Origin of the sequence: Pseudomonas nicosulfuronedens, assembly GCF_005877905.1 — a bacterium.
GTDB classification, from domain to species: domain Bacteria; phylum Pseudomonadota; class Gammaproteobacteria; order Pseudomonadales; family Pseudomonadaceae; genus Pseudomonas; species Pseudomonas nicosulfuronedens.
Genome location: NZ_SWDV01000035.1, coordinates 1 through 57,139 on the forward strand (window position 1 = coordinate 1; position 57,139 = coordinate 57,139).

The following is a 57,139-nucleotide window of genomic DNA, read 5'->3' on the forward strand; positions in this document are numbered from 1 at the left end:
CTGGCTGTCGCGCCTGTTCGCCCGCCTCAATCTGACTGCCTGAGATACGGTGGAGAATCGACGTGTAAGCAGTGATAGGGAGTTGGATGGTCCTTAGGTCTAGGTTTACGGGTCGTTTGCTATTCACGGCTTTTTTCACACTGAGAGCCCTTCTATGGATCAGGGCTAGTTGTCGGGAGGTGCACTTGTCAGGTACCCATCACCTTCGGGAGTGACAACCACCAATCAAGCGAGGCCGGACGGCCCTTGGCGGCTGGTCGCCGAGTATAGACAGTTAGGCTCCTAATGACAACGGAAAGACCTTCACCTAAGGACTAATTGCCGCACCCCCCGAAAAGGCGTAAACAGGCAAATTTTTCCGGCAAAACAGAGGCTTGGAGGAGCCAAACTTCTCCGATTGTGCAAATTGACATTCGGATTTATCTCTCTATAGTGGTGCGGGCCCTGCGTGGGGGGTCGTACAGATGATTTCAAGCATAAATAGGAGGCCATCATGGCTGACAAAAAAGCGCAGTTGATCATCGAGGGCGCTGCCCCCGTCGAACTGCCTGTCCTCTCCGGCACGCTGGGTCCCGATGTCGTCGACGTGCGGGGCCTGACCTCCACGGGTCACTTCACTTTCGACCCCGGCTTCATGTCCACCGCCTCCTGCGAGTCGAAGATCACCTACATCGACGGTGATAAAGGTGTGCTGCTGCATCGCGGCTACCCGATCGAACAGCTCGCCGAGAAGTCCGACTACCTGGAAACCTGCTACCTGCTGCTCAACGGCGAACTGCCCACTGCCGAGCAGAAGGAAAAGTTCGTCGGCACCATCAAGAACCACACCATGGTTCATGAACAGCTGAAGACCTTCTTCAACGGTTTCCGCCGTGATGCGCACCCGATGGCCGTGATGTGCGGCGTGATCGGTGCTCTCTCCGCCTTCTACCACGACTCCCTGGACATCAATAATCCGAAGCACCGGGAAGTCTCGGCGCATCGCCTGATCGCCAAGATGCCGACCATCGCTGCCATGGTGTACAAGTACTCCAAGGGCGAGCCGATGATGTACCCGCGCAACGACCTGAACTATGCAGAAAACTTCCTGCATATGATGTTCAACACCCCTTGCGAGACCAAGCCGATCAGCCCTGTGCTGGCCAAGGCCATGGACCGCATCTTCATCCTGCACGCCGACCACGAGCAGAACGCATCCACCTCCACCGTACGCCTGGCGGGCTCCTCGGGTGCCAACCCGTTCGCCTGTATCGCCTCGGGCATCGCTGCCCTGTGGGGACCGGCTCACGGCGGTGCGAACGAAGCCGTTCTGCGCATGCTGGACGAGATCGGTGATGTATCGAACATCGAGAAGTTCGTGGCCAAGGCCAAGGACAAGAACGATCCGTTCAAGCTGATGGGCTTCGGCCACCGCGTGTACAAGAACTTCGACCCGCGCGCCAAGGTCATGAAACAGACCTGCGACGAGGTTCTCCAGGAGCTGGGCATCAACGACCCGCAACTGGAACTGGCCATGAAGCTGGAAGAAATCGCCCGCCACGACCCCTACTTCGTGGAGCGCAACCTCTATCCGAACGTGGACTTCTACTCCGGCATCATCCTGAAGGCCATCGGCATTCCGACCAGCATGTTCACCGTGATCTTCGCCCTGGCACGTACCGTGGGCTGGATCTCGCACTGGCAGGAAATGCTCTCCGGTCCGTACAAGATCGGCCGTCCGCGTCAGCTGTACACCGGCGCCACCCAGCGCGACTTCGTGGACCTCAAGGCCCGCTAAGCGCAACGGCGTACGAGAAAAGGCCGCCTTCGGGCGGCCTTTTTTATGGGGCTGCGCCGGGGCCCGGCTTTTATGTAGGAGCGAGCTAGCTCGCGAACCGCTTCGCGCCAGTACGGCTGGGTAATCCCTTCGCGAGCAAGAACGGGGCGTCCCCCTCGGTCCTACAAAAGCAAAAAAGCCGCCCGAGGGCGGCTTTTTCAGGGCGGGGAACGACAGCGCCGATTACTTCTCGGCAGCGCTGCGCAGGCCCTTCAGGGTGTTCATCGGCGCATCGACCACGAAGCTGTTGGCCAGCCAGGACGGGATGCTGCCACCCGGCTCGGTCTGTACCTGGTAGGTCACTTCGGTCACGCCGGCGCCCTTGGGCACCAGCTTCCACTCGCCGATCAGCTTCGGCACGCGGATTTCGCCCTTCTCTTCCGGAATGTAGGTCGGCTCGGCCTTCAGGTGACGAATCAGGCCGCCATCGGCGGTCTTCTCGGTGGTCACATGGATCACCACGTCACGGCCGGTCACCGGCCAGGGCATGTCGATCTTCGAGTAGGTCCAGGAATTGTCGCCCTCGGTTTTCAGCAGGCGCATCTCGGCACAGGCATGAATCCACTTGCAGGAGCCGGCCACGTCTTCCTGCAGGGCGTTGATCTTGGCCACATCGGCCTTGATGTCGACGACGCCACGGTAGGCCTTGTACTTGGAACCTGCCACCGGGCTGAGGAAGACCTTCACACCGTCGTCTTCCTTCTCCAGCTTCCAGTCTTCCGCCAGGGCAGCACCTGCAAAGCCCATCACGGCAGTGGCCAGCAGGGTCATACGCAATACACCACGCATCGTCTTACCTCTCTTTATTCTTGATCTTGTGGGGGCAGCAAATGCCGCTGCCCCGTCGCAATCCGCGGTCTTGAGCGGGTCGGGGCGTCAGTATGGACCGCGAAAACGTGACTTCCAAGTCACATCAGGCGGCGGTGATGCGTTCCCACTCGGTGAGGATCTGCAACGCCTGCTCATTACTGCTGCCGCAGGCTTCGGCGTCCGCATCGAAGGCCGCACAGACCTTTGGACGCCGCGAATCGCCGAATAGTTTGCACAGATTGCGTTCATCCAGCTGCACGCAGCGCACGCCCGCCGGCTTGCCGTCAGGCATGCCGGGGATGGGCGAGGAAATCGACGGCGCTATGCAACAGGCGCCACAGCCGATACGGCATTGCATGGGTGAACTCTCTATTCGACGTCAGGGCGTTTCAGGGCCGGGGGCGCAGCAGCCCCTGCTCGCGCAGCGCCGCCACCAGGTGCTCACCCTCGGCAGAGCCAGCGCGGTAGAACACCGCCGGCTCACCAATGGGCGCGGGGACGTCGACCGTCCCGCCGGAAGCTACCTCGAAGGCGCTGCCGCTCCACAGGTGCACCCAGCGGCCCTCGGGTAACGCCACGTTAAGACGCTGCACCCCAGGCTCCAGCACCGGGGCCACCAGAAATTGGTCGCCGAGCATATAGCTCGTCGGCGTTTCCGCCAAGCTGGCCGGATCAGCGGGGAACTCCAGCCACAGCGGGCGCACCAGCGGCCAGCCGTGCTGCGCCGCCTCCTCCATCAGGCGCTGACGGTAGGGCGCCAGCTCGCGGAACACCGTGGCGAAGCGCTGCAACTGGGCCACGGTGGCCGGCGTGCTGTAGGCCTGCACGTTGTCGTCCGGGCGATTGCCCTCGTGGGTACGCAGCAGGCTGGTGAAAGCCGAGAACTCCATCCAGCGCAGCAGCAACTCCTCGCTACGGTGGTAGTTCCTGATCGGGCTGCTGATGGTGGTGTAGCCACCGGTGTCGCTGTGATTCAGGCTGAAACCGGAGACGCCGCCGGACAGCAGCCCCAGCAGCGCGCTGTGCAGACCGTCGTCGGCATCCCAGGTCACCAGTTGGTCGCCCAGCCACAGGCTGGTGGTCAGGCCCGGGCTGCGACTGTACGCCGAACGCATGAAGAACAGCAGGTCGCCGGGCCCCTCCTCGTCCACCAGTCGCCGGTTCAGCTTCGCCCACAACTCCGGATAGCGATTGTGCAGGACGGCAGCCGACTCGCCGGATGCCAGCTTCGCCTCGTAGGGCAAGGCCTCGCCGAAGTCCGCCATCCAGCCGGAAAAGCCGGCACCGAGCATTTCCTCGCGCATCACCCTGCGCAGCCAATCGACTGCCTGGGGATTGGTCAGGTCGACCAGGCCGGCGCTGAAGCTGGTGTTCTGCAACAGCAACGGCTGCCCTTGCGGACCCACAGTCAGGTAGCCGTGCTCCAGCGCTTCCCGGTAGAGATTGCGGGTCGCCCCGCCCTTCTCCGCCGTGTCCACAAGGAAGGGATTTACGTAGGCCAGGCTGCGAATACCCCTGGCGCGCAGCTCGGCGTTGAAAGCCGACCAGCCCGGATAACGATCGCCATCCAGCACCCAGTTCCACCACAGCTGCTTGCCGAAACTGGTCGTCCGTTGGCCGACCCAATCCTGCACCCAGACGCCCGCCAGCGGCACCTTCGCCTCTTCGAATTGCCGAACGATGGCGCGCACACGTTCGGTGCCGCCCTGCAGCCCGAGGATCACGCCCTGCTGGGTCCAGGCCGGCAACGGCGGCATGCGCCCGACCACCGAGGTATGCGCCTCGATCAGGGCCTTGGGGCTGTTGCCTTTATAGAAGTGGGCCTGAAGCTTGCTGGCATGCACCTCCAGCGCCACCCGCTGCTCGTCGCGCAGGTCGAAGACCTGGTACTCCGCTGCCTCGCTGAAGAAGCCGTGCAAGCGTGAAGTGAGATAGAAAGGTACTGGCGCATAGGTGGTCCACCAATCGCCACCGGCGCGGTTGGTCAGGTCGGCGGCCAGGGTGATCGGTTGCAGGCCGCGTCCAACGCCCTGCTCCTGCACCAGAATCGGCAGGCGGCGCCCGCTCAGGTCGAAACGGGTGAACTGCTCGCCGAACCCATGAAATTGCTCGTCTGCCTCCCGCGCCCACGCCAGGTAGAGACGGTTCAGCGCCGGATCGTCCAGACTCACATCCATCACCACGCCACGTTCGCCATCGGCACGCAGCGCAAGAATATAGGGAGCCCGCCGGCCATCGGCACAGCTGAGCGTACCGGAGATCAGTAATCTGTCCGCTTCAGCGCGCACGGCGGCCAACTGTTGCTGGCGACACAGCAGCTCACGGTGTTCGTGGACGAACATCGCGCCGCGATGCTCTTCGGCCTCGACGCGACCGATGCCCGCGGCGAGGAATCCGCCACGGGTCTGCCACAGCGTCTGCGCAGGGTGCTCGCCGGCACGCAGGGCAAAGGAAGCACCATCCCACTCCAGGCGATAGTCAGCCAGTTGCCAGCTCTGCCCGGCCGCCATGGCCGGCGCCACCGCCAACTGCGCCCAGACCGGCCTCTGCTGCCACCACTGCCACCCCTTCCAGCCGCCCAACGCCAGCAACCCCAGCACCAGTAGCGCCGCCATTCCCCGCCATACGAACCTGATCAATCTTCCGCCCCTTGGCTGTCGCGTCGCGCATCCACTAGGCTCAGGCGCAGTCCCTTACTGGAGCCGCTGCCATGCCGGTCTGGCTGCAAACCGCGTTTCTTCTGTCGCTTTCCAACCTGTTCATGACCTTCGCCTGGTACGGCCACCTGAAAACCCTGAGCAGCAAGCCGTGGATCATCGCGGCGCTAGTCAGCTGGGGCATCGCACTGTTCGAGTATTTGCTGCAGGTGCCGGCCAACCGCATCGGTTACACGGTGATGTCGGTGGGGCAGCTGAAGATCATGCAGGAGGTCATCACGCTGGCGGTCTTCGTGCCGTTCAGCGTGTACTTCATGCAGCAGCCACTGAAGCTCGACTATCTATGGGCCGGCTTGTGCCTGCTGGGCGCGGTGTACTTTATCTTCCGCGCCTGAAGCGATCAGGAGCGGCGCACGACGATCTCTGCGACCGATGGCGCCACCTGCGGCATTGAACGGAGATCAGGACTCGGACGAGTCCTGAAGGCGGGTGATCAGGCTGGAAGTGTCCCAGCGTCCGCCGCCAGCGGCCTGCACCTCGGCATAGAACTGGTCCACCAGCGCCGTGACCGGCAGTTGCGCACCGTTGCGACGGGCCTCGTCAAGGACGATCCCCAGGTCCTTGCGCATCCAGTCCACGGCAAAGCCGAAGTCGAAGCGACCTTCCAGCATGCTCTGGTGACGATTCTCCAGCTGCCAGGACTGCGCGGCGCCCTTGCTGATCACTTCCATCGCCGCCATGCCGTCGAGGCCGGCGCTCTGGGCGAAGTGCAGCGCCTCGGACAACCCCTGCAATAGGCCACCAACGCAGATCTGGTTGACCATCTTGGTCAGTTGGCCGCTGCCCACCGGCCCCATGCGCCGAACCATGCGCGAATAGGTGGCGAGCACCGGCTCGGCGCGGGCGTAGAGGTTCGCGTCGCCGCCGACCATCACCGTCAGCGCGCCATTCTCGGCGCCGGCCTGTCCGCCGGACACCGGCGCATCGAGGAAGCCCAGCTCACGCTCGGCCGCCGCCACTGCCAGTTCGCGGGCCACTTCGGCCGAAGCGGTGGTGTGATCCACCAGCACGGCGCCGGGCTGCATGCCGGCCAACGCGCCCTCCTCGCCCAGCACCACACTGCGCAGGTCATCATCGTTGCCCACGCAGCACATGACGAAATCGGCCCACTGTGCGGCGTCACGCGGGGTTTCGGCCGAGCGCCCGCCAAACTGCTTGACCCACTGGGCGGCGCGACTCGCGGTGCGGTTGTAGACGCACACCTCATGCCCTTCGCGCGCCAGATGCCCGGCCATGGGGTAACCCATCACGCCCAGACCGATGAATGCCACTTTCGCCATTGCAGTCCCCTTGTCCTTGTAGCCGGTCAGCCTAGCACAGCGGTTTGCCGGTCCCGCAAACGCCTTCCATACTCGATTCGAACCCAATTTTCTAACCCAACCACGAGCACCGACTATGCCCCACTGGCTGGTGATCGACCTGGAAGCCACCACCGAGGAAGGCGGCTGGCCGGTCGAGGAAATGGAGATCATCGAAATCGGCGCGAGCCTGGTCGCCGAGGCAGACGGCCGCGAGCTGGACCATTTCCAGCGTTTCGTCCGGCCGCAGCGACGCCCACTGCTGACGAGCTTCTGCCGCGAACTCACCCATATCACCCAGGCCAACGTCGATGCTGCCGCGCCGCTGCACGAGGTCTGGCCGCAATTCGAGCGCTGGCTCGCCCAGCACAGCCCGCGCCTGGCCGGCTGGACCAGTTGGGGCGATTACGACCGTCACCAGCTGGAACTGGAATGGCGCCGCCAGCACCTGGACAGCCACCTTTCCCGCGTCCCCCACGTCAACCTCAAGCAGCGCTTCGCCCAGGCCCGCCAGCTCAAACGCCAGGTGGGCCTGAACGCCGCGCTGCACCTGGCCGGCCTGCACTTCCAGGGGCAGCCGCACCGGGCCCTGGAGGACGCCCGCAACACTGCCCGCCTGTTACCGCTGACACTGCCGGTCGCCGGCTGAAAGCACCCTTCACCTTCTGACCGCACGGTCGCCTGCGCCGCTCTAGTGACGGGGCCTGCGGCCTTGGGCATACTGGCGGGCCCTTTTTCACCCCTCTAGCAGGAGAAGCCCATGTTCAAGGTCAACGAGTACTTCGACGGCACCGTCAAATCCATCGCCTTCGACATGACCGCAGGCCCCGCCACCATCGGCGTGATGGCTCCCGGCGAATACGAATTCGGCACCAGCCAGTTGGAGGTGATGCATGTCGTCGCCGGCGCGCTGACCGTCAAGCTGCCGGGTAGCGACAGCTGGGAAACCTTCGAAGGCGGCAGCAACTTCACCGTGCCGGCGAACAGCAAGTTCCAGCTGAAAGTCGCCCAGGACACCGCCTACCTCTGCGAATACCGCTGAATTCGGCGCGTCATGAAAACCGGCCCTGGTGGCCGGTTTTTTATTGCCCGCGCAAAGCTCTGACGAAACATCGGTTGGGGAGCTTGCCCTCTCCCTGAAGGGAGAGGGAGCTTTCCGTGCCGGCTGCGGCCATTGTTTCAACCTGCGCCGAACGGTCCCCTCTCCCTTCAGGGAGAGGGGAAAACTCAGGCACAGGGTCCCAGGAGCCTCCGTTTACGAAATACACCTGTGCAGCCCGGCCTCAAGATCAGCCCGCAACCCCGCATCCTTCTCCGCGATGAACACCAGTCGCGAGTCTTGCGCAGCCTCGGCCGCTGTCGCCGGGCGCAGCTGATAACGCCCGCCCACATACTGCAGCCAGACCGCCTCGCCCTGCCCCGCCAGGCGAATCAGCCCCTTGAGGCGCAACAGGCCGCGCGGCAACGCCTCCAGCCAGTGTTTCAGTCGCGCACCATCGAAGGTGGAGTCGCCCTGCCAGCTCCAGCTGTCGAACAGATCGCCATGGTCGATGCCTTCCTGCCCATGGGGGCGCAGCTTGCGGGACGGCTCACCAAGCAGCAGCTCATCGGGAATCTGCGCCTGAATGGTTTCCAGCACCCGCGCGCCACGAGCGAAGCGCTCGCGCTGGCTGGCGCGCTCATCGGCATCCAGCAGATCGCACTTGTTCAGCAGCAGCAGGTCGGCAGCTGCCGCCTGCATGCGCTCCAGTCGCGCGTATTCGCCTTCCAGCGGCTCGCGGCGGGCGGCATCGACCACCGTAAGGACGGCGTCCAGGTGCAGGCGCCTGCGCAGCTTCGGGTAGCCCAGCGTCTGCACGATGCGCTGCGGGTCGGACACCCCACTGCACTCGATCACCACCTGCTCCAGCGGCGGATGCATATTCGCCAGGCGTTCCAGCTGCGCCAGCAGGTCATCCTGAACGCTGCAGCAAATGCAGCCGTTCTCCAGGCTGTACACGGCCTCGGTCTGCTCGGCGATCATGCCGGCGTCGATGTTCAGCTCACCGAAATCATTGACGATCACCGCCAGGCGCCGGCCTTCGCAGCGCTCCAGCAGGTTGCGCAGCAGCGTGGTCTTGCCCGCGCCGAGGAAGCCGGCGACCACCGTCACCGGGATGCTCGCGGCGTTCATGCGTTGACCCCTTCGATGCGCGGCGGCTCGCCCTGCCACACCGCCGCCAGCGCGGTATCGCTGAACTGGCCGAGGCGGTCATACACGGGGCGGCCCTCGACGAACGTCAGCTGCACCTCGGTGCGATGGATGTAATTGCGCGCCGGCTGCTCGAACAGGTTGCGATCGAGCACGATGAAGTCCGCCGACTTGCCCGCCTCCAGGCTACCGGTGAGCCTCTCCAGCCCCATGGCGTAGGCACCATTGAGCGTCGCCACGCGGATCGCCTGTTCCAGGCTGATCGGCTCGCCGAAGCAGGCCGGGTCGTCGTTCCAGGGGTTCTGCCGGGTCACCAGGGTTTCCAGCGCCAGCCACGGGTCGATGGACGCCACCGGCCAGTCGGTGCCGAATACCGCAATGCCGCCGGCGGCCAGCACACCCTTGAAGTCATAGATGCGCGTCAGGCGATCCGTGCCGTAGCCCGAGCGCGCGCCGCTGGCGAAGGGTGTCGGGTACCAGGCCGCCGGGGAAAACTCGGCGATCACTTCCAGCTCGCGGAAGCGCTTGAGGTTGCCCGGATGCAGGATGGTGCTGTGCGCGCACTGGTGGCGCACGCCGCTGAAACCATTGCGCCGGCGCGCCTCGGCCACCGCATCGAGGAATACGTCGGACGCCGCGTCGCCGGTACAGTGGGCGATGACGCGGATGCCGCGGCGATCCATGTCCACCACCATGTCGGTGATGTGCTCCGGCGTCAGGTTCAGCTTGCCGCGCCAGGCGTCCTCACCCGGCCAGGGCGTAATAAGGAAGGAAGAGCGCGGTTCGACGGTGCCGTCAAAGTGGAATTTCACCGCGTTCGCCGACAGCCGCGCGCTGCGGTAATAGTGACGCTCACCGGCGAGCAGCTCCCAGCGGCGCCGCACCGGGAAGATGTCGTCCTGCCAGCTGATCGCCGCTTCCACGCGCAGGGTCAGTTGACCGGCGTCGTCAAGGTACTTGAGGGCGTCCAGGCGGTTCTCGCAGACGTGCAGGTACTTGGCCGCGGTGACGCCGCGCGAGCTCTGGAAGTGCACGCCTTCGAGGTAAGACTGGCGCAGCACCTTGGCCGGGGTCGGCGGCATGGCGGCGTGGATCAGCGCGTAGGCGCCGTCGATCAGCAGGCCGTTGGGCTCGCCGGTCAGTTCGTCGCGCTCCAGGTAGCCGTTGCGCGGGTCGGCAGTACTGGCGTCGATGCCGGCCAGTTCCAGCGCGCGGGAGTTGACCATCATGGTGCCCCACATGCGGTCCAGCAGCGCCACGGGGCGATCCGGCAGGATGCTGTCGAGCCACTCGCGGCCCGGCTTCAGCCCGGCTTCGCGGAAGGTGTAGCGCACCCAGTATTGGCCGTAGACCCAGCCGTCGCCGGGGTGGCTGTCGGCGTAGTCGCGGATCGCCTTGGCCAGTTGCTCCGGGGTCGGATCCTCGATACCGACATCGAGGTCATCGGCGTAGCGCGGGTTCAGCGCCAGGTCCGGGTGGGTATGCATGTCGTGCAGGCCGGGCATGCAGAACGCACCTTCGAGGTCACGCACCAGGGTATCCGGGCCGATCAGGTGCTCCATGTCCTCGCGACGACCCACCGCCAGCAGCCGGCCATCGCGGATGGCCACGGCCTCGGCCCAGGGCTGGGCGGGGTCCAGGGTATAGAAGCGGCCGTTGTGCAACAGCAGTTCGGCGAAGCGGTCGGTGGGGGAATTGGAGGAGCGGAAGCGATCCGGAGCGGTCATGGGAAGCCCTTGTTGTTCTTGTCCGTGGAGGCAGTATAGGGCTCGGCTTTCGGCCACCGACTAGCATAAGATGACAACTCACTAGCACAAGAAGACAGCCTGAGCCTGCGCCATGCCCGCCGCTTCCTTCGACATCGATTACGCCGCCCGCCAGCTGTTCCGCCACTTCCTCGACGAGTGGCGCGCCCGCCCCGCCTTGCCGGCACTGGCGCCTTTGCTGGGTGGTCTTGGCCTGCCTACCGGCAGCGAGGCGGCAGCCGCCGAGATGAACTTCGCCCGCTATTACCGGCTGCTGCAGCAAGCCGCCGGGCTGCTCGGCCCAAGCGATTTCTTCCTGCGCCTGGGCCAGCGCTACAACCTCTATGACCTGGGGGTGATCGGCTACGCGCTGATCAGCGCGGCCAACCTGCGGCGTTCCTGGGACATTTCCCTCGGCCAGCCGTCGAGCCTGATGCCGCACCCGATCCACACCCACCGCGAGGAAGTTGGCGAGCACATCCGCCTGACGCTGCAGCTGCCACCCTTCAGCGAGGTCGAACGTATCGCACTCTGCGAGGAATGGCTGAGCAGCACCTGGCGCTGGCTGTGCCAGCGCCTGCCGGACCTGGAGCACTGCGCCAGCATGCAACTGCACCTGCCCTACCCGCCGCCAGCCCATGCGGCCCTGTATGGCGAACTCTTCCCCGGCCCCTGCCAGTTCAATGCCGGGCAGGCCGAACTGTGGATGCCGAAGGCATTCCATGACCTGCCCTTCTCCACCGCCAACCCCTCAGTCAGCCGGCTGTGCCAGGCACAGGGCGCGGCGACCCTGGCCAGCTTCGAACGCGGCCCGGCGCTGCCCGATGACGTGCGCTACTACCTGCTGCAGAACGCGCGCATCCCGCTGCCGGACCTGGAACAGACGGCCGCTTGGCTGCGCCTGCCGCCGCACACGCTGCAACGTCGACTGCGCGAACACGGGCTGACCTTCAAGGGAGTCGTGCTGGAAGTGCGAATGGCGCTGGCCCAGCGTTACCTGCTGGCCAGCCGGATGGCATTGCAGGAAATTGCCTTCCTGCTCGGCTATGAGCACGTCACCAGTTTCCACCGGGCATTCCAGCGGTTTACCGGGACGACGCCGGAGCGATTCCGTGCCAATGGGGGGAAGGAGCAACAGTAGGCTGGGTGGAGCTTGCGATACCCATCATTGCGCCTGATCGAGAATCGATGGGTATCGCTTCCCTCCACACCATCCTACAAGGGCAGCCGCATCAGGCTTCCTTCTCGCAGTTGATCATCCAGGGCACCCCGAAGCGATCCTCCACGGCGCCGAACAGCTCGGCCCAGAAGGTCTGGTCCAGCGGCATGGTCACCTTGCCGCCCTTGCCGAGCGCTTCGAAGAGACGTCTGGCCTCGGCCTTGCTGTTCACGTTGAGGGTGATCGATACGCCCTTCACCCCTTCGTACTGGCCGCACTGGGGCGAAGCATCCGAGCCCATCAGCACGTGGCCGTCCACTTCCAGGCGGACGTGAATGATGCGGTTCTTCAGGGCCTCGGGCATGTCCTCGCAGCCCGGCGCGTCAGAGAAGCGCATCAGCGCCGGCAGCTCGGCACGCAGGACTTCGGCGTAGTAACGGAAGGCTTCTTCGCAGTTGCCGTCGAAGACCAGGTAGGCATTCATCAACATGGCGGTATCCTCCAGGCTCAGGATTTGCTGGCGATTTCGGCGCGCAGGCGCTCTTCCTGCTCGCGCAGTTCAGGGGTGAATTCGCAGCCGAAGTCCTCGGCCTCGAATATTTGCCGGATTTCGATCTCCGACTGGCCGTCGAACGGGTTCGGCGAGCGTTTGACCCAGTCGATGCACTCCTGCAACGACGCGGTCTGCATGATCCAGAAGCCGGCGATCAGCTCCTTGGTCTCGGCGAACGGGCCGTCGATCACCTGCCGCGACGCGCCATCGAAGCGCACCCGCGCGCCCTTCACGCTGGGGTGCAGTCCTTCGCCGGCCAGCATCACACCGGCCTTCACCAGTTCCTCGTTGTAGGCCCCCATGGCGGCGAGCAGCTCTTCCTTGGGCATCACACCGGCTTCGGAGTCGGCGGTGGCTTTGACGATCACCATGAAACGCATGGTCTTTCTCCTCTTGTCATTCTCTTGTCGTTGTCAGCGTGGCGGCCGGTGGTTACCGGTTCCTGACAAGTAGTCGAAGGGCGCGCCGGCATTTCGACAGACCACTTCATTATTTTTCCGGGCAGGGCTACGGGGGCACTGAGCATAGGCCGGCGATCGCGTTGGCGCTGTGGACGGACCACGGATTCACGGCCGTCCATCAAGGCCGGGAGCGAGTTCAATCTTCTCGCCAGCCAGCCTCCCTACCGACACCGACAGACGAATGGCTGACTGGACAGCCCCGGTCGTGCTCCCTAGATTCAGTCCTTTTCGCATGACACGGAGCATTGCCCCATGAGCCTGGAATCGGTTCGCGCCTTCTTCGCCGAAAAGGCCCCCGACATCGCCATCATCGAGCTGCAAACCAGCACCGCCACCGTCGCCCTGGCCGCCGAGGCCCATGGCGTGGAGCCTGGCCGCATCGCCAAGACCCTGTCCTTGCGCGTAGGCGAACGCACCGTGCTGGTGGTCGCCCGCGGCGATGCGCGGCTGGACAACCGCAAGCTCAAGGAAGCCTTTGGCGGCAAGGCCAAGATGCTCGGCGCCGAGGAAGTGGTGGAACTGACCGGCCATCCGGTGGGCGGCGTCTGCCCGTTTGGCCTGGCTACGCCGCTGCCGGTGTATTGCGATGTGTCGCTGCAGGCGTTCGACGAGGTTCTGCCAGCCGCCGGAGCGGTGCACAGTGCCGTGCGAATCGAGCCGCAACGCATGGCACAGCTGGTGGCGGCGGATTGGATCGACGTTTGCCAGGAGCTGGCCTGATCTTCATCGCCATTGGGGCGGTTCGCGAGCAAGCTCGCTCCTACGAAAGACGCATCGGCGCTGACCTGTAGGAGCGAGCTTGCTCGCGAACCCGCCACGGCAGCGAATCGCGCCCCTTCCGCCTGCAGGGGCCCCACACGCCTGTTCCGGCACTGTTGCTGCAGCAACACTCACTCAACACTTTGCTGTTTACCCAGCCGCGAAACTGTTGGTGTAAAAACGCAAATCATTGATTTATATGTAATTTAATTTCCGGCACAGCTTGTGCAATGACCTGATCAGACAGACCCGAACGCCGGGTCGATTCATCTGCCGAGGTCGCTGTACTGCCATGCCCCCACTCCCCGAATCCGCCCACTACGACATCCGCGAACCCAACGCCCAGCGGATCGTTTCCGATGCGCAAGCCATCGAAGTCGCCCACAAGATCGCTGCCTTCCTGCTCGAAGGCTCCGCCGAGCGCGACCGCAACCGCGAAGTCCCGCCAGAGGTCGTCGAGGTCTACTCCAACAGCGGCCTGTGGGGCATCACTGTGCCACGCGAGTTCGGCGGCGCCGAGGTGTCCTACGCCACGCTGGCGGAAGTCATTGCCATCGTTTCCGCCGCCGACCCGTCGCTGGGGCAGATTCCGCAGAACCACTTCTGCCTGCTGGAAGACATCCGCCTGCAGGGTAGCGACGAACAGAAGCGCTTCTTCTTCGACCTCGCGCTCAAGGGCAACCGCTTCGCCAACGCCCTGTCGGAAACCGGCGGCAAGAACGTCCAGGACATCCAGACCCGCCTGCGCCACGACGGCGACAGCGTGCTGATCGATGGCCGCAAGGGCTACTGCACCGGCTCGCTCTACGCCCACTGGATCGGCGTGCTCGGCCTGGACGAGCAGAACAACGCGCAACTGGCCTTTGTCCCGCGCGGCACGCCGGGTCTGGTGATCGTCGACGACTGGGCCAGCATCGGCCAGCGCACAACCTCCAGCGGTACCGTGCTGGTGGAAGGCCTGCGCGTACCGGCGTTCAACGTCTTCCCCACGCACCGCTCCTACGACGTACCGACCCTGGCCGGCCCATTCGCGCAGATCACCACCTCCGCCATCGACGCCGGCATCGCCCGCGCCGCCCTGCGCGACACCATCGCCTTCGTCCGCGAGCAGGCGCGCCCGTGGATCGACGCCGGCGTGGAGAAGGCCAGTGAAGACCCCCTGACCATCATCCAGGTCGGCGAACTGGGCATCCGCATCGAAGCCGCCGACGCCTTGTTGGAGCGCGCCGGCAAGGTAATGGACGCCGCCCGCCCGGCGCCGGACGAAGACAGCGTGGCCCGCGCCTCGGTCGCCGTGGCCAAGGCCAAGGTGCTGACCACCGAAGTCGCCATCGACGCCACCAACAAGCTGTTCGAACTGGGTGGCACCCGCTCCACCCTCGCCCGCCACGGCTTCGACCGCCACTGGCGCAACGCCCGCGTGCACACCCTGCACGACCCGGTGCGCTGGAAGTACCACCTGGTCGGCAACTGGCTGCTCAACGACAAGCGCCCGCCGCGCCACGACTGGAACTGAGGCCCTCGCCATGAGCAAGCAGATTCGCCTCAACGCCTTCGCCATGAACTGCGTCGGCCACCTTTCGCCCGGCCTCTGGCGCCACCCGCGCGACCAGCAGGCTGCGCGCTACACCGACATCCACTACTGGATCGAGCTGGCGAAAACCCTCGAGCGCGGCAAGATCGACGGCCTGTTCCTCGCCGACGTGCTGGGCGTCTACGACGTCTACCACGGCAACGCCGACGCGGCGCTCAGCGCCGGCGCGCAGGTGCCGGCCAACGACCCGCTGCAACTGGTCCCGGCGATGGCCGCGGCCACCGAGCACCTGGGCTTCGGCATCACCGCCTCGGTATCCTTCGAGCATCCGTTTCCCTTCGCCCGGCGCATCTCCACGCTGGACCACCTGACCGGTGGCCGCGCCGGCTGGAACATCGTCACCTCCTACTTGAGCAGCGGCGCGCGCAACCTGGGGCTGAAGCAGCAGCTCAACCACCAGCAGCGCTATGCCCTGGCCGAGGAATACCTGGAGGTCTGCTACAAGCTCTGGGAAGCCAGCTGGGACGATGACGCGGTGGTCGCCGACCGCGCCAGCGGCGTCTACGCCGACCCGCGCAAGGTGCATCCCATCGAGCACAAGGGCGAGCATTTCGAAGTGCCCGGCTTCCACCTCAGCCAGCCATCGCCGCAGCGCACCCCGGTGCTGTACCAGGCCGGCGCGTCGAGCCGCGGCAAGGTCTTCGCCGCCGGCAATGCCGAGTGTGTATTCGTCGCCGCGCCCACCAGGAACATTCTCCGCGACCAGGTGGCCGACTTGCGCCGCCTCGCCGTGGAAGCCGGCCGCCAGGCCAGCGACGTGCTGGTGCTGAACCAGCTCACGGTAATCGTCGCGCCCACTGACGCGGAGGCCCTGGCCAAGCTGGAAGACTACCGCCAGTACAGCGACCGCGAAGGCACCCTGGCGCTGGTCTCCGGCTGGACCGGCATCGACTTCGGCGAGTACGCACCGGATCAGGTGTTGCGCCACGTACAGAGCGACGCTATCCAGTCCGCGGTGGATGCCTTCAGCGCTGCCGACCCACAGCGCCAGTGGACCGCCGCCGAGATCGCCGACTACTGCGCCCTGGGCGGTGACGGCCCGCTGCTGGTGGGCTCGCCGCAAACCGTGGCGGACCAGTTGCAGGCCTGGGTCGAGGAAACCGATGTCGATGGATTCAACCTCTCCAGCCTGGTGGCGCCGGAAACCTTCGTCGACATCGTCGACCTGCTGGTGCCGGAGTTGCAGGCACGCGGCCTGTTCAAGCGCGAGTACGAGCAGGGCACCCTGCGCCACAAGCTGTTCGGCCAGGGCGACCGTCTCGGCGCCTCGCACCGCGCCGCGAAGCTTCGAAGAGGCGCCGAATGATGGACGGCTGGTTCCGCAACCTCGACTGGCATGATCTCGCCCAGGCCTGCCTGGACACCCTGGCCATGCTCGGCGGCGCGCTGGCCTTCACCGTGCTGTTGGGCCTGCCGCTGGGCGTGCTGCTGTACCTCACCGGCAAGCGCCAGCTACACGAAAAACCCGGTCTGTACCGCGCGCTTTCCGTGGTGGTGAACATGCTGCGTTCGCTGCCGTTCATCATCCTGCTGATCGTGCTGATCCCGGTCACCACGCTGGTCACCGGCACCTCGCTGGGCGTACCCGGCGCCATCCCGCCGCTGGTGGTGGGCTGCACGCCGTTCTTCGCCCGCCTGGTGGAAACCGCCCTGCGCGAAGTCGACCGCGGCCTGGTGGAAGCCACCCAGGCGATGGGCGCCAGCACCTGGCAGATCATCTGGCACACCCTGCTGCCGGAAGCGCGCACCGGGCTGATCGCCGCCGTGACCGTCACCGCCATCGTGCTGGTGGACTACACCGCGATGTCCGGCGTAATCGGCGGCGGCGGCCTCGGCGACCTGGCCATCCGCTTCGGTTACCAGCGCTTCCAGACCGACGTGATGATCATCACCGTCGCCCTGCTGATCCTGCTGGTGCAGGCCCTGCAGATGAGCGGCGACCGACTTGTAGCACGCTACACCCGACGCTGAATTCCCCGCCCACTCCCTCTCCGGGAGCGGCATCCAGAACACCCGCCGGCAGCCGGGCCCCGCTGCCATCAAGGCCCCACGTCCACACCACGACGGCCCACCCACTACTGCCAAGGAGCAACACCCATGAAAAAGGCCATCGCCATTCTGGCGGCCGTCGTCGCCTTCTCTGCCCACGCAGGGGAGAAACTCGTTGTTGGCGCCACCCCGGTGCCCCACGCCGAGATTCTCGAGTTCGTCAAACCGGAACTGGCCAAGGAAGGCGTCGACCTGGACATCAAGGTCTTCACCGACTTCATCCAGCCCAACCTGCAGCTCGCGCAGAAGAACCTCGACGCCAACTACTACCAGTACCGCCCCTTCCTCGATGACTTCAACAAGACCCGCCACACCGACCTGGTGCCGGTGGTGGGCATCCACATCGAGCCGTTCGGCGCCTACTCCACCAAGTACAAGTCCCTCGCCGAGCTGCCCGACGGCGCCAGCGTGGCCATCCCCAACGACCCGGTGAACACCGGCCGCGCCCTGGTGCTGCTGGCCGAAAGCGGCCTGATCAAGCTCAAGGATCCGACCAATCCGCAGTCCACCGAGCGCGACATCACCGACAACCCCAAGCACCTGAAGATTCGTGAACTCGAAGGCGCCCTGCTGGCCCGCGCGGTGAAGCAGGTCGACCTGGCCTTCATCTTCGCCAACTACGCCCTGGAAGCCGGCATCGACACCAAGAGCGCGCTGATCGTCGAGAAAGGCAAGGACCTCTACGCCGAGTTCCTTGTCGCCCGTCCGGACAACATCCAGGACCCGGGCATCCAGAAGCTGGCCAAGGCGCTGAATTCGCCGGAAGTCCGCCAGTTCATCCTGACCCGCTACAAGGGCGAGATCGCCCCGGCGTTCTAAGCGAACGCCGAACCCTGTAGGAGCGAGCTTGCTCGCGAACCTTTCGCCCCGCAGCGGGGTTCGTTCGCGAGCAAGGGCTGAGGCGCCCCCCTCGGTCCTACGAAAAGCCCGTGCGGTGAGGGACCACCCACGTCGTAACTTCAGCCACAAGAAGGCAATGCATGACCAACGAATCCGCACCCAAGGACTTTCGTGACCAGGCGCCCCGGCAACTCCCGGCGCGCCGCATCCTCAACGACGCCCAGGCCATCGAAGCCGCCCACGAAGTGGCCCGCCTGGCGAAACCCGGCGCCGCCGCCCGCGACCGCGAGCGCGCCCTGCCCTGGAGTGAACTGGAGCACTTCACGGCCCTGGGCCTGGGCGGCATCAGCATCCCCCGCGAGTACGGCGGTGCCCAGGTCTCCTACGCCACCGTGGCCGAAGTTTTCCGCGTGATCTGCGCCGCCGACCCCGCGCTGGGGCAGATTCCGCAGAACCAGTTCGGCCTGCTCAACGTCATCGACAACGTCGCCAGCGACGCGCAGAAGCGCATTCTGTTCGGCGGCGTACTCAACGGTCGGCGCATCGGCAACGCAGGGCCCGAGCGCAATACCAGGAACACCCTCGAACTCAAGGCACGGCTGGTGCGTGACGGCGAACACTTCCGCGTCAGCGGCGAGAAGTTCTATTCCACCGGCGCGCTGTTCGCCCACTGGGTCGCGGTAAAGGCCATCGATGAAGAGGGCCGCGCGGTCATGGGCTTCGTCGAGCGCGGCGTGGAAGGCCTGCGCATCGTCGACGACTGGTCCGGCTTCGGCCAGCGCACCACCGCCAGCGGCACCGTGCTGCTGGACAATGCCCCCGTCGCAGGCTCGCTGGTGATCCACAACGGCCGCCTGGCCGACGTGCCCAACATTCAGGGCGCCGTTTCGCAACTGATCCAGGCCGCCATCGATGCGGGTATCGCGGCGAACGCCCTGGAAGATGCCATCGACTTCATCCGCACGCGCACCCGCCCCTTCATCGATGCGAACGTCGAGCAGGCCAGCGAAGAGCCCTTCACCATCGCCGAGATCGGCCGCCTGCAGGTCGAACTGCACGCCGCCGAAGCACTGCTGGAGCGCGCCGGTCATGTGCTCGACGAAGTCAGCGCGCGGCCCATCGACGACGAGTCCGCCGCCCGCGCCTCCATCGCCGTGGCCGAGGCCAAGGTGCTGACCACCGAGATCAGCCTGGCCGCCAGCGAGAAGCTCTTCGAACTGGCCGGCAGCCGCGCCACCCTCGCCGAATTCAACCTCGACCGCCACTGGCGCAATGCCCGCGTGCACACCCTGCACGACCCGGTGCGGTGGAAGGTCCAGGCGGTCGGCGCCTACCACCTCAACGGCGCCCGCCCGGCGCGTCATTCCTGGATCTGAGGAGCGTCGATGAACAGCCTCGTACTGAACAATCCCAAGCCGATCACTCCCGTCCATATTATCCGCAGCGACGACGAAGCCCTCGACGTCGCCCGCGCCCTGGCGGCCGACTTCCGCGAGGGCGCCATCGCCCGCGACCGCGAGCGCCGCCTGCCCTGGGACGAACTGGAGCGCTTCAGCCGCTCAGGCCTGTGGGGCATCACCGTGCCGCGCGAACACGGTGGCGCGGGCGTTTCCCGCGTCACGGTGGCCCGCGTCATCGCGATCATCTCGGCCGCCGACGGCTCGCTGGGGCAGATTCCGCAGAATCATTTCTACGCCGTCGAACTGCTGCGGGTGAACGGCAGCGAAGAGCAGAAGGCTCGCCTGTTCGCCGAGGTCCTGGTCGGTGTGCGCTTCGGCAATGCGCTGGCGGAAATCGGCACGCGCACCGCCCACGACCGCACCACTCGCCTCAAGCGCGAGGACGGCCAACTGCGCATCCATGGCCGCAAGTTCTACAGCACCGGCGCGCTCTATGCGCAGCGCATTCCGACCCTGGTGATCGATGACGACGGCGTCCAGCAGTTCGCCTTCATCGCCCGCAATGCCAAGGGCGTGGAAGTGATCGACGACTGGTCCGGCTTCGGCCAGCGCACCACCGGCAGCGGCAGCGTGGTGTTCGACGGCGCGCCGGTGGACGAGCGCGACATCGTGCCGTTCCAGAGTGCCTTCGAGCGCCCGACCACAGTCGGCCCGTACGCGCAGATTCTCCACGCCGCCATCGACGTCGGCATCGCCCGCGGCGCCTACGAGGATGCGCTGGTGTTCCTGCGCGAGAAGGCGCGGCCATGGATCGACGCCGGCGTCGACAAGGCCAGCGACGATCCCCTGGCGATCAACGAAGTGGGCCGCCTGGCGATCCGCCTGCATGCCGCCGAGGCGCTGCTGGATCGCTCCGGCCGTGTGCTCGATGCCGCCACCGCCGAGCCGACGGCCGAAAGCGTTGCCGCTGCGTCCATTGCCGTGGCCGAGGCGCGGGCGATCACCACCGAAGTCTCACTGCTGGCCGGCAGCAAGCTGATCGAACTGGGCGGCAGCCGCGCCTGCCTCGCCGAACTGGGCCTGGACCGTCACTGGCGCAACGCCCGCGTGCACACCCTGCACGATCCGGCGCGCTGGAAGTACTTCGCGGTGGGCAACTACTACCTCAACGGCCAGCTGCCGCCGCGCCGGGGAACGCTGTGATGCCCCGCACCGAAGCCGCTTTTGGTAGGAGCGAGCTTGCTCGCGAACAGCCCCAGCGCCAATCGGTTCGCGAGCAAGCTCGCTCCTACAGGACCTCTGCCAGCGAGGATTTCCCATGAGCCAGAAGCAGATTCTCCTCAACGCCTTCAGCATGAATTGCGTCGGCCACATCAACCACGGCCTGTGGACCCATCCGCGCGACCGCTCGACGGACTTCAACAAGCTCAGCCACTGGACCGACCTTGCCCGCCTGCTGGAGAAGGGCCTGTTCGACGGTCTGTTCCTCGCCGATATCCTCGGCGTCTACGACGTCTACCAGAACGGCATCGAGCTCACCGCGAAAGAAGCCATCCAGCTGCCGGTGAATGATCCGCTGATGCTGGTCTCAGGCATGGCCGGCGCTACCCGGCACCTGGGCTTCGGCGTCACCGCCAACCTCACCTACGAGGCGCCCTACCCGTTCGCCCGGCGGCTCTCGACGCTGGATCACCTGAGCGACGGCCGCATCGGCTGGAACATCGTCACCGGCTACCTGGAGAGCACCGCCCGCGCCATGGGCCAGGAGCGGCAGATCGACCACGACCGCCGCTACGACCGCGCCGATGAATACCTGGAAGTGCTCTACAAGCTCTGGGAGGGCAGCTGGGAAGACGACACGGTGCTCGCCGACCGCCAGCGCCGCCTCTATGCGCAGCCGGGCAAGGTGCACAAGGTCCGTCACCATGGCGAGTTCTTCGACGTCGAGGGTTACCACCTCAGCCAGCCATCGCCGCAGCGCACGCCTCTTCTGTTCCAGGCTGGCGCATCGAATCGCGGACTGGCCTTCGCCGCGCGCCACGCCGAGTGCGTGTTCGTCTCGGCGCAGACCCGCGAAGCCACCCGCGCTCTGGTGGACCGCATCCGCCAGGCGGCGGTGGATGCCGGCCGCCGGGCGGACGACATCAAGGTGTTCATGGGCATCAACGTCATCGTCGCACCAACCGAGGCCGAGGCCCGCGACAAGCTCGCCGAGTACCGCCGCTTCGCCAGTGCCGAGGCGGGGCTTGCGCACTTCGCCAGCACCACCGGTATCGACTTCTCGCGTTATGCGCTGGATGAGCCGATCCGCTACGAGAAGACCAACGCCATCGAGTCCGCCACCAAGGCGCTGACCGTCGCCCGCACCGACGCCACCGTGCGCCAGCTACTCGAGCAGCTCGCCCTCGGCGGGCGCTACACCACGCTGGTGGGCAACCCGCAGCAGGTCGCCGACGAGCTGCTGGGCTGGATCAACGAAGCGGGCCTGGACGGCTTCAACCTCACCCGCACCGTGGAGCCGGAAAGCTACGCCGACTTCATCGAGCTGGTGGTGCCCGAACTGCAGAACCGCGGCGCCTACAAGACCGCCTACGCCGACGGCACCCTGCGGGAAAAACTCTTCGGCGCCGGCCGCGCCCGACTGCCCGCGCGGCACGTCGGCGCGAGCTACCGCCAGGCAACCGCCACTGGAGCGACTCCAGCCTTCTCTCTTCAAGAAAACTAAAAAGGATTCGTTGCCATGCATGCACGCTTCAAGCTCACACTCGGCCTTTCGCTTAGCCTCCTCGCCGCTGGCCTGGCCCAAGCCGCCGACACCCTGCGCCTGGGCACCACCGCCGCCTTTGCCCCGCCGCTGGAAGTGGCGGTGAAGGAGGCCGCCCAACAGGGCCTGAAGGTCGAGCTGGTGGAATTCACCGACTGGAACGCGCCGAACATCACCCTCGATCACGGCGACATCGACGCCAACTACTTCCAGCACACGCCCTTCCTGGAGAACGCCAACCGCGAAGGCGGCCTGCACCTGAAGGCGTTCGCGCCGGGAATCATCAACAACGTCGGCCTGTACTCGACCCGCTACAGGGCCATCGCCGACCTGCCCGATGGCGCCAAGGTCGCGATCGCCAACGACCCGATCAATGGCGGTCGCGGCCTGCAGCTGCTGCAGAAAGCCGGGCTGCTCAAGCTCAAGGATGGCGTGGGCTACAAGGCGACGCTGGACGATATCGTGGCCAACCCAAAGAACCTCCAGATCATCGAACTGGAGGCCGTGCAGCTGGTGCGCGCGCTGGATGACGTCGACCTCGCCCAGGGTTACCCGCATTACATCCGCCTTGCCGGGACCATCGATCCGAACAGCGCGCTGCTGTTCGACGGCATCGAGAACCGCGAGTACGTCATCCAGTTCGTCACCCGTGACGACTTCAAGGACCCGGACGGCCGGCTGAAGCAATTCGTCGATCTCTACCAGCACTCGCCGCAGGTCCGCGCCGCCCTGGACAAGGCCCATGGCTCGCTCTACCAGCCGGGCTGGCAGTAACCGCCGACGCATCCCGTATCTGTAGGAGCGAGCTTGCTCGCGAACCGCCCCGGCGCGGGAGTTGGTTCGCGAGCAAGCTCGCTCCTACGAAAAGCCCTCGTGCAAGGCTGGCATTTCCGGTGGAAGGCCAGACTGACCGCACACACCGAACCAGTCCCCTCTCCCTTCAGGGAGAGGGCTAGGGAGAGGGAAACAGCCCCGCTCCGAACTCCAGAACAGGCCCCCACCATGGTCAGCTTCAACCGCAATCTCGAACTCGCCACCCAGCACATCGCCCTGCGCGGGCTGGGCAAGACCTACGCCGGCCACCATGGCCCGGTGGAGGCACTGAGCGACATCGAACTCTCCGTCCGCCGTGGCGAAGTATTCGGCATCATCGGCCGCAGCGGCGCCGGCAAGAGCTCGCTGATCCGCACCCTCAACCGCCTGGAGCAACCCAGCGTCGGCCAGGTACTGATCGACGGCGAGGACATTGGCGCCTTCGACGCCCAGCAACTGGTCGGCCTGCGCCGTCGCGTCGGCATGATCTTCCAGCACTTCAACCTGATGTCAGCCAAGACCGTGGCGCAGAACATCGCCCTGCCCCTGCGCGTGGCCGGCGTGCCCAAGGCGCGCATCGCCGAGCGGGTGGACGAACTGCTGCAGCTCGTTGGGCTGGAAGACAAGCGCCACGCCTACCCGGCGCAGCTCTCCGGCGGGCAGAAGCAGCGTGTCGGTATCGCCCGCGCGCTGGTGCACCAGCCGGAAATCCTGCTCTGCGACGAAGCCACCTCGGCGCTGGACCCGGAGAGCACCCAGGCCATCCTTGCACTGCTGCGCGACATCAACCGTCGCCTGGGCCTGACCATCGTGCTGATCACCCACGAGATGGCGGTGATCCGTGAGATCTGTGATCGCGTGGTAGTACTCGAACGCGGGCGCATCGTCGAGCAGGGCGATGTCTGGGAAGTCTTCGGCAATCCGCAGCACGAGGTCAGCCGCACCCTGCTCGGCTCGCTGCAACAGCACCTGCCGCCGGACCTGCTGGCGCGGCTGGAGCATCCCTCGGACAACGAAGTCATCCTCGACCTGCACTACACCGGCGTGCGCGAACAGGAGCCGGACCTGCTGGCCATCGCCCAGGCCCTGGGCAGCCGCGTCAGCCTGCTGCACGGTGGCATCGAACGCATCCAGGGCCGGGCACTCGGCCGCCTGCTGCTGAGCGTCGCCGTGCCCGCCGCCAGCGTCCCGCAACTGCTCGAACGTGCCCGCGATGTCGCCGACCGCCTGGAGGTGCTCACCCATGCCTGAACGCCTGCTGCAAGGCCTGCTCGACACCCTGCTGATGATCGGCGCGTCCTCGGCCATCGTCCTGCTGGTGGGCATTCCGCTGGCTTTGGTGCTGGTCACCACCGGCCCCGGCGGGATCTTCCAGGCCCGCCTGATCAACCAGGGTCTGGGCAGCGTGGTGAACGTGTTGCGCTCGATTCCGTTCCTGATCCTGATGGTCGCGCTGATTCCCTTCACCCGGCTGATCGTCGGCACCAGCTATGGCGTGTGGGCCGCGGTAGTGCCGCTGACCATCGCCGCCACACCGTTCTTCGCGCGCATCGCCGAGGTCAGCCTGCGCGAGGTCGATCACGGCCTGATCGAGGCCGCGCAAGCGATGGGCTGCCAGCCCCGGCACATCATCTGGAACGTGCTGTTGCCCGAAGCGCGGCCGGGCATAGTCGCCGGCTTCACCATCACCCTGGTGACCATGATCAACTCCTCGGCCATGGCCGGCGCCATCGGTGCCGGTGGCCTGGGCGACCTCGCCTACCGCTATGGCTACCAGCGCTTCGATACCCAGGTGATGCTCACCGTGATCATCCTGCTGGTGGCGCTGGTGACGCTGATCCAGTTCGGCGGCGACCGCCTTGCGCGCTGGCTCAACAAGCGCCTGTGACGTTCGTCGGCTGAGTCCGCCACGGCCCTGCTCCCACGCGGGTTGCGTCTAACCTGACAACACACCCGCCCCTCCGTGCCCCGGCACAGCTCGTGGATGCGTGGCGTCCCTGTGCTCACTGCGGAGGCGTTCGTCATGGCCAACCCCCTTTCCACCCTGGGTATCGTGCATACCGCCATCAGCCTGGTGCCGCTGGTCGCCGGGTTGTGGGCGTTCTACCAGGCGGGGCGCATCGATCCGCGCAGCCCGGCCGGACGCTGGTACGTCTACGGGATGATCCTTGGCGTGCTCACCGCGTTCGGACTCTCCAGCACGGGAGGCTTCAATGCGGGCCACGCCATCGGCATCCTCTGCCTGATTGCCATCGCGGTGGGCAGCTACGCGCAACGGATCAGTGCGCTCGGCGGACTGGGCGAATACCTGGAAACCGCAGCCATGAGCTTCAGCTTCTTCCTGATGATGATCCCCACGCTCAACGAATCCCTGTCGCGCCTGCCGCCGTCCAACCCCATAGGCCACGGCCCGGACTCGCCGCCGGTACAGACGGCCGTGATGATCGCCTTGCTGGTCTTCATCATCGGCGTGCTCTACCAGTTCTACCGCATCCATCGCCGCCGCATGCCACCGGCACGCCCGGCGCACTAAGGGTCTATGCTGGCGGCGTCCCCTTTTCGGAGCGCCGCCATGACCGTCCGCCGCATCGTCGCCAACCTCGCCACCGGCAAGCCTGCCGAGGTCGCGCGTTTCTACCGCGAGCTGTTCGACCTGGACGCGGTGATGGACCACGGCTGGCTGATCACCCTCGCCAGCGGCGACAGCGCGCCGGCGCAATTGAGCCTGGCCAGTGAAGGCGGCTCGGGAGCGCCGGTACCGGACCTGTCCATCGAGGTAGACAACCTCGATGAGGTACACGAGCGCGCCCTCACAGCTGGCCACGAGATCACCTACGCACTGACCTTGGAGCCGTGGGGCGTGCGGCGCTTCTTCCTGCGTGATCCGTTGGGGACGCTGGTGAACGTGCTGCAGCACGTCCATTGAAGAAGGTTCGCGAGCAAGCTCGCTCCTGCAGGAGGAGCACCCAGGCACCTGCAGGAGCGAACCTGTTCGCGAATGACCTCAGCGATTGAGGAAAGCCAGCAGGTCCTCGTTCACCTGGTCGGCCAGGGTGGTGCACATGCCATGGGCGCCCCCCTTGTAAACCTTCAGCGCTCCGCGCTGGACAAGCTCCACCGAACGCTGGCCAGCGGCGCCGATGGGCACGATCTGGTCGTCGTCGCCATGGAGGATCAGCGCCGGCACGTCGATCTTCTTCAAGTCCTCGGTGTAGTCCACCTCGGAGAACTCATGGATGCACAGGTATTGGCCCAGGTGCCCGCCGGTCATGCCCTGCAGCCAGAAGTTGTCGATCACCCCCTGGGACTGCTTCGCGCCCGGCCGGTTGTAGCCGTAGAACGGCACTGCCAGGTCCTTGAAGAACTGCGAACGGTCTTCCTTCACGCCCTTGCGGATGCCGTCGAACACATCGATCGGCAAACCACCGGGGTTGGCCGCAGTCTTGAGCATCAGCGGCGGCACCGCACCGATCAACACCGCGCCGGAAAGGCGCTTGGTGCCATGGCGGCCAATGTAGCGCGTCACCTCGCCACCACCGGTCGAGTGGCCGACCAGGGTCGCGCCCTTGAGGTCCAGCGCCTCGATCACCGCCGCCAGGTCGTCGGCGTAGGTGTCCATGTCATTGCCGTTGGCCGGCTGGCCCGAGCGGCCATGGCCGCGCCGGTCATGGGCGATGACCCGGTAGCCCTTCTGCACCAGGAAGAGCATCTGCGCATCCCAGGCGTCGGCGTTGAGCGGCCAGCCATGGGAGAACACCACCGGCTGCCCGCTGCCCCAATCCTTGTAGAAGATCTCAGTACCATCTTTCGCTTTGACGAAGCTCATTTAGGTCGTTTCCTTCAGGGAGTGGTTGAAAAGAAACGCCGCAACTTCAGCGATAGCGGAGCGCTCTACGGCGGCCTTGAGCATAGCCAGCGCGGTGACGCCGGCACCCGTTCCCGGCAGCTTTCCGACGAGCGACGGCTCAGCCGATACCCGCCGCGAACAACCCGCCGAGCCAGTCGGAGAACACCCGCAGGCGCCGCGACATCTGCCGGCGCACCGGATACAGCACGCTGACCGGCAGCGGCGGCGGCTGCCAGGCGCGCAGAACCTCCACCAGCTCACCGCTGGCCAGGCCCTCGCGCAGGTGGTAGCGCGGCGCCTGGATCAGGCCGAAGCCGGCACGGCAGGCAGCGATGTAGGCGTCGGCGTTGTTCACCGCGATGCGGCTGGGTAGCCGCTGGGTCCGCAACTGGCCGTCGAAGCGGAACTCCAGGTCGAAGATGCGCCCGCTGGAGGCCGACTGGTAATTGACCGCCAGATGTCCTTCGAGCCGATCCGGATGTTCGGGCAGGCCGAACTCCTGCGCGTAGGCGCGACTCACGCAGGTCAACTGCTCCAGCTCGGCGATGCGTCGACCGACCAGGCTGGAATCCGGCAGTTCACCGGCGCGCAGCACGCAGTCCACGCCCTCGCGCACCAGGTCCACCTGGCGGTCATTCAGGCTCAGTTCCAGCTCGATCTGCGGGTAGCGCCGGCAGAACTCCGGCAGCGCCGGGATCACCACCAGCCGCCCCAGCGAGCTGGGCAGGTCGATGCGCAGCTTGCCGCGCGGGTTGTCAGGCGAGTCGGAGAAGCAGTTCTCCGCCTCCTCCAGGTCCTCCAGCAGGCGCACGCAGCGCTCGTAGTAAGCCTGGCCATCGGCGGTGACACTGACCTGCCGCGTAGTGCGGCGCAGCAGTTGCACCCCCAGGTGCGTCTCCAGTTGCTGGATCAGCTGGGTCACGCTGGCGCGCGGCATCTGCAAGCTATCCGCCGCCTTGCCGAAGGCCTTGAGTTCAACGATGCGGGTGTAGACCTGCATGGCCTGCAAGCGGTCCATGGCGCGCTCCGATTATTCATCCAGGCCGAATAGTTAAACCGCAATCTGCCAGTTTATCCATGCCTGACAAACAACAAGAATGGTCCTGCCCCTTTCCTCACCCCGGAGAATCCCGCATGAAGACCCGTCGCCTGGGCTCGCAAGGCCCCGTCGTCTCCGCCATCGGCCTCGGCTGCATGGGCATGTCCGACTTCTACACCACCGGCAGCGATGAGGCCGAATCCATCGCCACCCTGCACCGCGCGCTGGAGCTGGGCGTTACCCTGCTCGACACTGCCGACATCTATGGCCCGCACACCAACGAGGAACTGCTCGGCCGCGCCCTCAAGGGCAAGCGCGAACAGGTCTTCCTCGCCACCAAGTTCGGCATCGTGCGCACCCCGGATCAGCCGCAGGTGCGCGGCGCCAACGGCAGCCCCGAGTACATCCGCCAGGCTGTGGAAGGCAGCCTGAAGCGCCTGGGTACCGACCACATCGACCTCTACTACCAGCACCGCGTCGATCCCAAGGTGCCCATCGAGGAAACCGTCGGCGCCATGGCCGAGCTGGTGAAGGCCGGCAAGGTGCGCTATCTCGGCCTGAGCGAAGCCTCGACCGAAACCCTGGAGCGCGCGCACAAGGTGCACCCGATCACCGCACTGCAGAGCGAGTACTCGCTGTGGACCCGCGATCCGGAAGAGAGCGGTGTGCTGGCCGCGTGCGAACGCCTGGGTGTCGGCTTCGTGCCCTACAGTCCGCTGGGTCGTGGCTTCCTCACCGGCGCGCTGAAGAGCCCGGATGATTTCGCCGAGGATGATTACCGCCGCTCCAGTCCGCGCTTCACCGGGGAAAACTTTGCGAAGAACCTGCGTCTGGTGGACAAGGTCGCCGAGCTGGCCGCCGCCCGCGGAGAGAAGTCCTCGCAACTGGCACTGGCCTGGGTGCTGGCCCAGGGCGAGCACCTGGTGCCGATCCCCGGCACCAAGCAACGCAAGTACCTGGAAGAGAACGTCGCCGCCGTGGACCTGGCGCTGACCCAGGCAGAACGACTCGAACTGGACGCGATCTTCCCGGCCGGGGCAGCCGCTGGCGGGCGTTACAGCGAACAGGTGATGGCGCTGATCCAGTAAAAGCTCTGCATCGGGGCTCCGGTGGACGCTCGCAGCGGTTATGCTGACGAGGTCTACCGGAGGCTCCATGCGATTCGTTCCCGCCGCACTGCTCTTGCTTTCCTTCCTTCCCCTCGCCGCCCACGCGGATGAGGAATGCCAGGTGACAGCCGTGTTCAGCGGCGACCAGCTGACCTGCCAGCGCGCGGACGGCGGCGATACCACCATCCACCTGCGCGGCATCACCGCCCCGGAACTGGAACAGCCCTTCGGCCAGCGCTCCCGCGCGGCCCTGGTGCAACTCGCCCTGGGCAAGAGCGCCACCCTCAAGCACGCCGAGCAGCTTCCCGACGGCAGCCTGCGCGCGGCGGCCTGGGTCACCCCGGCGGAATGCCCGAACTGCGGTCACACACTGGATATCGGTCGCGCACAACTGAGCATCGGCCTCGCGCGCTGGCGGCAGAGCGACGCGCAGACGCCTGAGGAAGTCGGCCAGTACCAGTTCGAGGAACACGAGGCCAAGGCACGCCGCACCAACCTCTGGCGCAAGCCCTGAGCTCAATTGCTGACGTAGTGCTGCAGGATGCGGCGGTCCTCGCCATCCTCGACCAGCTGTTTCAGCGTCTGCGCGTAGCGACGGACGAAGTCCTCGTCCTGGGTGCGCTTGCTGAAGGCGACTTCCGCCGACTCCGCTGAAACCACCACGCCGGTAGGTTCGATGCGCTTGGCCAGACCCAGCTGCTGCAGCTCGTACTGGCCGCTGTGTTCGTCGGCGATGATGCCGTCGATACGGCCCTTGTCGATCATGTGCCAGAGGTTGCTGCGGCTGGGGTTGAAGAACACCCGTGCCGCGTAGTCCGGGTCGGCCATCAGCTGGCGGTAAGGTTCGCCATAGGAGACGTCGATCTGCGCGCCGAGGCGGAAGTCACTGCCGGGCAAGTCGGAAAGCTGCTGCAGGCTGTCGCGCTGGGCCAGGCTGCGACGGACGAAGAGGATATTGCGCGAGGGCGGCAACACGGTGCCGGAGAACCAGGCGTAGGCTTCGCGCTCGGGCTTGCGGAAGGCACCGGGCAGCACGTCGAGGCGACCGAGCTCGAGCTCCTTGAGCGCCCGCGCCCAGGGCAGCTTGACCATCCGCACCTCGCAACCCAGGCGCTCCAGCACTTCACGGTTCAAATCGACGTACAGGCCACCGACGCTACCGTCGGGCAGCTGCATGCTGAAGGGTGGGTCGTCATCCCAGCGCAGGGTCTTTTCGCAGGCGGCCAGCGGCACACTGGCCAGCGCCAGGCCCAACAGGACCAGGCGCTTCAGGCGCGCATGCGCAATGAATGGCAGGCGAAAGGCTTGCAACGGCAAGATCACGACTCACGGCTGGAGAAGGCGGATGCCCGGAGTGTATTGAACCCGGTGCCCGCCTTGCCAGCACTGATCTGTTTCGCACGTTGGTCCCGCCTCGCTCACTGCCAGCCGTAGCGCCGGGCGAACCATCCCTTCACGGCCTGGGTCAGCGCCATGTAACCCAGCAGGATTGCCACCAGCCACGGCCAGTAGCCCAGCGGCAGCGCCTGCATGCGGAAGGAATGCGCCAGCGGCCCCATGGGCAGGAAGATCGCCACCGCAACGATCACCAGGGTCATGCCCAGCAGCGGCCAGGCAGCACGGCTCTGCAGGAACGGAATGCGTCGGGTGCGGATCATGTGCACCACCAGCAGTTGCGAGATCAGTCCCTCGACGAACCAGCCGGACTGGAACAACGTCTGGTGCGCCGGCGAATTCGCACCGAACACGTGCCAGAGCACGAGGAAGGTGGCGATGTCGAAGATCGAGCTGATCGGTCCGAAGAACACCATGAAGCGCCCCAGCCCGTCCGGGTTCCACTGCTGCGGCTTGCGCAGCAGTTCGTCGTCGACATGGTCGAAGGGAATGGCGATCTGCGACAGGTCGTAGAGCAGGTTCTGCACCAGCAGTTGCAGCGGCAGCATCGGCAGGAAGGGAATGAAGGCGCTGGCCACCAGCACGCTGAATACGTTGCCGAAGTTGGAGCTGGCCGTCATGCGGATGTACTTGAGCATATTGGCGAAGGTGCGGCGCCCTTCGATCACGCCCTCCTCCAGGACCATCAGGCTCTTTTCCAGGAGGATCAGGTCGGCGGCTTCCTTGGCGATGTCGACAGCAGAATCCACCGAGATGCCGATGTCCGCCGTACGCAGCGCCGGTGCGTCGTTGATGCCATCGCCAAGGAAGCCGACCACGTGGCCGCGCTCGCGCAGCACGCGCACCAGTCGCTCCTTGTGGCTGGGAGTGAGTTTGGCGAACAGCGTGGTGCGCTCGGCCAGTTCGCCCAGCGCCGCATCATCCAGTTCGTCCAGCTGCGGTCCGAGGAGCACGCCCTCGACCACCAGCCCCACATCGCGGCAGACCTTCAGGCTCACCCGGTCGTTGTCCCCGGTCAGTACCTTCACAGCCACGCCGTTCTTCGCCAGTGCTCGCAGCGCCGGGGCGGTGGTTTCCTTGGGCGGGTCGAGGAAGGCGATGTAGCCGGCCAGGCACAAGTCGCTCTCGTCCGCCACGCCATAGGTATCACGGGTTGGCGGCAGCTCGCGGGTGGCCACGGCGACCACCCGCAGGCCTTCCTGGTTGAGCTCGTCGGCAACCGCGCGGATGTTCTCCAGGCGCGCCCCGGTGAGGGGCTCGACGCCATCGGCGGTTTCCACCGTGGCGCAGACCGACAGCACCTCCTCCAGCGCACCCTTGCAGATCAGCAGGTGGTTGTCCTCGCGCTCGCTGACTACCACCGACATGCGGCGGCGGGCGAAATCGAAGGGAATCTCGTCGAGCTTGCGGAAGCGGCTGTCCACCTTCAGCGCATGACGCAGCTCGACGTGCTCGAGCACGGCGACGTCCAGCAGGTTCTTCAGCCCGGTCTGGTAATGGCTGTTGAGGAAGGCCAGTTGCAGCACGCGGTCCTGCACCTGGCCGAAGGCGTCGGTGTGGCGCTCGAGGACGATGCGGTCCTGGGTCAGGGTGCCGGTCTTGTCGGTGCAGAGAATGTCCATGGCGCCGAAGTTCTGGATGGCGTCCAGGCGCTTGACGATCACCTTGCGCCGGCTGAGCACCACCGCGCCCTTGGCCAGGGTCGAGGTGACGATCATCGGGAGCATTTCCGGGGTCAGACCAACGGCGATGGACAGCGCGAACAGCGCGGCCTCCAGCCAGTCGCCCTTGGTGAAACCATTGATCAGCAGGACCACCGGCGCCATCACCAGCATGAAGCGGATCAGCAGCCAACTGACGCGGTTGACGCCGGTCTGGAAGGCCGTCGGCGTCGGGTCGCTGGCAATGACCTTCTCGGCCAGGGAGCCGAAGTAGGTGCGCGTACCGGTGCCGATCACCACCGCCAGGGCGGAGCCGCTCACCACGGTGGTGCCCATGAAGCACAAGCTGTCGCGCTCCAGCGGGTTGCCCTGGCGGGCGTCGCGCAACTGGGCGAATTTCTCCACCGGCAGGGATTCGCCGGTCAGTGCAGCCTGGCCGACGAACAGGTCCTTGGCGCTGAGCAGGCGTACGTCCGCCGGCACCATGTCGCCAGCCGAAAGCCACAGCACATCGCCGGGCACCAGCTCGCGGATCGGCACTTCCAGCCGCAGCGCGGGGCCATCGCCTTCGGCACTGCGGAACACCGTGGCGGTGTTGCTGACCATCGCCTTGAGCTTCTCGGCGGCACGGTTGGAGCGCTTCTCCTGGATGAAGCGCAGCAGCGTGGAGATACCCACCATGCTGCCGATCACCACGGCGGCCTCGACGTCCTCGGTGAACCAGGAAATGGTCGCCAGCACGGTGAGCAGCAGGTTGAAAGGATTGCAGTAGCAGTACCACAGGTGCATCCAGGCGCCGATGGGGCGGTCCTGGTCCACTTCGTTGAGCCCGTCGCGCTGGCGGCGCTCGCTCGCCTGGGTCTCGTTGAGGCCTTCGCGCCGGCTTTCCAGGCGCTCCAGCACCGTAGCCGATTCCAGCGCGGACCACTCCAGCAGGGCCGCAGTCAGCGAATTGGGCGCCTGCCTCCCGGCGGCGGAACCGCGCAGCAGGTCGCGCGCGGCCAGCCGGCGCAGTTGCCGGGCCGGGAAGCCCTTGTTGATGAATTCGAGCAGGTGGGTCCTGATCAGGTCCAGGCGCATGATGACTCTCCCCTTGTGCGCCACATCGTCCGGCGGCGGGGGCAGTCTGTGCTGGCTACCTTAAGGGGCCATGAAGGCTGGCAGAGTGCCAAGGCGCAGCGAATCGGCAGCGTGAAGCACCGCTGCCGACCGCACTCAGAAATCGCGCTTGTAGAAGATGTCCAGCGAGCTGGCCAGGCCGCTGGCGGCCTCCAGGTAGACCTTCTTGCTCAGCAGGTAGCGCAGCGCGATGGTGTTGGCCGGTTCGAACACACCCACCCCATAGCGCAGGCTCAGTCGGTCGGAGAGTTGGCCACTGGCAACCACGCTGGTGCTGTTGCCGGTGCCTTCGGTGTCCAGCTGGAAGTCCTGGATGCCCAGCCTTTGCGCCACTTCCCCGGTCAGCGGCGCGCTGCCGGCCAGGCCAAGCGCCAGGGCAGCTTCGCCGAGCATGTTGTTGTCCTCGCCGCTGGACATCGGGCGGCCCAGCACCAGGTAGGACAGCGCCTGCTGCTGACTCATGGCGGGCTCGGAGAACACCTCGCTGCGCGGCTGCTCGGCATTGCCGGTCAGGCGCAGGCCGGCCACCACATCGTCGACCTTGCGGATCGCCTCGACATCGAGGAACGGCTGGTCGATTGGCCCGGCGAACAGCAGGCGCGCACGGCGGATGGTCAGCTTCTGGCCATAGGCGCGGTAGCGGCCGTTGTTCAGGCGCAGCTCGCCGCGGGTGTCCATGTTGTCGCCGATGTGTACCTGCCCGGCCAGCTCGGCGTTCAGGCCGAAGCCACTGAAGGTCAGCTTGTCGCTGCCGACCCTGACGTCGATATCCATGTTCAGCGCGAGGGCGCTTTTCGGCTCCTGCTTCTCGCCGACGATCACGGTGTCATCGGAGACCTTGACCGTGGAAGGCGGCAACTGGCGGATAGTGATAGCGCCGCGCGGCACCTGCACCGAGCCGGAAACCGCGAGTCTTTCGCCCGCCATCTGCACGGTGAGATCCGGCTCGACTTCCAGGTTGGCGTAGGGCTCGACGGTTACCGGCAGGCGGCTGCCGCGCAGCTTCACGTCGACTTCCAGGCCACTGACCCAGGCGATGCGTCCGGACAGGCTGCCGTTGCCGGTCTTTCCTGCCTTCCAGTCGCCGCTCAGATCGACCTGCTCACCGGCAATCCGCGCGGTCACCTGCAACTGCTCGAAACGGGTCGGCAGGTCGCCGCCGGAGATTTCGCCGTCGTTCAGGCGCAGCTCGCCATCCACCCGTGGCGCCAGCAGGCCACCGGAAATCTGCCCACTGCCATTGAGGTGGCCCTTCAGGGTTTCCACCATGGGCGCAAAGGGCCGCGCCACGGAAATATCCAGGCCATTGAGGCTGAAGGTGCCGCTAACCGGCTTGGCCTCGGGCCGCGGATCGAGCTGGACCTGGGCCTGCAGACTACCGAGCTTGTCGCCGAGGAACTGCAGGCTGGTGTCGATGCGCCGAGGCGTCAGGCGGCTCTCCAGTTGCAGGCGCTGGTAGGGGAAGTCGACCCACTCCTCCTGCTCCTTGATGCGCAGGGTGCCGTTGTTGGCATTGATCAGGATGGAGCCGTTGGGGCCGCTGGCGGGCAGGTCGAGCTGCACGTCGCCGTCGAGCTTGCCCTTCCAGGCGAAGTCATCGGGCAGCCAGCGCGCCAGGCTGTCCAGCGGGAACTCGCGCAGGTGCAGGCGCAGGCGTGGGTCGGGCATCAGCCGCTGGTCTTCCATGCACAGGCTGGCGGGACCGGAAGCCCAGCAGTGGGCGCCAAGGTTGATGCGTCCATCCACCAGGCGCTCCAGGCGCGCCGGCTGTTGCAGGCGCCAGTCCTGACCGCCGCTCTGTATATCGCCTTTTGCGAGACGCCCGCGCCAATCCTTGCCGTTCCAGTTGCCATCCAGACCGAGGTCGAGCACCACCGGCTTGCCTTGCAGGTTCAGGGCGAGCTGCTGGCGCTTGAGGTCGCCGCTGCCGTCCAGCTTGAGCACGCCGAAATCCGTATCGCCGCTACGCAACCCCTGGGCCGTCAGGTTCACCCGGCCGCGCTGCGCCGCATCGAGGGAGGCGATCAGGTCCAGTGTGCGCAGGCCCTGGTCGGCGTAGGCGACGCGCTGGCCGTCGAGCTTCAGTTGCCCTTGCGGCGCCTGCAGCGTACCGGCCAGATCGAGGCGACCGCTGACCTGGCCGAACAGCTGCGGCCACAGCTGGCCGAGACGATTCAGCGCGATATCGAGTCGACCGGAGAGCCGCTGGTCCAGCGCGGCTTGCCCGCTGATGCGGTTGTCGCCCAACTGCAGCGCCAGGCCATCGACCTTCCACGCCTGCCCCGCCGCCGTGGCGTTCGCCTTGAAGGTGGCCGGCTGGCCACGCAGGCGGCCCTGCAAGTCGAGGTTGGCGTCGAGGCTCAGCGCCTCGCCCTTGAGCGAGCCCTTGCTGCGCAGCGGCCCGCCGAGGCGGCCGGGCATCTCTTCGAGCCAGTACGCCGGGTCGAGATCGGACAGGTCGAGGGCGGCGTCCCAGGTCACCGCATCGGCGAATCCAACTTTCAGGTGCCCTTCGGCCTTGCCCTGCCCCGCCACCAGTTTCAGCGACGGCAGGAAGACTTCCGAGAGATTGCCCGACACTGGACTGGCCAGGGTGAAGTCGCCAGCTGGCCCCTTGAAGGCGCCGTCGAAGTTGCCCAGGTAGGCGCCGTCGCTGTAGCTCACTTCGGCCTTGAAGGTGTGCACGCTCACCGGCGGCTCGTCGATTGCCGGGTACAGACGACGCCAGGGGAAGTCGAGCCAGTCGAGCTGGGCGTTGGCGGCGAAGGCATCCTTCCAGTCCAGGCGGCCGGTCAGCGCCACGCGCTGGTCCTGGGCGGCGCTCAGGTCGAGCGCGGCGATGTCCGCACCCTCGGCATCGACACGGCCTCGCAGGGTGAGCACCACCGGGCTTTCCTCGGCGGGCAGCACGGCGGCGCCGGCAAGCTGATAGCCATCCTTGAGGTTACCGCTGGCATTCAGGCGCAGCTGGTTCAGCGTCAGGGTATCGGGCAGCGAGGCATCTGCCTTGAAGCCGTCGGCAGTCACCAGTGCAGTGGCCGGCAGGTTCTCGGCCAGCGGCTGCAGGTCGCCGTCCAGGTTGCCGTTCAGGTACCCACTGCTCTGCGCCTGCAATTTGAGGTGCCCCATCAGCTCGCCCTTGGCCTGCAGTTGCAAGGTCCAGGGCTTCTCGCCCGGCGCGGGCAGTCCAAGGGTGCCCTCCGCCTCCAACGGCCAGCCCTGGGTCGGCTTCAGCAGGCCCTTGAGCGATAGGCTCAAACCATCGCGCGCGAGTTTCACCGAGTCGATGTGCAGGCCTTCATGGTCCCAATGTGCCACCAACTCGGCGTCACGCAGCTGTTCCTGGCCATCGAGCAGGAAACGACCGATGCGGATATCACCCAGCTCCAGCGACAGCGGCAGGTTCAGGTCGGGCAGTTCGATGGGGCCGGATGACTCGCTCGGTTCGCTCGGCGGCAGGGTCAGCAGCACTTCGTTCGCCACGACCTTGTGCAGGCACAGGGTCATACGCAGCAGGCAGGCAGGTGACCAGTCGATCTGCGGCTGGTCCAGCACCAGGTGGGTGGCGCCGTCGATCCATTCCAGGCGCTTGGCGCTGAAGCCGCCCGCGAGGCGGCCGTCGAATTCATCGACACTCAGGCCCGGCACCCAACTCAGCACCGCTCGGCTGCCAGCGGGCGTGCCGATCAATAGCCCGACCGCTATCACCAACAGGAGGATCAGCCCGAGCAGGCCGCCCAGACTCCAGCGCAGCGTGCGCATCCAGCCCGCGCGGCTCACAGCTCAGGCCCCATGGAGAAGTGCAGGCGGATGCCGCCGTCCTCGTCCAGGCCGTCGGCGAGGTCCAGGCGCAGTGGGCCGACCGGGGAAATCCAGCGGATGCCGATGCCGACGCCGGTCTTGATCGAGGGGAAGTCCAGCGAGTTGAATGAGTTGCCCTGGTCGACGAAGGCGGCAATGCGCCAGCGCTCGGCGATGGGGTACTGGTATTCGACGCTGCCGGCAACCATGTAGCGGCCACCGATGCGGTCGCCGTCGGAATTCTTCGGCGACAGTGTCTGGTAGTCGTAGCCGCGCACGCTCTGGTCACCGCCGGCGAAGAAGCGCAGCGACGGCGGGATCGCACTGTAGTCGTTGGTGGCGATACCGCCCACCTGGATGCGTCCGAGCAACCGTTGCCCTCCCCAGAAACTGGTCACGCCCTTGGCCATGGCATTGATATGGGCAACATCGGCGTCCGCCAGCAGCCCCTCCTTGGCGCCTTTCACCTCGAACTGCAGGCGATAGCCCTTGCCGGGGTCGATCTTGTTGTCGGCCTCGAGGATCGAGTAACCGATGCCCGGCATGAGGAAGCTGCTCAGGCCCGAATCATCGCCAAGCTTGTACTCCTCGCGCTGCCAGTTCAGCGAGACGACCCGCTGCCAGCCGCTGTCGAGCTTGTGGTGCCACTCGCCGCCGAGGGTCAGCAGCTTGCTCTCGGTGTCCACCAGGTCTTCATACTGATAGCCGCTGGTGAAGCGCAGCTTGTCGGTGAGCGGCGGATCGAGCGGAATCTCGTACCAGGCACCGACGTTCTGACGGGGCGCGGAAACCTCCGCCTCGAAGCCCAGGCTGTGGCCCTGCGGGTTGACCCAGTGGCGGGTCCAGGTGGCCCGCGCACGCGGCCCGACGTCGGTCGAGAAGCCCAGTCCAAGCCCCATGGTCCGAGGCTTGCGCGCTTCCAGATGGACGTGCACCGGTACCACCTCGCCATCGGCGTTGGTCGGCGCGGCATCAACCCGCACGCCATCGAAGTAGCCGCTGGACTGTAGCGCCTGGTTAAGGTCGGCGATCTGCTCGGAGTCGTAGTCGGCCCCCTCCTTGAACGGCACCATGCGTTGCAGCAGGTCTTCGTCGAAGGGGAAATCGCCGGCGAAATCCACCTTGCCCAGGCGGTAACGCGGCCCGCTGGCGTACACCAGTTCGATGTCCGCCACGCCCGCTTCGGGGTCGATACGCAATTGCTGCTGGGTGAACTGACCACGGAAAAAACCGAAGCGCGAGGCCTGGTTCTGGATCAACCGTTTGGCGTCTTCGTAAGCACCGTGGTTGAGCTGCGCGCCGGGCTTCAGTGCGTCCCCCCCGGGCACCCGGAAGCTCTTGAGCTTGGCTGCCGGGCCATCGACGCGCACGGTGACATTGCGCAGGTGAATGGGCTCGCCGGGCCGGACATTGATGCGCAGGGTGGGCACCTTGTCATCGGTCACCCGGCCACGGATGCGCGCCTGGTAGTAGCCCAAAGCCTGGGCGGCCTTTTGCGCCTGCTCCACGGCATTGCGCCGGAATCTTTGCAGGGCCGCCTGATCACGCTCGCCAAGACTGCCCACATAGGCCTCGATATTGGCCTTGAGCGCAGTGTTGGCGGGGGTGACACGAACGTCGAGATGGGCTTCGGCCGCCAGGGCCCTCTGCAAGCAGAAGGCCATTACCAGCAGCAGCCCAAGCAATCCTTGGACAACTCTCATGGCGCGAAATGCTAGCACGGGTTTTCCCCGCCATGCCTTCCCCTAGAGTGCAGGAAAGGTCTGAGGAAACATTTTCAGGCCTATCCCGCAGAGACTTTCGCCGCCTCTTGCCTGTGGTTGGGGTGGAACAACACATGCTCGCGGATCGGCCCCAGCGCCACCTCGCCCAGCTCCTCGTAGCCGTGGCGCCGGTAGAACTCCAGATAGCGAGCATTGCCCGTATCCAGCACCAGCCCTTGCGAACCACCGTCCTCGGCGCACCAGGCATGCAGCGCGTCCAGCAATTGCTCTCCCAGGTGCTTGCCCTGAAACTCCGGATGCACGCCGATCAGCGGCACGACGTGATACGGCCCCGGCGGCAGGCAGCCGATCACGGCGGCGTGGTAGTCCAGGTAGCGTCGGGTGCAACCAAGGCCTGTGGTAAGCAGCATGCGCATGCGCCAGAACCAGCTCTCGGTGACATCCAGGCGACGTTGCGGTGGAACCACCAGCGCCACGCCCACCAGGCGATCCTCGACCAGCAGGCCAATCGCCGGCAGTTCCTCGAGGAAGTGCTGGTTGACCAGTTCGCGGACGGTCGCCCGCACGCGCTGGTCGAATCCGGCGCGGTCGGACTCGAACAGGTAGGCGAAGGTCGGTTCGTGGCGGTAGGCGTGATAAAGCAGCGAGCGGACTTCACGGCTGTAGTTGCCGTCCAGCAGACGGACTTCGGCGAGGGTATCAGGCATGCGGACGCCTCTTCGTGTGAGTTCTTCTTATGGTTATGAGTCCAGCCACAAAACCCTAGCAGCGCCTCGCCGGGGTCGCCAGGGTCGGCCAACCTGGGCTAGCATCGTGCTTTTGCCAGGGCGCTCAGGATGAAAATCGTCTCCTTCAATATCAACGGTTTGCGCGCACGTCCCCACCAGCTCCAGGCGATCATCGAGCGCCACCAGCCGGACGTGATCGGCCTGCAGGAAACCAAGGTCGCCGACGAGCAGTTCCCCCGTGAGGAGATCGAAGCCCTCGGCTACCACGTGCACTACCACGGCCAGAAAGGCCACTACGGCGTCGCCCTGCTCTCCCGCCAGGAGCCGCTGGAGCTGCAACGCGGCTTCCCCAACGATGGTGAGGATTCCCAGCGCCGCTTCATCTGGGGGACCTTCAAGGACGCCGACGGCCAGCCGATCACCGTGATGAACGGCTACTTCCCCCAAGGCGAAAGTCGCGACCATCCGGTGAAGTTCCCCGCCAAGCAGCGCTTCTACGCCGACCTGCAGGATCTGCTGGAAACCCGCTTCCAGCCCGACCAGCCGCTGGTGGTGATGGGCGACATCAACATCTCGCCGGAAGACTGCGACATCGGCATCGGCGAAGAGAACCGCAAGCGCTGGCTGAAGACCGGCAAGTGCAGCTTCCTGCCGGAGGAACGCGAATGGCTGGCGCGCCTGAAGGGCTGGGGCCTGGTGGACAGCTTCCGCCTGCAGAACCCGAGCGTGGACGACCGATTCAGCTGGTTCGACTACCGCAGCCGTGGTTTCGAGGACACTCCCAAGCGCGGCCTGCGCATCGATGTGATCCTCGCCTCCGAGGCCCTGCGCGGCCGCATCGCTGAAACCGGTGTGGACTACGACATCCGCGGGATGGAAAAACCCTCGGACCACGCGCCGATCTGGCTGCAGCTGAAGTAATCGCCTTGAACGAAGAAGCCCGGCCAATGCCGGGCTTCTTCATTTCTCGGTGACAGCTCAGGCTTCGTCCGCACCAGTTCCGACCGTTTTGCTGATAGCGCTGTAGGTCGTATTGAAGCGCACGGTCTCGTTGAAACCCTTGACGATGGCACCGAAGCGCTCCTTGGCATCGAGCAATTGCTTGAAGCGATCGGCCAGCTCGGCCCCCTGGCGTTGCAGACTTGCCTCGCGGTCGTCCAAGTCCTGGACGCGGGCACGCAGCTGGGTCACTTGCCGTTCGATGCTCTGCTGCTCCTGGTTCAACACTTCAGCACGCTTGCTGGTGGCACGGTCACGGCTGTCCACGGTTTCGGCGAGGGTCTGTAGCGCGCTGCTGCGCTCAGCAAGTACCGCGGCGTTATGCTCTGCAACCCGTTCAATACCCTGTTTTTCCTCCTGCAGACGCTGCTCCATCTGCCCCAGGCGCTCTTCGCGCTCGACCAGCTGGCGCTCACGCTCGAGGGCCGCCAGCCGGCGCTCTTCGAGCACATCGCGCATCTTCGCGACCTCCAGCTTCTGCTGCGACAGTCCGTGGGCCATGCCGGCCAGTGAGTCGAGTGTGGACTGCACGTCATGCAGCACGCCGTCGGTTTCCAAGGCGGAAGGCTGGTGGGTCATCAAGGCGGGCTCCACGGGTACTCGGACATTCCCGGATTCAGCGTGGGCGGGTTGGGCTTGGGCGTTCATTGTCAGGGGTTCCTCGTGGGAAGGGTTGGAAACGGAAAAACTGGCGCTCTCGGTCGGGATGGCATCAGCCATGGGGCGCTCAGAGAGGACCATAAGCGGCAGCGAGTCGCGTGCATCGGGATCAAAGGCCTCTGTGCGGACCGCATCGGACGCCCCCAGTCCGGAGCAAGCAGAAGCCAGCGCGGCCAGGTCTCTTTCGAGCGTCTCGAAGACATCAGCAGGCCTCGAATTTCCAGATGCCCCGGAAACTGCCGAAACGCCGGATTGATTGGCGAGGTACACCGCTGAAACCTGGGAGCAGACATGGCTCTGAGCAGCGGCAAATGCCGAGTTGGCAAGACGGGATCGAGTCTTGTCCTCCTCGATTGCCAAATCATGCAGCTCGGCAAGGTGGGCAGCTTCCTGAGGAGAAACCATGGCAATAGCGCCCTGCTCTTGATGTCCTTCGTACCATTTCGTATCTGAAGTCATGAATCGTCCTACCCTGGGGGTGGTCAGCCTCACCGCCAATGCTGATCGATCAAACATGACCAGAATCTGGATGGCGACGCCGCTTCGTAATCAACGGGCAGTCAGGCCGACTGGAATAGTCGATGGGCTATCCCACCCCTCCAGGCTTGCGGAGGGGCAGGACAGGTTGCAGGGAGAATTCTTACAACTCGATACCAGTACGAATGTCAGTAAATTCCTGCATGCGCGAAGGAAAACTACGCAAGATCGTTTGATCTGATTGTCATGTCCGCGCAGCATCAAAGCAGTTGCCCCGGCTCTCGCCGATTGAGCCGTCCGGTGACGGAGCGTCCGAGGGAAGCTCGTTCCTAGAGCAGACCAATCTCCTCACTGATGCTGAATAGCTCGTCGAGGGAGGAAGCAGAAAGCCTCCGCATCAATTGCCGCTTGTGCTGCCTGACACTGGCGCCCGACAGCGCAAGGGCCTCGGCCAGGGAGGTCACCGAGCGCCCGTGGCGCAACCCGTGCAGAACGGCAATCAGGTGGGTAGGCAACCCCAGGGCAGACCCCAGCCTGGGGTCTTCATCCACGGGCAGCGGCACATGCTCTGGAAAGATATTGCCTCCGGCCAGAACGGCATCGACCGCTCGCCCGATAAGGTTCGAGCGGTCATCCATCAGCAAGAAACCTGATACCCCGGTTCGGATCGCCCGCTGGATATTCAGCGGTGTTCCCAGGCTGGAGCACACCAGCACTGGCGTACTTGGCTTGATGCGACCATCGCGTCGGAGCAACGACACCAGTTCCATGCCGTGAATGTCAGGCAGCTCCAGCGTCACCACCAGCAAATCGCAATCACCCGCGTCCAGATGGTCCAGGGCGTGCCGAGCGAACTTGAAATGCAGGTCGCACTGGTGACCCTGCTCCCTTAGAAACCGACGGATGGTGAGAAATTCTCGTCGCGACGGCTCGATGAGTACGATTCGGGCCATGTTTCTCCTTTGCCCTGAGGCCTCCGCGGATCGAGTGTGACTGTCCGTCACTTGCCAGGAGAATCACAGCAGCCATTCCCGCAGGACTCTCTCTGGATCACTGCCCCGATGGCACTTGCTGCTGGCGGAACGAGTAGCCCAGGACAAGTCCCTGTCCCGACGCTACCCTCTTCCGCCAGTGCACCGGCGCTCGCGTCGTTCAGTCTCCCGACTTGCCGACCAAAGCAGTTACTCGGCAACCGACTTGGAAATAGCGGACAAGGTACTGTTGAACTGCACCGTCTCGTTGAAGCTCTTGACGATGGTGCTGAACTTGTCTTTTGCACTCTGCAATTGCTTGAGACGAACCCCCAACTCCTCGTTCTTGCGCTTGAGCGCACTCTCGCGGTCGTCCAGCTCAGTGGATCGAGTGCGCAGACTGGCCGTCTGTTCATCAATCCGCTGCTGCTCCAGCTGAATGGCCTCGGCGCGCTTGATAGTGGTCTTGTCGCGCAGGTCGACACTCTGGGCCAGCTCCTTGAGCGCTTCGCTGCGCTCGGCCAGCAAACGGTTGTTCTCGGCGGCCATGCGATCGAGATTGGTCTTGGCCTGTTTGAGATGCTCCTCCAGTTGCAGCAGGCGCTCCTCCTTGTCGCTCGCCTGCCGCTCGCGCTCCTGCAACTGGCTGTTCCACTCCTCCAACTCTTCCTGCAGACGCCCCGCAGCCTGCCTCTGCTGAGTCAACCCCTGGGCCATGCCAGCGAGAGAGTTCAGCGTGCTCTGGACGTCGGACAGCACATCATCCGGGTCAGCCTCAAGCTGCGGCGCGCTCAGATTGGCAGCCACCTCCTGCAGCTCCGCCGAGATCGTCGGAACGGTATTGCCCGGCACCTCTGCATCAGGGGCCACGTCATGCATTTCGGTCATTTCAGATTCCTTCTGGATCAAGATTCGCTGAAGCGATGTCGCTTCAAGGTTGCTACCGTCTGCCCAATGAGACTGCGCAGCCGGTGTTGTGGGAGACGCCTCCACGTCGGGCTTGAACGTCGCCGGGTCATGGCGGGCATTCAGATCCCGATCGAGCACCCCGCTGGCTTCCGCCAATACGGCCAATGTGTCCTCGAGACTCGCGATCATCGGCTCGAGGGCCATCGCTGGAGAGGCGGTTTGGGACGGGGGCTCGTCAAGCGATGGGGATTCGCCCACGGCCGTCCCGCGCGGAACCGGATTGCCCTGGTCCAGCGCCAAGGCCAGTCCTGCATGCGTGTCAGGCTCCAAGCCAGGCGGTGTCGCGTGCAGTTGTGCGGGCTCGACGGTTTCATCGGTGGCCTGAGCTTGCACGGTGCCGGCTTCCGGTCGATTCCAGTGATGTCCCGGGTGAGTCGATGCCCCAGCAGACAGTGATTGATCGATGGCAGCGCCCACAGGGAAAACGCTTACCTCAAGCATCTCGGGTCGAGACAGCTCAGCGTCATGTCGAATGACACTCTCCGAGGCAAGGTGCGCATCGGGTTCGACAGGCGTCTTACGGGGACCTGTCGACTCGAGACTCGGGTGTGCGATGAGCATCCCTGCCATGGAGAGCAGATCGAGCCACGACTGCAGCGGCCGCACCGGCAGCGTGACGCCCTGGAACCTCAGTGTCTGCGGCGCCGGCAAACTCAGGGTGCGCCGACGCCAAGGGCGACCCCAGCTGGCAGCAGAGGCTTCATGAACAACCAGGGGAATCGTCTTGACGCGATGTCCGGGGCCAACCTGCTCCGGCCCGGACGCACTTTGAATTGGAGTCATTTTTGCTTTCCAGCGGGGAAGGACGTTGAAACCGAGCAAGTCTCTCTTGGCGACCGACCCGGCGTTATCAGGCAATCCTGATGAACCGGGAGAGTTTTCCTATCAGGTTCGATAATTCGTGCGCCACGCCGGGCAACGTGAGCTCAACCATGACGGAACTCGCGAGGAGACTCTGCCTGGGAGCGGCAGAGAATTCCTGCCAGGTCCAGCACCGTGGTCAGGACAAACAGAGGCACCACCAACATCACCATCGGGACTGCGAACTGCAGGGCAGTGAGAGGTGCCAACAGCAGAGTGGATGCCATCAGGACCACCAGCAGAATGATCACCAGCTTGATCAGGACCGACGCAAAATCGATGAGCTCATCCATTTCAGTTTCCATAACACCGCTTTCGGGGCACCTGTATAGCGCTGTCAGAAAGGGGCAGAAATCGGAAATCTCCGACAATGGGCCAGTCATATCCCAAGACAGCGACAACCGCTCTGCCTTGCTGCGAAGCGTCATATCGATGCAATGATTCCGACTTAATCTGCCGCGCCAACGATGCCTCAAATGGAAGTTGACCCATGCAGTACAAGTCGAGCCCCAGCGATGCCCAACCCTGGCCCGTCACCATCGCCTGGCTCACCATCGCATTCATCTGCTACGCGTTTCCCTGGTCGGCCTTTGCCGCCCTGCCCTCGTCCCAGGGCGGCGAGCCGGTGCTGCGTATCCAGGGCTCCAACACCATCGGCGCCCACCTGCTGCCGGAGTTGGTGAAGGGCCTGCTGGTCAGCGAGGGCTACAGCGACGTCAGTGCCAAGCCAGGCAAGGCCGATAACGAACAGCGCATCATCGGTCGCACTGCCGACGGCAAGGAGGCCATCGTCGACCTGGCAGCCCACGGTTCCAGCACCGGTTTCGTCGCACTGAAGGACAACACCGCCGAGTTGGCCGCCGCCTCACGCCCGATCAAGGACGCCGAGGTCGCGGGCCTATCGGCATCGGGCAACCTGCGCAGCGCCAAGGCCGAACAGGTAATCGGCATCGACGGCCTGGCGATCATCGTCAACGCGGCCAACCCGCTGGACGAACTGACCACCGATACACTGGCGAAAGTCTTCTCCGGCGAGGTGAAGACCTGGGAAGAGATTGGCGGGCACGGCGGTGCCATCCGCCTGTATTCGCGCGACGATAACTCCGGCACCTTCGATACCTTCAAGGAGCTGGTGCTGGCCAGCCATGGCAAGGCGCTGGCCAGTGGCGTACAGCGTTTCGAGTCCAGCGACCAGCTGTCCAGCGAAGTGAGCAAGGACCGGCAAGGCATCGGGTTCGTCGGCCTGTCGTCGATCCAGCAGTCCAAGGCCCTGCGTATCGCCGATGGCGACTCCCAGGCCATGCCGCCGTCGACCACCCTGATTGCCACCGAGGACTACCCGCTGTCGCGCCGTCTGTTCCTCTACATGAAACCCGAGGAACCGAACCGCTGGGCCCGCGCCCTGCTGCAATTCGCCCAAGGCGACAAGGGCCAGGCCCTGGTGAGCGCCAGCGGCTTCGTTGGCCAGCGCGTACAGGCGGTGAAGATGGCTCCGCGCGCCAGCATGCCGGAGAACTACCAGGCCCTGGCACGTGAAGCCGAGCGCCTGTCGGTGAACTTCCGTTTCCGCGAGGGCAGCGCCACCCTGGACAACAAGGCCCAGCGCGACATCGACCGCCTGCTCGCCTACCTGCAGCAGAACGGCAAGATGGACAAGCAGGCGGTACTGGTGGGCTTCGGCGATCCGAAGCAGGACCCAGCCCGCGCCGAGCTGCTGTCCAAGCTGCGTGCCATGGCGGTTCGCCGCGAACTGGCAAAGGAAGGCGTGATGTTCCGCGAGATCAGTGGCATGGGCGACGCCCTGCCGGTCGCTGCCAACAGCGACAACGACGGTCGGGTAAAGAATCGCCGAGTCGAAGTCTGGGTTTACTAACTGATCTGCTAGCGGCGTTGGATTTCATCTGCTGCCCCGGTCCGGCATCGCCGAATCACATCCGGTCAATGGGCAAGTAATCGGTCTGGGCCAGGACGTCCGCTGTGTGGAAAAGCCGTCGACCCAAGCGTCGATCGACATTCAGCCGAGCTGACCTCGATCGGTCGAAAGCCCCATCCGGCAATACCGGATGGGGCTTTCTGTTCAACGTGCCGGGCCAGCTCCGTTACCAGCTGTACTTGATACCCATCTGAACCTCGGTCTGGCGCTGTTCGCCCCGCGCCTTTTGCCCACCGACGTGCCCCCAGGTGGTCCAGCCCTTGGCCAGCTCTGCCTGGGCGCCCACTTTCAACTCATAGACATCCGTAGCCAGGTCGGCGCTCTGGCTCTCGCCATTGAACGACATCGCCTGGGCCTTGCCGTTGTGCCACCAGTTGGCTTCCACGAACGGCTGCAGGCGTTTCTCGCTGGCATCCAGCGGGCGGGTAAAGGCCCTGGCGCCCAGGCGGGTGGTAACGTTGCTGCCGTTTTCCACCTTCACCTCCGTGCCATTGCCCTCCACATGCTTGTCGGCCATGTAGCGACTGACAATCACCTGGGCCTCCGGCTCGATGTACCAGGCATTCTGGCCGGACTGACCGAGTTCAAGGGTATAGCCAGCCTCCACCGAGCCAGTCAGGCTGCGCGACTTGTAGCGTTCGTCGGACAGGCTATCGCCACGGACGGTGTTGTCGAACCAGCCGAACTGCATCCAGCTATCGACATAGAGGCCGGTAGGCTTCGAGGCATCAGCGAACCAGGTGCCGTAAGCCCCCACGCTGTAGCCATCGACCTTGCCCTTGGACTTGGCGTTGATCAGCTTGGAGCTGACGTTGGTGTCAGCCTGGCCGGCACCCGCCATCACGCCGAAGTGAGTACGGCTGTCACCGTCGGTCCACTGCCCCAGTTCCGCGCCAATCTGCATCAGTTGGGTGCGGGTGGAAGAATGCACCTGATCGGCACCGGTGGAGCTGTCGAAACCACGGCCTACTACACGGGTCCAGACGGCCTGGTGATCCTTGCCGTTTCCATCGGTGCGCTGACGCTCGGTGAAGTCTACTTCGCCCAGGCGGTCATGCAGGGTGTGTTGGAACATACCCAGAGCGGCCAATTCGTTCCCCAGATACGCCCCCACTTCCGGACGGTAGACCGGAGTCGCATCCACCACGGGTTTAGCCGCCGGCTGCGGTGCCGGATTCGATTGCGGTTCGGGCTGCGAGGTCGGTTCAGGCTGCGACTCCGTTACCGGGTCAAGTGTCTGAACGGGATCGGGCGTCGCTACAGGGTCAGGAGTCACTACCGGGTCGGGCGTCGGTACCGGTTCAGGTTGCGGGCTCGGCTCTGGGGCCGGCAGAGGCTGAACCGGCGCTTCGGAGCGCAGATACCAGTTACCGTTGGCCGGGTCGACTTTGCCACCCTTGACCAGCAGGTACTCGCGAGCACCGGCGACTACCCGGCCGCTCAGGGCAAAATCACCGGCAGACTTGCCGCCGACCTGCACTACTTCGATACCATCCTGCTGGGTGTAGGCACCGCTGTCGGCAGTGGCATTGATCTTGACCAGGGTCGCACCGGACGTATCGCCTTTCACCACCAGCTTGTCGGTGGCGGAATCGTCGTCACCCAGTTCGGTATCCAGCTCCAGGGTGCCGCCGTTGCCAACGTAATTGCCATCCACGCTCAGCGTGTCACCCGCGCGACCGTTGGCGAGGGTGATCAGACCGGCGTTGGCCAGATTGCCCTTGAGGCCGAAGGAGCCCTGGGTCATCGCCAGCGTGCTGGTCGGATCGATGAGCAGGCTGCCCAGGCCATTGCCGTTATCGCCCAGCAGCAGGTCACGCTGCAGATCCAGGCGGCTGGCATTGATCAGTTCGAACTGTTCGAAGTTGCGGAGCTGATCGGCGTTACCCGCATCGGCGGTATAGTCGTGAGCATCGAAGACCAGGGTGTCGGAACCGCCCTGGCCGCCATCCAGTACACCATGGGTGACGCTATTGCCGCGCACGGTAATCAGATCGTTGCCCGCACCGCCCAGCAGATCGCCATCAAGCACGCTGTCTTCCAGCAGGGCACTGTCGTTACCACCGCCCAGTTCGACGGAGCCCATGATCCTGCCGCCGCCGATGTTAGCGAAAACGCTGTCGCCTTCACCCAGGCGTATGGCGGTGGCGTCCGGGCTGGCGGCTTGCAGGGTGCCTTTGTTGGTGAGCGTTGCGGGGTTTCCACTGACCAGAACCGCATCCGCGTTCGATGCCGTAATCAGCGTGCCACTGGCGATCATCACGTTGTTGGCGGCATCAGCCTGTACGCCGATGCCTGCGCCGCTGATGGAGATTCGCGAGCCCACCAGAGACAAGTCGCCCGTGGTATTGGCGTAGACACCAGCCCCATTGCCAGTGACATCGATCACCCAGTTCGGCCCCAATTCCAGGCTGCCATTGCCGAGGCTGCCATCAACGTTGGACAGAGCGATGCCCTTGCCGCCGACCTGGCTGCTGACGATGACCCGGCCATGGGACGCCGCATCGAGATTGCTCTGCGACAGCAGCGCGGCCCCCGAGCCCTGCATTTCCAGGATGGCGCCATCCACCAGGACGTTGCCAGCAGCGGATTCGTTGGTGATCAGGTTGCCGTAGGAGGCGCCCTTGCCAGTGATATGGGCCGCCTCAGCGACAACCACACGCCCGGCGTCAGCCCCTACCAGTAAGCCTGACGCGCCGTTGTCGACGGTGATGTCATCCGCCGTGGTCAGGGTTGCGCCTCCATGCACGTAGATACCGGCCTTGCCGTCATCGACTGTGATCTTGCCATGCTTGCCACTGGCGTCGGCGGAAATGGTCGAGCCTGTCCCCACTACCTCGATCGCGGTGCCATGGGATACGTGGATATCGCCGGCATTGATCAGTTCGGCACCGTTCCTGACGACGAATCCGGTCACATCCCGAGCCGCGCCGATCACGACCTCAGCCAGATTGGTGAAGATCGAGTCGCCTCGGTCCACCGCAGCACCAGTCAGATCGTATTTGACGTCATCTACCACGACAGCGGTGGTCCCGTCGGCCAGGCTCAATGTCGCCGCACCGCTCATCTGCCCAGTGGCACCGCCTTCGATCTTCAGTGCGGTGGCCCCCTTGCCCGATACCGTGATGTTCATGTTATCGAGGTTGGCAGTGGAGCCTGCGCCCGTTACCTGCAACGCTGTGGAGCCATCACCCGAGGCGATCAGCCTGGCATTGGCATTGTTGTTGATCCGCGCGCCATCCTCGATGCGGAACAGCGTCGAGCCTTGCGTCGACACATCGAGTCCTGCGGGAGGTGCCTGGTTGATATCCATCGAGGAGCCGGCGCCATAGGCGAAGAAGCCAATCTGATCCTTGCCGGACAGGAAATTGACCGAGCCACCGGATACTGTCAGGTTCGCTCCTCCACGGGAGTGCACGCCAATGGCCCCATCTCCCGACAGGTTCACTGCCCCACCGGCAATGTCGATGCGAGTGCCGACGCCTTCGGCCCAGGCTCCATAGTTGCGAAGCCCAGTGGCGCCCATGTCCCCGGCTACGTTAACGGTACCGTTATTGACGATCCTGGCGTTGCCGGAAACCGCGCCGCTACCCTGGTCGACCGTCGTCGCCTTGAGGCCCTTGCCGTTCAGCCCGTTGAGGTTGATGGTGCCGGCGTTCACCGCACTGGTGGAGCGATAGCTGTACAGTGCGATGTTCTCGGCCGGAGAGTCCTCGACGACGCCATTCACATCGATCACCCCGGTGCTGGTGTTCACCACTGCGCCAGTGGACGCGGCGTCATAGATGCCAATGGAACCCTGGGCGCGGGAACCCAGCACGATGTGCCCGGCGTTGCTCGCCGATGCGGAGCTCTCGACATGCACACCCACCATCTGGGTAATGCCGTTGTCGAAATCGCCCGCAGGAGCCGTCTTGTCGTACTGATTGCCACGGCCAAGGTAGATCTCGCCGCCTTGTGCGTTGGTGAATGCGCCGCTGTTCGCCACATGCACAGCCACGGAGCGAATGCCGACTCCGGTGATGTTGTCGGTTCCCGGATTGACGTTGATGATGCCGGTATTGCTTCCGGTAGCCCCCCAGGTCACTCGCATCCCCGTCGACTGGGGCCCGTCGAGATTGAGGATGCCATTGTTCTGCACCGTCGCCCCGGAACCCGTGGCTATCATCCCCAGGTGGTTCCCAACCGGCAGAGTCGGGTTCACCGGCTCGATACTGCCAGTGGCACCGATAAAGGAGCCAATATTGGCGACGCCGTTATTGATCGCGTGACTTCCAGCCGCAGCATACATCGCATATTGCGTATCGCCGTTGCCGCCACGCTGCGAGCCGAGCGAGCCATTATTGGTGACCGTCCCCCCTGCTCGGCCAGCATGACCGCTCCGATAGTGCCGGTGGCGTTGGTGGAGATCGCGGTGGCATCCAGTACCGCACCCTCGGCGATGGTGCCGGAGGCATTGCGACCGGTCGCGCGAATCACCGCGCGGGAGCCGATCGGCGTATAGACCTCATCGCTACGATCAGCAGGACCGTTGGTATAGGTAATCGAGCGCGAAGTGTTGCTATAGGCGCGCTTGAATTGGGACTCGTAGCTTGCCGGGTCAAGCTGCCCGGTCTGCAACCTGGAAACGAGGAAGTCGTTGTACGCACGTAGTTCGGCTGCGTTGCTGACCGTGTGCGAGGATCCATCGAAAGCCGTGAAAGTCCCGCTGTAGGCCGAGAAGGCGAAGGTCGCGGTATTGGTGGTGGAGCCGCCCAGCACTGCGCTGGTCACGCTGCCCATGTTCACCTTGTTGCTCGATTGCCAGACCACTGAACTGGGCGCCGAACCCGTACCATCGGCAACGAAGAGCGAGGAATTCTTGGCGACCATATTGATCGAATTGCCGCTCGCGTCGCTCACGCCACCATTCCCCAGGTTGACGTTCAGTGTCCCGCCGGTGCGGTCCACCTGGCCGATACGCGTGTCAACATACTGCTGCCCCTCGACAGCCGTGTTGGTGATGATCGAATACGAGTTCACCCCCAGGCCAGTGGCAAAACTGTCGGCGATGTTGGCGTTGTCATAAACCGATACGGTACGGGTTCCGCCGGTGATCGGGTCCGATACAACGAGTGTCTGGCTACGAGTACCGATATTGACGACCAGCGAAGCAGGATTGCTGGAATCGGCATACTCCTGGCCAGCCACAATCTGGCCCCGCGCCAGAAGCGTCGACAGCAAGACCGCGCCACCGTTTCCCGTAATACCACGCTGGATCTGGGTACCAGACCCGATCAGCGTCACGCTGGCACCTTGCGATACGGTTGTCGTGCAAGCAGTACTGTCACAACGTTTGGGATCCAGGTCCTCCAGGGCAACGGTGGCCGCACCGACTGGCTGCATGGCAAAAGCCGCCAGGGCAGCGAAAACTCCCACGCTGCCACTCTTCGTGCATCCCACGGCCCATTCGGAAGCCACTACCCAAAGCCCGGTGACGCTGTTACGAACGACGCGATAGATCTTGTTCATGATGAGAGGAACCTATGCCGGAAGTGAAAGGGCCTATCCACGCAAGGCGTCGCGGGATGGCGTCATGGGCATAGGTTCGTTCTCTGCCTCCAAACGCTGTATCAGGGTTCTCTCGTCTTTTACGTATCGAATGTAGGAATCATCTGAAGTACCCCCTTCCCGGCCGGCGCCAGAAGACATGAAAAAGCCCGGCCAATGGCCGGGCTTCAGGGGTGTGACAATCTCGCGATCCAGGTTTGTCAGGGTGCCAACAGCTTGCCAACCTCCGGATCGAAATAGGCAACGTTCAGCGCATAGTCCTGCCCCATCAGCTTGCCCTCACCGAACCACATCACATCGCTCTGGGTCAGGCGCAGGTTATTGCCGTCGAACTCGAAGAAGCTGCCATCGCTGCCCCGGAAGACCATGGCGCCGCCGTCCAGACGCACCATGTCGAAGCGCACGCCCTTGGGCACTTGAGCCTTGACGCGCTCCAGGTAGACCGGCGCCAGGCGAGCGAAGAGTTGCATGGCCTGCTTGCGGTACTCGCCCAGGGTCAGGCCGGGGCGGCTCTGCAGTTGGCTGGCGATCAGGGCGAAGATGTCGGCATTGGCACGGGCCACGGCGAGCTTCACCGGCAGTACCTGGCTGAGGGCGGCGGTATCGAGTTGCTGAACGGTACGGGACTCAGGCTTAGTGGCGGGCTTGACCTTGGCCTTGGCGTTATCGGCCGGCGCTTTGTCGGTAACCGTCACGCTCTTCATGTACTCACTGGCATCCGGCGCGAGCATCACGCTGGTGGCCAGGTAGGCGGCGCAGGCGGAGGTCTGTGCGGCCTTGTCACCATTGACCAGCAGAGAAAGCGGATGGCCCGTGCTCGGTAGCTTGGCCGGGTCGATGCTGCGCTGGCCCAGGAAGGCGTTGACCTGCCCCTGGGTCAACTCACCACGGGCCAGGCCGCAGATCTGAGCCATGATCTGCGGGTCGCGCTTGCCATCGAAGGCTGGCACCAGGGAGAACACGGCATTGCGGATGATCGGCAACGCCGGCAGGTTCAGACGTACTGAGGCATCGGAGGAAGCGCTGGTGGCCGCTTCGGACCTGGTAGTCGTGGCAGGTTGTGCGGCAGCCGGTTTGTGTTCCTGCTGGCAGCCGGCAATAGCGGCCGTTCCGATCAGGAGTGCGGCGATCAGGGGTTTGAGTTGCATGGAGTGTTACCTCGGAACATAAGTGGCCCACCGGCAGCGCTGTGCGCGGTCCCTCGGCGCTTCGATCCATGGGGTACGGTGGGAAGTCGGCGACGACAGCCTTGCGCTGCCGCCGCCGAGCAGGGTTATTGCTGAGTGCTCTGGATGGCGATGGTGGTGCGGCGGTTGGGGGCCAGGCAGTCGATGACCGCGGCGGTCTTCGGCCCCGGGCAGCTCACCAGTGGCTCGGCAGGGCCGCGTCCATCGACGGTGATGATCGAACCCGGTACGCCACGCGACTCGAAGTAATCGCGTACCGCATTGGCACGACGCAGCGACAGGGCGTTGTTGCTCGCGGCGCTACCGATACGGTCGGTGTAGCCGACGATGTCGATGGACTGCACCTGTACCCGGCTCATCTTCGCTACCACGTCGTCCAGGGCGGCGATGCCCAACGGACGCAGGGTTGCACTGCCAAAGCCAAAGGTGGCATCAGCAGACAAGGTGATGTGTTGTACCTGCTTGTTGTCCGGCTTCTGCTCGACCACGGCCGGCGCCATGCAGTCGGTGGGCAGGAAGTGGAAGGACTGGGCGAGCATGTCCTTGTCGAACAGCACCTTGTACTGGCAGACCTTGTCCGGCTGGCCGTTGGGCTGACGGAACTTGAGGATGTAGTCCCACTCGCGGACGAAGAACATGCCTTCGCTGAACTGCGGATGGCCAATGAGCTCCATCACTTGTTTCTTGGTCATGCCCGGGCCGATCTTGCCCAGGTTTTCCAGGTTGACGTAATAGCCCTCGGGCATGGACGCACTGGTCATGGCGGGGAAGATCGGATCGGCGGTCTTGCCGGCATCGTCGACCTTGCTGACGGTGCCGCAGGCGCTGACCAGGGCGACCGCAGCGGCGGCCACCGCCAGGCGCAGGCCGGTGCGGAAATATTGCTTGTTCATGTTGAGTAACCTCTGAATTCTGTCCAGGAAGGGCCCGGCTTGCGCCGGACCCTTGTCCTCAGGAGTGGCGGCTTACCACTGGTAGCCCACGCCGACCGACACGCCGAACTCGCCTTGCGTGTCCGTGTTGGCGGACAGCTTGGTGACCCACTTGCCGTTGTCGGAGATGCGCGACACACCGATAGCCAGGGCTTGCTGACCGCGGTAGTTGCCGGCACCGACCGAGGCCATGCTGGCCCCCGGCACGTACGGCTGTGGCAGGGTGGCAGCAGCCAGGGCTCCGGCGATACCGGCGCTGAGGATGTCGTCCTGCTTGTTCAGGTCGTGCTTCAGGTCGCTGTAGACCTGGTTGATGCTGTTGTTGATGTCACCAGTGGCCTTGTTCAGCTGAGCCAGGTTCACCGCGTCGGTATCGGCGGTGCCCGCCGCGACATGGGTAATCTGACGCTCAGCACCGGCGCTGCCGACCGACACACTGTTGTCACGATCAGTCGCCGAGTTGGCGCCAATGGCCACCGAGTTGTTGTGGGTTGCCTTGGCGTTGCTGCCAATGGCCGTGCTGTTGTCAGCCGAGGCCACTGCACCGGCGCCGCCGGCTGTGGAGTCCTTGCCAGTCGGCTTGGGCTTGGGCAGGTTGCTGGTGTTGTTCACCTGGAACATGCCGTCCTTGCCTTCGGTGACATTGTTGACCGTGGTGTTGGTCTGGTTGAGCTGCGCCATGTTCACCGCATCGCTGTCGTTCACACCGGCCGCGACGTTGGTGATGGTGGTACCGCCCTGCTTGGTCTCCGAGTTGTAGGTATCGCCGTTGAGCGTCACGCTGTTGTGGGTGCTGTTGTCGTAGCTCACCGCGTTGGCGGTGGCCGAGCCAATGGCGCCCTTGAGCTGCGCTACGTTGACCGCGTCGCTGTCAGCGCTGCCGGCGGCTACGCCGGTGATCTGACGGAAGATGCCGTTGTCGGCATCGCCCACGCTGACCGCGCCACGCGTGCTGGTAGTCGCGTCGATTGCATCCACCTGTTCGGCGCTGGCACTGGCCGGGGTGTATCCCTTCACACCCGCTTCCACGCTGGCCACCGAGTCGCTGCCCAGGGCCACGCCACCATCGGTCGAAGCCTTGGCGTTCACACCGGCCGCCAGGGAGTTGTTCCCGGTGGCACCGTCGTTGGCGAAGTTGCCGCCCTGCACACCACCATCGTTGACGCTGTAGTAGTGGGTCTTGGACGCCGCGACAGTGTCGTTGAGCTGGTCGACGTTGACCGCATCGGTGCCTTTCTCGCCCGCCGCCACATTGCTGATGGTGGTGCCAGCGTCGCCGCCAGCCAGGGTGATGTGGTTGTAGTTCACCGTCCCATCGCTGTTGACGTCGTACTTCACCGAGCCTTTGTCCAGCACATCGATGTTGTTGTTGATGCTATCGATGGCGCTGTTGGTGGCGAACAGTTGCGAGCCGTTCACCGCGTCGGTGCTGTCCGCGCTCAGGCGGCCGGCGGCGACGTTGGTGATGGTGCGTTCCTTGCCCTTGCTACCCACACTCACGGTGCTCAGCGGATCGAAGCCGGCGAAGTTGTAGGTAGTGCCCGCAATAGTCGTGCTGGCAGTGCCCACAGCCGCGTCGGTCACCGAGTCTGCACCCAGTGCCACGTCATCCTTGTTGTTGGCCTTGGCCTCACGACCCAGTGCCAGGCTGCTTTCGCCGATGGAGGTGGCGTTGTAGCCCACCGCCGTGCTGCCCTGGCCCTGCGCCGAGGAGTCAGCCAGGTCCAGACCGGTATCGTTGGTGCGGACATAGCGGATGCCACGGCCGTTGATCTCGGTGTACTCGGCGGTCTGGTCACCGGCGAAGTTGTTGATGGTGTTGCCCAGGTTGGTAACGTTGGTGTTGGTTTCGAACAGCTGCGAACCATTGATCGCGTCAGTGCTGTCGGCCGATACATCGCCCGCCGCCACGTTGGTGATCTTGGTGCCGTTGTCACCGCCCGCCAGGGTGACGCTGTCGTAATTGACGGTGCCGTCCGGGTTGACGTCGTACTTGACCGCGCCCTTGTCCAGGTTGTCGACGTTGATGTTCAGGTTGTCGATGGCCTGGTTGGAAGCGAACAGCTGCGAGCCGTTCACCGCGTCGGTGCTGTCCGCGCTCAGGCGGCCGGCGGCGACGTTGGTGATGGTGCGCTCGTTGCCCACGCTGCCCACGGAAACGGTGCTGGTCGGTGCGGTACCGGCGAAGTTGTAGGTGGTGCCGGCAATGGTGGTACTGGCAGTGCCTACCGCTGCATCGGTCACCGAGCCTGCGCCCAGTGCCACGTCATTGGCGTTATAAGTCGTAGCACCATAGCCCATGGCAAGGCTGTTGCTACCCGTTGCCGAAGAATAATCACCTATCGCTGTAGAGTTCTTGTCAGCTGCATGAGCCATGACGCCAATGGCTGTGGACTGGTCCCCGGCGGCAAGCGTATTGTTACCGATCGCCGTGGAGGATAAGCCTTTGGCAGATGCGCCGGGGCCATTTGCAATAGCATTTTCACCGCTGGCGTTGGCCCAGGAGCCAATGGCAACGGAATTTCCACCGGTAGCCGTTACAGACGAACCCAGAGCCATATCACCTTCATTCTGGGTGAACGCGTTCGAACCAAAAGAAACCGCGAACTTGGCATTCGCCGTAGTGTGATTGCCCACGGCAATGGAGCTGGTATCGGCCGCGACGTTGTACGAACCAAGGCCTATACCGCCATTTTGGCTCGTATTGGCGATACCTATTGCAATGCTATTACCGCCAACTGCGGAAGAGCTGTCACCAATCGCAATTGAAGAAGTCCCCGATGCATTGGCACGAACCCCAGCTGCAATCGCATTGACACCCGTGGCCCCATCATTGTTGTAGTTCGCTCCTGTCGTACCGCCGTCATTCACGCTGTAATAATGCGCAGCATTGACGGTGGCATTCTTGAGCTGGGAAACGTTCACTGCATCGGTGTCAGCCGTACCCGCCGTCAGGCCAGTGATCTTGCCCGAGCCGCCGTCGTTGACGGTGACGTTTCCGAACTTCGGCGAGTCGGCCATCGAGACATTGAGGTTGCCTGAGGCATCCACATCCGTCTTGATGTTGTTGCCCGAGTAGGTGCCGGCGGTGCTACCCACGCCTTTGATGACCAGGGTTTCACCCAGCTTCTTGGTCACCGAGCCAGTGTTGCCGGCAAAGGTCAACGGGTTGGTGGTAGCGGAGGTCAATTGACTGACGTTCACCCCA

Annotated in this window: 46 protein-coding genes and 1 pseudogene (1 of these 47 cut by a window edge); 22 read left to right on the top strand and 25 right to left on the bottom strand. The window is 64.7% G+C overall.

The genetic code is table 11. The annotated features are described in order from the left end of the window. Window positions 1-139, bottom strand: a pseudogene (locus FAS41_RS31210) (hypothetical protein); the annotation flags it as partial. Window positions 140-493: 354 nt separating this feature from the next. Here FAS41_RS31210 and gltA point away from each other — a divergent pair. Continuing rightward, window positions 494-1,777, top strand: a complete 1,284-nt coding sequence (gene gltA, locus FAS41_RS23065; protein WP_045208034.1) for a citrate synthase — start codon at window positions 494-496, stop codon at window positions 1,775-1,777. Between the two features lie 222 nt (window positions 1,778-1,999). Here the strand turns inward: gltA and FAS41_RS23070 are convergent, their stop codons facing one another. From FAS41_RS23070 to FAS41_RS23080, 3 genes are all read right to left on the bottom strand, one after another. Next, on the bottom strand, window positions 2,000-2,605 hold the full coding sequence (locus FAS41_RS23070; RefSeq protein WP_138525727.1) for an START domain-containing protein: 606 nt from the start codon (window positions 2,603-2,605) through the stop codon (window positions 2,000-2,002). Window positions 2,606-2,729: 124 nt separating this feature from the next. Then, complete coding sequence (locus FAS41_RS23075; RefSeq protein ID WP_138525728.1) at window positions 2,730-2,984, bottom strand: YkgJ family cysteine cluster protein; 255 nt, start codon at window positions 2,982-2,984, stop codon at window positions 2,730-2,732. Window positions 2,985-3,015: 31 nt separating this feature from the next. After that, on the bottom strand, window positions 3,016-5,265 hold the full coding sequence (locus FAS41_RS23080) for an alpha-glucosidase (RefSeq protein ID WP_138525729.1): 2,250 nt from the start codon (window positions 5,263-5,265) through the stop codon (window positions 3,016-3,018). A gap of 71 nt (window positions 5,266-5,336) precedes the next feature. Here FAS41_RS23080 and FAS41_RS23085 point away from each other — a divergent pair, with 71 nt between their 5' ends. Continuing rightward, entirely contained in the window at window positions 5,337-5,678 is a 342-nt protein-coding gene (locus FAS41_RS23085) for a DMT family protein (RefSeq protein WP_045208042.1), read from the top strand. Between the two features lie 66 nt (window positions 5,679-5,744). On the opposite strand, the gene FAS41_RS23090 is transcribed toward FAS41_RS23085, so the two are convergent. Further along, window positions 5,745-6,623, bottom strand: a complete 879-nt coding sequence (locus FAS41_RS23090; protein ID WP_138525730.1) for an NAD(P)-dependent oxidoreductase — start codon at window positions 6,621-6,623, stop codon at window positions 5,745-5,747. 115 nt (window positions 6,624-6,738) lie between these two features. Here FAS41_RS23090 and FAS41_RS23095 point away from each other — a divergent pair, with 115 nt between their 5' ends. Both FAS41_RS23095 and ppnP read left to right on the top strand, forming a co-directional pair. After that, window positions 6,739-7,290, top strand: a complete 552-nt coding sequence (locus FAS41_RS23095; RefSeq protein ID WP_138525731.1) for a 3'-5' exonuclease — start codon at window positions 6,739-6,741, stop codon at window positions 7,288-7,290. 111 nt (window positions 7,291-7,401) lie between these two features. Next, window positions 7,402-7,683 (top strand): pyrimidine/purine nucleoside phosphorylase, encoded by a 282-nt coding sequence (gene ppnP, locus FAS41_RS23100; protein WP_024765480.1) that lies wholly within the window; start codon window positions 7,402-7,404, stop codon window positions 7,681-7,683. 213 nt (window positions 7,684-7,896) lie between these two features. Here ppnP and FAS41_RS23105 read toward each other — a convergent pair whose 3' ends face one another. Next, the gene (locus tag FAS41_RS23105) at window positions 7,897-8,814 is read right to left on the bottom strand and encodes a CobW family GTP-binding protein (protein WP_138525732.1); all 918 of its coding nucleotides are present in this window, start codon (window positions 8,812-8,814) and stop codon (window positions 7,897-7,899) included. Then, complete coding sequence (locus FAS41_RS23110; protein WP_138525733.1) at window positions 8,811-10,559, bottom strand: amidohydrolase; 1,749 nt, start codon at window positions 10,557-10,559, stop codon at window positions 8,811-8,813. Before FAS41_RS23110 ends, FAS41_RS23105 begins: the two co-directional genes overlap by 4 nt. Window positions 10,560-10,671: 112 nt before the next feature. On the opposite strand from FAS41_RS23110, the gene FAS41_RS23115 reads away from it, so the two are divergent. Beyond that, window positions 10,672-11,718: a helix-turn-helix transcriptional regulator gene (locus FAS41_RS23115; protein ID WP_138525734.1), complete on the top strand. Its 1,047-nt coding sequence runs from the start codon at window positions 10,672-10,674 to the stop codon at window positions 11,716-11,718. A 91-nt stretch (window positions 11,719-11,809) separates the two neighbouring features. Here FAS41_RS23115 and FAS41_RS23120 read toward each other — a convergent pair whose 3' ends face one another. Both FAS41_RS23120 and FAS41_RS23125 read right to left on the bottom strand, forming a co-directional pair. Continuing rightward, a complete protein-coding gene (locus tag FAS41_RS23120; RefSeq protein ID WP_138525735.1) occupies window positions 11,810-12,226 on the bottom strand; it encodes a VOC family protein in 417 nt (138 codons plus the stop codon). 17 nt (window positions 12,227-12,243) lie between these two features. Continuing rightward, window positions 12,244-12,669 carry a YciI family protein gene (locus FAS41_RS23125; RefSeq protein ID WP_138525736.1) on the bottom strand — a complete coding sequence of 142 codons (426 nt, stop codon included), beginning with the start codon at window positions 12,667-12,669 and terminating at the stop codon, window positions 12,244-12,246. 333 nt (window positions 12,670-13,002) lie between these two features. On the opposite strand from FAS41_RS23125, the gene FAS41_RS23130 reads away from it, so the two are divergent. The 13 genes from FAS41_RS23130 to FAS41_RS23190 all read left to right on the top strand — a co-directional run bounded on the left by FAS41_RS23130 (window position 13,003) and on the right by FAS41_RS23190 (window position 25,895). Continuing rightward, window positions 13,003-13,470 carry a YbaK/EbsC family protein gene (locus FAS41_RS23130; RefSeq protein ID WP_138525737.1) on the top strand — a complete coding sequence of 156 codons (468 nt, stop codon included), beginning with the start codon at window positions 13,003-13,005 and terminating at the stop codon, window positions 13,468-13,470. Window positions 13,471-13,801: 331 nt separating this feature from the next. Next, window positions 13,802-15,025 carry an SfnB family sulfur acquisition oxidoreductase gene (locus FAS41_RS23135; RefSeq protein ID WP_138525738.1) on the top strand — a complete coding sequence of 408 codons (1,224 nt, stop codon included), beginning with the start codon at window positions 13,802-13,804 and terminating at the stop codon, window positions 15,023-15,025. Window positions 15,026-15,035: 10 nt separating this feature from the next. After that, window positions 15,036-16,409 (top strand): LLM class flavin-dependent oxidoreductase, encoded by a 1,374-nt coding sequence (locus tag FAS41_RS23140; RefSeq protein WP_138525739.1) that lies wholly within the window; start codon window positions 15,036-15,038, stop codon window positions 16,407-16,409. Then, a complete protein-coding gene (locus tag FAS41_RS23145) occupies window positions 16,409-17,074 on the top strand; it encodes a methionine ABC transporter permease (RefSeq protein WP_024765489.1) in 666 nt (221 codons plus the stop codon). Before FAS41_RS23140 ends, FAS41_RS23145 begins: the two co-directional genes overlap by 1 nt. 126 nt (window positions 17,075-17,200) lie before the next feature. Next, complete coding sequence (locus FAS41_RS23150) at window positions 17,201-17,971, top strand: MetQ/NlpA family ABC transporter substrate-binding protein (RefSeq protein ID WP_017518042.1); 771 nt, start codon at window positions 17,201-17,203, stop codon at window positions 17,969-17,971. Window positions 17,972-18,132: 161 nt separating this feature from the next. After that, window positions 18,133-19,368: an SfnB family sulfur acquisition oxidoreductase gene (locus tag FAS41_RS23155; RefSeq protein ID WP_138525740.1), complete on the top strand. Its 1,236-nt coding sequence runs from the start codon at window positions 18,133-18,135 to the stop codon at window positions 19,366-19,368. A 9-nt stretch (window positions 19,369-19,377) separates the two neighbouring features. Then, complete coding sequence (locus FAS41_RS23160; protein ID WP_138525741.1) at window positions 19,378-20,595, top strand: SfnB family sulfur acquisition oxidoreductase; 1,218 nt, start codon at window positions 19,378-19,380, stop codon at window positions 20,593-20,595. 115 nt (window positions 20,596-20,710) lie between these two features. Further along, on the top strand, window positions 20,711-22,117 hold the full coding sequence (locus tag FAS41_RS23165; protein WP_138525742.1) for an LLM class flavin-dependent oxidoreductase: 1,407 nt from the start codon (window positions 20,711-20,713) through the stop codon (window positions 22,115-22,117). A gap of 15 nt (window positions 22,118-22,132) precedes the next feature. Then, on the top strand, window positions 22,133-22,930 hold the full coding sequence (locus FAS41_RS23170; protein WP_138525743.1) for a MetQ/NlpA family ABC transporter substrate-binding protein: 798 nt from the start codon (window positions 22,133-22,135) through the stop codon (window positions 22,928-22,930). A gap of 228 nt (window positions 22,931-23,158) precedes the next feature. Continuing rightward, window positions 23,159-24,220, top strand: a complete 1,062-nt coding sequence (locus tag FAS41_RS23175; protein ID WP_246084926.1) for a methionine ABC transporter ATP-binding protein — start codon at window positions 23,159-23,161, stop codon at window positions 24,218-24,220. Further along, complete coding sequence (locus tag FAS41_RS23180) at window positions 24,183-24,857, top strand: methionine ABC transporter permease (RefSeq protein WP_171049539.1); 675 nt, start codon at window positions 24,183-24,185, stop codon at window positions 24,855-24,857. Before FAS41_RS23175 ends, FAS41_RS23180 begins: the two co-directional genes overlap by 38 nt. 135 nt (window positions 24,858-24,992) lie before the next feature. After that, the gene (locus FAS41_RS23185; protein WP_246084927.1) at window positions 24,993-25,502 is read left to right on the top strand and encodes a hypothetical protein; all 510 of its coding nucleotides are present in this window, start codon (window positions 24,993-24,995) and stop codon (window positions 25,500-25,502) included. Window positions 25,503-25,541: 39 nt separating this feature from the next. Then, window positions 25,542-25,895, top strand: coding sequence for a VOC family protein (locus tag FAS41_RS23190; RefSeq protein ID WP_138525746.1), 354 nt, complete (start codon window positions 25,542-25,544; stop codon window positions 25,893-25,895). 78 nt (window positions 25,896-25,973) lie between these two features. On the opposite strand, the gene FAS41_RS23195 is transcribed toward FAS41_RS23190, so the two are convergent. Then, complete coding sequence (locus FAS41_RS23195) at window positions 25,974-26,795, bottom strand: alpha/beta fold hydrolase (protein WP_138525747.1); 822 nt, start codon at window positions 26,793-26,795, stop codon at window positions 25,974-25,976. 139 nt (window positions 26,796-26,934) lie between these two features. Continuing rightward, window positions 26,935-27,834, bottom strand: coding sequence for a LysR family transcriptional regulator (locus tag FAS41_RS23200; RefSeq protein ID WP_138525748.1), 900 nt, complete (start codon window positions 27,832-27,834; stop codon window positions 26,935-26,937). A 116-nt stretch (window positions 27,835-27,950) separates the two neighbouring features. Between FAS41_RS23200 and FAS41_RS23205 the strand changes: the two genes are divergently transcribed. Together FAS41_RS23205 and FAS41_RS23210 are read left to right on the top strand one after the other, a co-directional pair. Then, window positions 27,951-28,943: an aldo/keto reductase gene (locus tag FAS41_RS23205; protein WP_138525749.1), complete on the top strand. Its 993-nt coding sequence runs from the start codon at window positions 27,951-27,953 to the stop codon at window positions 28,941-28,943. A 67-nt stretch (window positions 28,944-29,010) separates the two neighbouring features. Next, on the top strand, window positions 29,011-29,478 hold the full coding sequence (locus FAS41_RS23210) for a thermonuclease family protein (RefSeq protein ID WP_138525750.1): 468 nt from the start codon (window positions 29,011-29,013) through the stop codon (window positions 29,476-29,478). Between the two features lie 2 nt (window positions 29,479-29,480). Here the strand turns inward: FAS41_RS23210 and FAS41_RS23215 are convergent, their stop codons facing one another. The 5 genes from FAS41_RS23215 to FAS41_RS23235 all read right to left on the bottom strand — a co-directional run bounded on the left by FAS41_RS23215 (window position 29,481) and on the right by FAS41_RS23235 (window position 39,371). Beyond that, window positions 29,481-30,287: a substrate-binding periplasmic protein gene (locus FAS41_RS23215; RefSeq protein WP_138525751.1), complete on the bottom strand. Its 807-nt coding sequence runs from the start codon at window positions 30,285-30,287 to the stop codon at window positions 29,481-29,483. Between the two features lie 95 nt (window positions 30,288-30,382). Further along, a complete protein-coding gene (gene mgtA / locus FAS41_RS23220; RefSeq protein ID WP_138525752.1) occupies window positions 30,383-33,100 on the bottom strand; it encodes a magnesium-translocating P-type ATPase in 2,718 nt (905 codons plus the stop codon). A 135-nt stretch (window positions 33,101-33,235) separates the two neighbouring features. Next, on the bottom strand, window positions 33,236-36,901 hold the full coding sequence (locus FAS41_RS23225; RefSeq protein ID WP_171049542.1) for a translocation/assembly module TamB domain-containing protein: 3,666 nt from the start codon (window positions 36,899-36,901) through the stop codon (window positions 33,236-33,238). A gap of 14 nt (window positions 36,902-36,915) precedes the next feature. Next, window positions 36,916-38,643, bottom strand: a complete 1,728-nt coding sequence (locus FAS41_RS23230; RefSeq protein ID WP_425049021.1) for an autotransporter assembly complex protein TamA — start codon at window positions 38,641-38,643, stop codon at window positions 36,916-36,918. 80 nt (window positions 38,644-38,723) lie between these two features. After that, the gene (locus FAS41_RS23235; RefSeq protein WP_138525754.1) at window positions 38,724-39,371 is read right to left on the bottom strand and encodes a GNAT family N-acetyltransferase; all 648 of its coding nucleotides are present in this window, start codon (window positions 39,369-39,371) and stop codon (window positions 38,724-38,726) included. Window positions 39,372-39,500: 129 nt separating this feature from the next. Between FAS41_RS23235 and xthA the strand changes: the two genes are divergently transcribed. Continuing rightward, window positions 39,501-40,313, top strand: a complete 813-nt coding sequence (xthA, locus tag FAS41_RS23240) for an exodeoxyribonuclease III (RefSeq protein ID WP_045208108.1) — start codon at window positions 39,501-39,503, stop codon at window positions 40,311-40,313. A gap of 57 nt (window positions 40,314-40,370) precedes the next feature. On the opposite strand, the gene FAS41_RS23245 is transcribed toward xthA, so the two are convergent. The 4 genes from FAS41_RS23245 to FAS41_RS23260 form a co-directional block, all read right to left on the bottom strand. Next, window positions 40,371-41,510: a hypothetical protein gene (locus FAS41_RS23245; protein WP_138525755.1), complete on the bottom strand. Its 1,140-nt coding sequence runs from the start codon at window positions 41,508-41,510 to the stop codon at window positions 40,371-40,373. Between the two features lie 347 nt (window positions 41,511-41,857). Next, entirely contained in the window at window positions 41,858-42,481 is a 624-nt protein-coding gene (locus FAS41_RS23250) for a response regulator transcription factor (RefSeq protein WP_138525756.1), read from the bottom strand. Window positions 42,482-42,709: 228 nt separating this feature from the next. Beyond that, the gene (locus FAS41_RS23255) at window positions 42,710-44,251 is read right to left on the bottom strand and encodes a hypothetical protein (RefSeq protein ID WP_138525757.1); all 1,542 of its coding nucleotides are present in this window, start codon (window positions 44,249-44,251) and stop codon (window positions 42,710-42,712) included. A 143-nt stretch (window positions 44,252-44,394) separates the two neighbouring features. Next, window positions 44,395-44,622, bottom strand: coding sequence for a hypothetical protein (locus FAS41_RS23260; protein WP_138525758.1), 228 nt, complete (start codon window positions 44,620-44,622; stop codon window positions 44,395-44,397). 197 nt (window positions 44,623-44,819) lie between these two features. On the opposite strand from FAS41_RS23260, the gene FAS41_RS23265 reads away from it, so the two are divergent. Further along, complete coding sequence (locus FAS41_RS23265) at window positions 44,820-46,202, top strand: substrate-binding domain-containing protein (RefSeq protein ID WP_138525759.1); 1,383 nt, start codon at window positions 44,820-44,822, stop codon at window positions 46,200-46,202. Between the two features lie 226 nt (window positions 46,203-46,428). Here FAS41_RS23265 and FAS41_RS23270 read toward each other — a convergent pair whose 3' ends face one another. The 5 genes from FAS41_RS23270 to FAS41_RS23290 all read right to left on the bottom strand — a co-directional run. Continuing rightward, entirely contained in the window at window positions 46,429-50,430 is a 4,002-nt protein-coding gene (locus tag FAS41_RS23270) for an autotransporter outer membrane beta-barrel domain-containing protein (protein ID WP_171049540.1), read from the bottom strand. A gap of 32 nt (window positions 50,431-50,462) precedes the next feature. Further along, entirely contained in the window at window positions 50,463-51,773 is a 1,311-nt protein-coding gene (locus FAS41_RS23275) for an ESPR domain-containing protein (RefSeq protein WP_138525761.1), read from the bottom strand. A gap of 239 nt (window positions 51,774-52,012) precedes the next feature. Further along, window positions 52,013-52,960: a hypothetical protein gene (locus FAS41_RS23280; protein WP_138525762.1), complete on the bottom strand. Its 948-nt coding sequence runs from the start codon at window positions 52,958-52,960 to the stop codon at window positions 52,013-52,015. A gap of 125 nt (window positions 52,961-53,085) precedes the next feature. After that, window positions 53,086-53,892 carry an OmpA family protein gene (locus tag FAS41_RS23285; RefSeq protein ID WP_138525763.1) on the bottom strand — a complete coding sequence of 269 codons (807 nt, stop codon included), beginning with the start codon at window positions 53,890-53,892 and terminating at the stop codon, window positions 53,086-53,088. A 72-nt stretch (window positions 53,893-53,964) separates the two neighbouring features. After that, window positions 53,965-57,139, bottom strand: the 3' portion of a protein-coding gene (locus FAS41_RS23290) for a YadA family autotransporter adhesin (RefSeq protein ID WP_246084928.1). The gene runs 482 nt beyond the window's last position; only the last 3,175 of its 3,657 coding nucleotides appear in the window; its start codon lies beyond the right edge, outside the window; its stop codon occupies window positions 53,965-53,967.

What these genes read in the sequence shown, in the direction of transcription:
- FAS41_RS23275 (WP_138525761.1), bottom strand. Translation starts at nt 51,773, where the DNA reads ATGAACAAGATCTATCGCGTCGTTCGTAACAGCGTCACCGGGCTTTGG.
- FAS41_RS23175 (WP_246084926.1), top strand. Translation starts at nt 23,159, where the DNA reads ATGGTCAGCTTCAACCGCAATCTCGAACTCGCCACCCAGCACATCGCC.
- mgtA (WP_138525752.1), bottom strand. Translation starts at nt 33,100, where the DNA reads ATGCGCCTGGACCTGATCAGGACCCACCTGCTCGAATTCATCAACAAG.
- FAS41_RS23280 (WP_138525762.1), bottom strand. Translation starts at nt 52,960, where the DNA reads ATGCAACTCAAACCCCTGATCGCCGCACTCCTGATCGGAACGGCCGCT.
- FAS41_RS23155 (WP_138525740.1), top strand. Translation starts at nt 18,133, where the DNA reads ATGACCAACGAATCCGCACCCAAGGACTTTCGTGACCAGGCGCCCCGG.
- FAS41_RS23135 (WP_138525738.1), top strand. Translation starts at nt 13,802, where the DNA reads ATGCCCCCACTCCCCGAATCCGCCCACTACGACATCCGCGAACCCAAC.
- FAS41_RS23190 (WP_138525746.1), top strand. Translation starts at nt 25,542, where the DNA reads ATGACCGTCCGCCGCATCGTCGCCAACCTCGCCACCGGCAAGCCTGCC.
- FAS41_RS23210 (WP_138525750.1), top strand. Translation starts at nt 29,011, where the DNA reads ATGCGATTCGTTCCCGCCGCACTGCTCTTGCTTTCCTTCCTTCCCCTC.
- FAS41_RS23160 (WP_138525741.1), top strand. Translation starts at nt 19,378, where the DNA reads ATGAACAGCCTCGTACTGAACAATCCCAAGCCGATCACTCCCGTCCAT.
- FAS41_RS23235 (WP_138525754.1), bottom strand. Translation starts at nt 39,371, where the DNA reads ATGCCTGATACCCTCGCCGAAGTCCGTCTGCTGGACGGCAACTACAGC.
- FAS41_RS23270 (WP_171049540.1), bottom strand. Translation starts at nt 50,430, where the DNA reads ATGATAGCCACGGGTTCCGGGGCGACGGTGCAGAACAATGGCATCCTC.
- FAS41_RS23115 (WP_138525734.1), top strand. Translation starts at nt 10,672, where the DNA reads ATGCCCGCCGCTTCCTTCGACATCGATTACGCCGCCCGCCAGCTGTTC.
- FAS41_RS23110 (WP_138525733.1), bottom strand. Translation starts at nt 10,559, where the DNA reads ATGACCGCTCCGGATCGCTTCCGCTCCTCCAATTCCCCCACCGACCGC.
- FAS41_RS23070 (WP_138525727.1), bottom strand. Translation starts at nt 2,605, where the DNA reads ATGCGTGGTGTATTGCGTATGACCCTGCTGGCCACTGCCGTGATGGGC.
- gltA (WP_045208034.1), top strand. Translation starts at nt 494, where the DNA reads ATGGCTGACAAAAAAGCGCAGTTGATCATCGAGGGCGCTGCCCCCGTC.
- FAS41_RS23120 (WP_138525735.1), bottom strand. Translation starts at nt 12,226, where the DNA reads ATGTTGATGAATGCCTACCTGGTCTTCGACGGCAACTGCGAAGAAGCC.
- FAS41_RS23165 (WP_138525742.1), top strand. Translation starts at nt 20,711, where the DNA reads ATGAGCCAGAAGCAGATTCTCCTCAACGCCTTCAGCATGAATTGCGTC.
- FAS41_RS23260 (WP_138525758.1), bottom strand. Translation starts at nt 44,622, where the DNA reads ATGGATGAGCTCATCGATTTTGCGTCGGTCCTGATCAAGCTGGTGATC.
- FAS41_RS23105 (WP_138525732.1), bottom strand. Translation starts at nt 8,814, where the DNA reads ATGAACGCCGCGAGCATCCCGGTGACGGTGGTCGCCGGCTTCCTCGGC.
- FAS41_RS23250 (WP_138525756.1), bottom strand. Translation starts at nt 42,481, where the DNA reads ATGGCCCGAATCGTACTCATCGAGCCGTCGCGACGAGAATTTCTCACC.
- FAS41_RS23185 (WP_246084927.1), top strand. Translation starts at nt 24,993, where the DNA reads ATGGCCAACCCCCTTTCCACCCTGGGTATCGTGCATACCGCCATCAGC.
- FAS41_RS23245 (WP_138525755.1), bottom strand. Translation starts at nt 41,510, where the DNA reads ATGACTTCAGATACGAAATGGTACGAAGGACATCAAGAGCAGGGCGCT.
- FAS41_RS23170 (WP_138525743.1), top strand. Translation starts at nt 22,133, where the DNA reads ATGCATGCACGCTTCAAGCTCACACTCGGCCTTTCGCTTAGCCTCCTC.
- FAS41_RS23265 (WP_138525759.1), top strand. Translation starts at nt 44,820, where the DNA reads ATGCAGTACAAGTCGAGCCCCAGCGATGCCCAACCCTGGCCCGTCACC.
- xthA (WP_045208108.1), top strand. Translation starts at nt 39,501, where the DNA reads ATGAAAATCGTCTCCTTCAATATCAACGGTTTGCGCGCACGTCCCCAC.
- FAS41_RS23130 (WP_138525737.1), top strand. Translation starts at nt 13,003, where the DNA reads ATGAGCCTGGAATCGGTTCGCGCCTTCTTCGCCGAAAAGGCCCCCGAC.
- FAS41_RS23200 (WP_138525748.1), bottom strand. Translation starts at nt 27,834, where the DNA reads ATGGACCGCTTGCAGGCCATGCAGGTCTACACCCGCATCGTTGAACTC.
- FAS41_RS23180 (WP_171049539.1), top strand. Translation starts at nt 24,183, where the DNA reads ATGTCGCCGACCGCCTGGAGGTGCTCACCCATGCCTGAACGCCTGCTG.
- FAS41_RS23090 (WP_138525730.1), bottom strand. Translation starts at nt 6,623, where the DNA reads ATGGCGAAAGTGGCATTCATCGGTCTGGGCGTGATGGGTTACCCCATG.
- FAS41_RS23225 (WP_171049542.1), bottom strand. Translation starts at nt 36,901, where the DNA reads ATGCGCACGCTGCGCTGGAGTCTGGGCGGCCTGCTCGGGCTGATCCTC.
- FAS41_RS23145 (WP_024765489.1), top strand. Translation starts at nt 16,409, where the DNA reads ATGGACGGCTGGTTCCGCAACCTCGACTGGCATGATCTCGCCCAGGCC.
- FAS41_RS23125 (WP_138525736.1), bottom strand. Translation starts at nt 12,669, where the DNA reads ATGCGTTTCATGGTGATCGTCAAAGCCACCGCCGACTCCGAAGCCGGT.
- ppnP (WP_024765480.1), top strand. Translation starts at nt 7,402, where the DNA reads ATGTTCAAGGTCAACGAGTACTTCGACGGCACCGTCAAATCCATCGCC.
- FAS41_RS23150 (WP_017518042.1), top strand. Translation starts at nt 17,201, where the DNA reads ATGAAAAAGGCCATCGCCATTCTGGCGGCCGTCGTCGCCTTCTCTGCC.
- FAS41_RS23075 (WP_138525728.1), bottom strand. Translation starts at nt 2,984, where the DNA reads ATGCAATGCCGTATCGGCTGTGGCGCCTGTTGCATAGCGCCGTCGATT.
- FAS41_RS23095 (WP_138525731.1), top strand. Translation starts at nt 6,739, where the DNA reads ATGCCCCACTGGCTGGTGATCGACCTGGAAGCCACCACCGAGGAAGGC.
- FAS41_RS23255 (WP_138525757.1), bottom strand. Translation starts at nt 44,251, where the DNA reads ATGACTCCAATTCAAAGTGCGTCCGGGCCGGAGCAGGTTGGCCCCGGA.
- FAS41_RS23085 (WP_045208042.1), top strand. Translation starts at nt 5,337, where the DNA reads ATGCCGGTCTGGCTGCAAACCGCGTTTCTTCTGTCGCTTTCCAACCTG.
- FAS41_RS23205 (WP_138525749.1), top strand. Translation starts at nt 27,951, where the DNA reads ATGAAGACCCGTCGCCTGGGCTCGCAAGGCCCCGTCGTCTCCGCCATC.
- FAS41_RS23140 (WP_138525739.1), top strand. Translation starts at nt 15,036, where the DNA reads ATGAGCAAGCAGATTCGCCTCAACGCCTTCGCCATGAACTGCGTCGGC.
- FAS41_RS23230 (WP_425049021.1), bottom strand. Translation starts at nt 38,643, where the DNA reads ATGAGAGTTGTCCAAGGATTGCTTGGGCTGCTGCTGGTAATGGCCTTC.
- FAS41_RS23285 (WP_138525763.1), bottom strand. Translation starts at nt 53,892, where the DNA reads ATGAACAAGCAATATTTCCGCACCGGCCTGCGCCTGGCGGTGGCCGCC.
- FAS41_RS23195 (WP_138525747.1), bottom strand. Translation starts at nt 26,795, where the DNA reads ATGAGCTTCGTCAAAGCGAAAGATGGTACTGAGATCTTCTACAAGGAT.